The organism is Microbacterium sp. zg.B48 (assembly GCF_024623505.1).
Taxonomy (GTDB): Bacteria; Actinomycetota; Actinomycetes; order Actinomycetales; family Microbacteriaceae; genus Microbacterium.
Window position 1 is genome coordinate 111583 of the sequence record NZ_JANJFE010000010.1, and the last position, 57671, is coordinate 169253.

The following is a 57671-nucleotide window of genomic DNA, read 5'->3' on the forward strand; positions in this document are numbered from 1 at the left end:
GATGACGCCCCAGCTGCTGTCGGTGGAGGCGTGGGGCGGCGCGACGTACGACGTCGCGCTGCGCTTCCTCGCCGAGGACCCCTGGGAGCGCCTCGCCGCCGTGCGGGAGGCCATTCCGAACATCCCGATCCAGATGCTGCTGCGAGGGCGCAACACCGTCGGCTACACGCCCCGACCGGTCGAGGTCGCACAGGCGTTCGTGCGCGAAGCCGCCTCCACCGGTGTCGACGTGTTCCGGATCTTCGATGCGCTGAACGACGTGAGCCAGATGCGGCCCGCCATCGACGCCGTCCTGGAGACCGGCACCGCGCTGGCCGAGGTCGCCGTCTGCTACACCGCAGACCTGCTCGATCCCAGCGAGACGCTGTACACCCTCGACTACTACCTGCGTCTGGCCGACCAGATCGTCGAGTCCGGTGCGCACATCCTCGCGATCAAGGACATGGCAGGGCTGCTCCGACCGGCAGCAGCCGCGAAGCTCGTGACCGCGCTCCGTGAACGCTTCGATCTCCCGGTGCACCTGCACACTCATGACACCGCAGGCGGACAGCTCGCCACGCTCCTCGCCGCCAGTGCGGCGGGCGTGGACGCAGTGGATGCCGCGGCCGCGCCGCTGTCGGGCACCACCAGCCAGCCGTCGCTGTCCGCGCTCGTGGCCGCGCTCGCGCACACCGAGCGCGACACCGGCATCGACCTGTCTGCGGTCAGCGACCTCGAGCCGTACTGGGAGGGCGTGCGCCACCTCTACGCTCCGTTCGAATCGGGTCTCCCTGGACCCACCGGGCGCGTATACCACCACGAGATCCCAGGCGGACAGCTCTCCAACCTGCGCCAGCAGGCGATCGCGCTCGGAATGGCCGACGACTTCGAGCTGATCGAGGACATGTACGCCGCGGCCGACCGGATCCTGGGGCGCATCCCGAAGGTCACGCCATCCTCCAAAGTGGTGGGCGATCTGGCCCTGGCCCTTGTGGCGGCCAAGGCCGATCCCGCCGATTTCGCCGAGAACCCGCAGAACTACGACATCCCGGATTCGGTGGTCGGGTTCATGGCGGGCGAGCTGGGGGACCTGCCCGGAGGCTGGCCGGAGCCGTTCCGGACGAAAGTCCTTGCGGGCCGGCAGATCTCGATCGACGTCCCCCCGCTGACCGACGAAGAGCGGGACGGACTGTCCGGTGACGCGGCCACGCGACGCCGGACCCTGAACCGCCTGCTCTTCCCCGGACCCGCCAAGGATTTCGAGTCCAACCGCGAGACGTACGGCGACCTGTCATCGCTCGGAACGCCCGACTACCTCTACGGGCTGAAGCCGGGCGAGGAGCATGTGGCCGAGATCGACCCGGGCGTGCAGCTGTACGTCGGGCTCGAGGCGATCGGCGAAGCGGACGCCAAGGGCATGCGAACCGTCATGACGACGCTCAACGGACAGCTGCGGCCGGTCTACGTGCGCGACCGCAGCATCGTCGTCGACACCCGGCAGGCCGAGCGGGCCGACACCACCAAGCCGGGGCAGGTCGCGGCTCCGTTCTCGGGCGTGGTCACCCTCAAGACATCGGTCGGAGACACCGTCACGGCCGGTTCGCCGATCGCATCCATCGAGGCGATGAAGATGGAAGCGGCGATCACCGCGCCCGTCGACGGCGTCGTCGAGCGGCTCGCCATCGCGGAAACCCAGCAGGTGGACGCCGGTGACCTTTTGGTCGTGATCCGCCCCGCGCAGTAGCCTGGAGGGTGCGACATTTCGTGCGCACCACATTTGACCCTCTTGGAGTACCGCAGTGACGCCCGATCGCACCGACCAGACGCATTCCGACGACGCTGATCCGGAGCAGCACGGCGTGCTCTCCGACGCGGGGAATCTCGCGACGTCGGGCTTCGGCATGCTGGGCGGTCAGACCGAACAGATCAGCGTGCAGCTGCCGTCCGCGACCGACGACGACCTCGTGGACGACGGCGTCGTGGACGACGAGCTGGAGTACGAGACCACCCAGCAATCCCCCGGTTTCGACGAGGAGAACGTCGAGACCGGCGAGCTCGAGGGACTGAGCGACGGCGAGGGTGCCCGGGACGACGTCGGCAACATCGAGGATGCCGTCATCGAGGAGGCCGGCGACGACCATGCCGCCGCGCCGGCGGTCATCGCGGCGGAGGACCAGAGCACCGCATCGGTCGACGGTTCGCGGGACGGCGGGGCGATGTCGATCACCGGCCCGACACCCGCGACCCGCTCCAACCAGCCCAGTGACCCGAATCCGCAGTCGGCGGCGTCGACGTCCGGCACGGCAGGCACCGTGGGACAGACGGTCGGGGCTTCCTCGAGCCCGACGTCCACCGGTTCCATCCCAGCCACCCGCCGCGAGGCACAGCATCCCGAGGTCGAACCGCGGCCGCAGCGTGCACACGCCGTCGAGCGGGTCATTCCGCGCGCCGACGTGACGATGACCTCCAAGCGGCTGGGCGAGTTCGAGGCCGGACGCGAGACCGCCGACCTGCTGACCGCGGATCGTCTGCTCGACCCGCACCAGGTTGTCCGTCCCGAGCCCGAGGGCGCCTGGCAGCACTTCGTGTACTCGGTCACGCGGCACCGGATCAACCTCGGCGACGGAAAGCGCGCCCGCGCCCGCAAGGAGCTGGATCGCCGCATCGCGGCCCCGTTGACCGGCGGGGCCCGGTTCGTGCCGGTGCTCTCGCGCAAGGGCGGCGTGGGCAAGACCACGGTCACGACGCTCCTGGGGATGGCATTGGCCGATGCCCGCGACGACCGCGTCATCGCAGTGGACGCCAACCCCGATCGCGGGACGCTCGCCGAGCGCATCTCGCGCACGAGCGGCAAGACGGTGCGCGACCTGGTCAAGGTGCGGGCCGAAGTGACCGGCTACAACGACATCTCGAACGTCGTCGCGCGCGACGAGACGCGGCTTGACGTGCTGGCATCGGATGCCGACCCGCGCGTGTCCGAGGCGCTGAACGATCGCGATTACCACGATGTGGCCAGCATCGCAGCCCATTACTACTCGATCATCCTCACCGACACCGGCACCGGCATCGTGCACTCGGTGATGGGCGCCACGCTCGACCTCGCCGACCAGCTCGTCGTGGTCGCCGGGCTGAGCGTGGACGAGGCCCGTCTGGCCTCCGAGACCCTGACCTGGCTCGAGACGAACGGATACGCGGAGCAGGTGCGCAACACCATCGTCGTGCTGAACACCGCACGTCCCGGTGCGCCGCTCGTGCAGATCGATGAGCTGGAAGCGCACTTCCGGACCCGCGTGCGCTCGGTGGTGCGCATCCCTTACGACCCGCACATCGCCGCCGGCAGCGCGATCTCGTTCCGCGAGCTGCAGCCGGCGACCCGTCTCGCGGCGCGCGACCTGGCCGCCGCCGTCGTCGAGGGTCTGCGCGCCCTGACCCCGGCAGCGTAGGGCCATGGCCGTCCGACCCATCCGCGTCTTCGGCGACCCCGTCCTGCGGGCGCCCAGCGCCCCGATCGAAGAGATCGACGACGGTGTGCGCGCTCTGGTCAAGGATCTCGTCGACACGGTCGAACTTCCCGGCCGCGCCGGAGTCGCCGCGCCGCAGATCGGCGTGGGGCTGCGCGCATTCAGCTACAACATCGACGGCGATATCGGGTACGTCTTGAACCCGGTGCTGGTCGAGGTCTCCGGTGAGCCGGAACTGGTCGGCGAGGGCTGCCTGTCCGTCCCGGGTCTGTGGCACGACGCGCTGCGTCACCCGCGTGCGACCGTGACCGGTACCGATCTGGACGGGAACCAGATCAGGCTCGAGGGCGAGGGGCTCCTCGCGCAAGCGCTGCAGCACGAGACGGACCACCTCGACGGCAAGCTCTACCTGGATCGCCTGCCCTCGGAGACCCGACGCATCGCGATGCGCGAGATCCGCGAGAGCGACTGGTTTTGACACGAGCAGACTCAATGCTGCGCAGCAGCGTTGAGTCTGCTGCGTGTCAAGATCGAGTAGCGAGCGCAGGCACACACGCGAAAACGCCCCAGTCCCGAGAGACTGGGGCGTTTGTCGTGCTCTCAGCTGAGCGAGACGTTCGAGGTGTTCACCGGCACGACGTACAGCGCGGTGATCTCCTCGGCGAAGTCCTCCATGATGATGTTCCGCTTGATGCTCATCTTCGGGGTCAGGTGACCGCTGGCCTCGGTCCACTCCTCGGACAGGATCGTGAACTTGCGGATCGATTCCGCGCGCGAGACGTGGGTGTTCGCCCCGTCGATGGCACGCTGGATCTCGGCGCGGACAGCGCCGTTGTTCGCGGCATCCGCCAGTGACATGTCAGCCGGCAGGTTGTTGTTGCCCAGCCAGGTCGGCAGCATCTCGCTGTCCAGGGTGACCAGGGCCGAGATGAACGGCTTCTGGTCGCCGACCACCACGACCTGACCGACGATCGGGTTCGCCCGGATGGGGTCTTCGAGCGTCGCGGGGGCGACGTTCTTGCCCGCTGCGGTCACGATGATCTCCTTCTTGCGGCCCGTGATGGTCAGGAAGCCCTCGGAGTCGAACGCGCCGATGTCGCCGGTCTTGAACCAGTCCCCGTCGAACGATGCGGCGGTCGCCTCGGGATTGCGCCAGTACTCCTTGAACACGTTGATGCCGCGGACCTGGATCTCGCCGTCGTCGTCGAGGCGGACGCCCACGCCCGGCAATGCCGGACCCACCGTGCCGATCTTGGACTTGGTCGCCAGGTTCACCGTCGCCGGTGCGGTGGTCTCGGTGAGGCCGTAGCCCTCGAGGATGACGACGCCGAGGCTGTGGAAGAAGTGCCCCAGGCGCGGGCCGAGCGGCGCGGAGCCGGACACGGCGTAGACCACATTGCCGCCCATCGCCGCGCGCAGCTTGCTGTAGACGAGCCGGTCGAACAGCGCGAACTTGATCTTCATCCCGAACGGGATCTTCTTGCCCTCCTGCTGCAGCGTGGAGTGCTCCACCGCCGTGTGCGCCGCGGCGCGGAAGATCTTGCCCTTGCCGCCGGCTTCGGCCTTCTGCTCGGCGGAGTTGTAGACCTTCTCGAAGACACGGGGCACGGCCAGCAGGAACGTCGGCTTGAACGATCCCAGAGCGGGCAGCAGCTGCTTGGTGTCCGGCTGGTGTCCGGTCTTGACGCCGGCATGGATGTCGAGGATCGAGATGAACCGCGCGAAGATGTGCGCCGTCGTGATGAACAGCAGCGTCGAGGCGCCGGGGGTCTCCACGACCTCGCTCAGCGCCTTGGACGAGTTGCGGATCAGCTCCACGAAGTTGCTGTGCGTGAGCACGCACCCCTTGGGGCGGCCGGTGGAGCCGGAGGTGTAGATCAGCGTGGCGATGTCGGCGCCGTTGGCGATGTTCCGGCGGCGCTCGATCTCTTCGTCGGGCACCCCCGCGCCCCGCTCGACCAGCTTGTCCAGGTCGCCGCGATGCATCTCCCACACCGAGCGCACCAGCGGCACGTCGGCGCGGACCTCATCGAGTCGTGCGGAGTGGTCGGTGGATTCGACGATGCAGGCCACGGCGCCCGAGTCGGTGAGGTTCCAGGCGATCTGCGCAGGGGAGCTGGTCTCGTAGATCGGGACCATCACCGCGCCCGCGAAGAACAGCGCGAAATCGACCAGGGTCCAGTCATATGTCGTTCGGGCGATGAACCCGACCTTGTCGCCGGGCTCGATGCCCGACGCGGCCAGCCCCTTCGCCAAGGCGATGACCTGGCGGTGGAATTCCGCCGCGGTGATGTCGCGCCAGCCTGCGCCGTCCGGGACGGCGAACAGGGCCAGTTGCGGCGTCGCCTTCACTCGGTCGACCAGGAGGTCGGTGATGTTGGCCTGCGGGTCAGCTGGGACGATCGCAGGGACTTCGAATTCAACCACGGCAACTCCTTCGGTACCGGACACGTGCTCGGGTAGATCGCTCCCCGAGTCTATCGGAGGGGTGCGCCCCACACCCGCGACGTCCAGGGTGGCGCTTTGCGACGGGGCTCGGCCGAACTCCCGCCTCACGGACGAGCGCCAGTAGACTGCAAGGCGCCGCCGCCGCAGCGCCGGCCGGAGAGGAAGTGCCGTGCTCAAGGTCGGGATCGACATCGGCGGGACGAAGATCGCCGGGGGAGTCGTCGACGCGTCCGGCCGCATCCTCGAGCAGCTCCGTGTCGATACGCCGGTGGACACCCGCGCCCTGGCCGATGCCGTGATCGCCATGGTGCGCAGCCTCCGTGAGTCGCACGATGTCGAGGCCGTAGGTGTCGCGGCGGCCGGGTTCGTCGACCGTGACCGTGCGTCCGTGATCCACGCGCCGAACATCGCCTGGCGCAACGAGCCGCTCAAAGCCGTCCTCGAGGCCCGGATCGATCTTCCCGTCACGATCGAGAACGATGCGAACGCGGCAGGCTGGGCGGAGTTCAGGTTCGGCGCCGGCCGGAACGTGGACAACATGGTGATGCTCACCATGGGCACCGGCGTGGGTGGTGCGGTCGTCCTGGACGGGGCGCTCTTCCGCGGCGGCCACGGCATCGCCGCGGAGCTCGGACACACCCGCTTCAGCCGCGATGGGCTCCTCTGCGGCTGTGGACAGCAGGGATGCCTCGAGCAGTATGCGTCCGGCCGGGCACTCCAGCGCGAAGCGAACGCGATAGCGGATGCCGGGGGAATGGGCGCCGGCCTGGCCGCCGTCCGCGCCGGCCAGGGCACGCTGGAAGGAGCGGCGATCTCCCGACTGGTCATGGCCGGCGATCCCGGTGCCGTGGAGGCGCTGCGGCGGGTCGCGACCGCGCTGGGCGAGGCGTGCGGCGGCTTTCAGGCGGTGCTCGATCCCGAGCTGTTCGTCATCGGCGGTGGTGTCGCGCAGCTGGGGGATCAGCTGCTGGGCCCAGTGCGGATCGCGTACGAGACATCGCTCCCGGGCTACGGCGACCGCCCGGTGGCTGCGTTCGCGATCGCCCAGCTCGGCAACGATGCCGGACTGATCGGTGCGGCCGACCTGGCGATCGCCGATCCGATCGCGAGCGTGTAGGCGATGTTCTACTGGCTGATGAAGTACATCGTGATCGGGCCGCTGGTCAAGGCGATCTTCCGGCCCTGGATCGTCGGGCGCCGCAACGTGCCCGTCGAGGGCGCCGCGATCCTGGCGAGCAACCACCTGTCCGTGTCGGATTCGGTGTTCCTGCCGCTGATGATCGATCGCCCGATGTCCTTCCTCGCCAAGAGCGACTACTTCACCGGCAAAGGCCTCCGCGGCTGGGCGACCAGGATGTTCATGAAGGCCACCGGTCAGATTCCGATCGACCGCTCCGGCGGGAAGGCGTCCGAAGCATCCCTGAACACCGGGCTGGCCGTGCTGGGTCGTGGTGATCTGCTGGGGATCTATCCGGAGGGAACGCGCAGCCCGGACGGCCGTCTGTACCGCGGGCGCACCGGCATCGCGCGGATGGCGCTGGAGGCGCGCGTCCCCGTCATCCCCGTGGTCATGGTCGACACCGACGCGATCATGCCCATCGGCCGCAGCATCCCCCGAGTGGGCCGGGTGGGGGTGGTGATCGGCGAGCCGCTGGATTTCTCGCGCTTCATCGGCATGGAGGGTGACCGGTACATCCTCCGGTCGGTGACCGACGAGATCATGGTGGCGCTGCAGCGCCTCGGCGAGCAGGCCTACGACGACGTCTACGCCTCGACGGTGAAGGACCGCGCGCCGGCGTTGAGCGGCCGCTGACGGCGGGCGCGGGGCGGCGTCGGGCGGTCCGCGCGCGCGGATAGACTGGCCCGATGCTTCAACAGCTCGATGCACTCGATCACTGGCGGACTCTGCCGATCAAACAGCAACCCACGTGGTATGACGCGGATGCGGTCGCAGCGGTCTCCGCGGAGATCGCGACGCTGCCGCCGCTGGTCTTCGCGGGCGAGGTGGACAACCTCCGGGACCAGTTGGCGCGTGCGGCATCCGGTCGGGCATTCCTGCTGCAGGGCGGCGACTGCGCCGAGACGTTCGCCGGTGCCACCGCGGAGCAGATCCGCAACCGCATCAAGACGGTGCTGCAGATGGCGGTCGTCCTCACGTACGGCGCATCGATGCCGATCGTGAAGATGGGGCGCATGGCAGGGCAGTTCGCCAAGCCGCGCTCCAGCGACACCGAGACGCGCGGGGACGTCACGCTTCCGGCGTACCGCGGCGACATCGTCAACGGGTTCGACTTCACCGAAGGCTCCCGCCGCGCCGACCCCGCCCGGCTGCTGAAGGGGTACCACACGGCCGCGTCGACGCTGAACCTCATCCGGGCCTTCACCCAGGGGGGATTCGCGGACCTGCGCGAAGTGCACAGCTGGAACAAGGGGTTCGCCGAGAACCCCGCCAACCAGCGCTACGAGGGCCTCGCGCACGAGATCGATCGGGCCATCAAGTTCATGGAGGCCGCCGGCGCGAACTTCGACGAGCTGCGCCGTGTCGAGTTCTACACCGGGCATGAGGGCCTGCTGATGGACTACGAGCGCCCCATGACGCGGATCGACTCGCGCACCGGAACGCCCTACAACACGTCCGCGCACTTCCTGTGGATCGGCGAGCGCACGCGCGACCTCGACGGTGCGCACGTGGACTACTTCTCCAAGATCCGCAACCCGATCGGCGTGAAGCTCGGGCCGTCCACGACGCCGTCGACGGTGCTGGACCTCATCGACAAGCTCGACCCCGAGCGGGAGCCGGGTCGGCTCACGTTCATCACGCGCATGGGCTCGGGGAAGATCCGCGACGCGCTGCCGCCGCTGCTGGAGGCCGTCCGGGACTCGGGCGCGACTCCGCTGTGGGTCACCGACCCGATGCACGGCAACGGCATCACGACGCCGACCGGCTACAAGACCCGCCGGTTCGACGACGTCGTGGACGAGGTGCGCGGGTTCTTCGACGCGCATCGCGCGGTCGGCACGCATCCCGGCGGCATCCACGTCGAACTGACCGGCGACGATGTCACCGAGTGCCTCGGCGGATCCGAGATGATCGACGAGGCGACGCTGGCCACGCGGTACGAGAGCCTGTGCGATCCGCGCCTGAACCACATGCAGAGCCTGGAGCTCGCCTTCCTGGTGGCCGAGGAGCTCGACAAGCGTTGACGCGGATCGGATCAATGCGTGCGCAGCACGCGTTGATCCGATCCGCGTCAAGGTCGAGTTGCCGCCCCCGGCGGCGGATGGAGCCCTTTCCCCGAGCCCGAGCCCTCGAGCCCCGAGCCCCGAGCCCCGAGCCCCGAGCCCTCGGGGCGTTAGAACGCGCCCTGGATCCGGAACGAGACCACGGTCCCCTTGGGGTGCTGCGTTCCGGCGCCGGGCAGTTGCGACTCGACCTTGGTGATCTCGTCGAGGACGGCATTCCACAGCGTCGCGTACTCGTAGTCGAAGCCGGCGCCGGTGAGCGCGGCCTTGGCCTGGTCGCGGGTCATGCCGACGATGTTCGGCACCGGGAACAGCGGGGGACCGGCCGAGACCACGAGTGTGACGGACTCGCCGGGACGCCAGCTGCCGCCACCGTCGCGGTCGGCGATGTACATCACCTGACCGCGGTCGAACTCGTCGCTGGTCTCCTCGACCGTGCCTCCCACAGACAGGCCCCGCTCGCTGAGGGCGGCCGAGGCGGACTCCACGCTCTGGCCGGTGACGTCCGGTACCGGGCCGACCGACACCGAGAGGGTGACGGTGTCGCCCTCCAGCGCGGTGCAGCCCTGGGAGCAGTCCACGGCATCGCCGCCGGCGCGCGGCGTGACCGACACCCCGATGACCGTCCCCTCTGCCGCGTCGGTGAAGAACTCCTCGTCCGGCTCCGCAACCTGCAGATTCAGCCCGACCAGGATGCCGCGGGCATCGTTCGCGCTTGATCCGGCGAGCGACTGGATCTCACGAGGCTGTGGACCCTGCGAGACCAGCACCTCGACGGTCGAGTCCTTGTCCAGGCGGGAGCCGGCGGGCGGATCCGTGGCGACCACGATGCCGGGGGCGATCTCGAGGTCGAAGACGTCCTTCTGCACGGCCTGGAACGATTGTTCCGCCAAGATCTGCTGAGCCTCCGCGAAGGTGCGATCGGTCACATCGGGAACGGCGATCTGCGAGCCGGGACCGGACCCGAACCACCAGCCCACACCCCCCGCGACCGCGGCGAGGAGGATGACGAGGGCGAAGAGCCACCCGCCCCTGACCGCGCGCCGCTTCGTCGCGGCGCGCAGGCGCGTGGAGTTGTCGACGTCCTCCACTGCGGTGGTCGGTCCGGTCAGCGCGGCCGGCAGCACCTGGGTCAGTTCGCCGGTGCCGCTGCTCTCGTCGCGGATGATGCCCGCCGAGATCGTGCGGGCGACCTGCGGCGCGATGCCCAGCTCATGCTCGATCGCACGCAGTCGGTCCAGCATCTCTTTCGCGTCGTTGGGCCGGTCATCCGGCGACTTCTCGGTCGCCCACAGGACGAGCTCATCGAGCTGTTCCGGAACGCCGGGGTTCTTCACGCTGGGACGGGGCACCGAGTCGGTCGCGTGCTGGAAGGCGATCTGCATCGGCTGCTCGCCCTTGTAGGGCTGCTCGCCGACGAGCATCTCGTAGAGCATGATGCCGAGGGAGTAGATGTCGCTGCGCGCGTCCGCCATTCCGCGCGTGACCAGCTCGGGCGCGAGGTAGGCGATCGTGCCGAGCAGCTGAGCGCCGGTGGCGGTGTTCGCGGTGGTGGCGCGCGCGAGTCCGAAGTCGCCGATCTTGATGCGCCCGTCCTCGGCCAGCAGCACGTTCTCCGGCTTGACGTCCCGATGCACGATGCCGGCTCGGTGTGCCGCCGCGAGGCCGGACAGGATGGCATCCATGATGGTGACGGTCTGCGGCACGGTCAGCCGACGCTGCTCGCGCATCAGCTCGCGCAGCGTGATGCCCGGCAGATACTCCATGACCAGATACGCCATGTCGCCGTCCTGGCCCTGATCGAACACGTTGACCACGTGCGGGTCGGCAAGCCGTGCGGCCGCGCGGGCTTCCTGGATGAACCGGCTCTGGAACACCGTGTCATCGCTGAGGTGCCCGTGCATGACCTTGAGCGCTATGCGCCGCTCCAGGCGCAGGTCGGTCGCCACGTACACGGTCGCCATGCCGCCGCGCGCGATGCGCGCGCGCACCCGGTATCGGCCGTCGACCAGACGTCCGATCAGCGGGTCTGCCTGCTGACTCGTGCTCACGATCTGAGTCTACGGACGCGTGCCTGCCAGGCCGCGGAGCGCCTCACCCCGGGCTGCCGGCGCGAAGGCGCGCCGAGGCGCATGCGCGGAGCATCAGCCGTGGACGGCGAGCCACACCGACGCGGGCTGCTCCCACTGCGCGTAACGATCCGGGTACGCCGAGATCTGCACCGCCTGCGCGGCGTCCGCGAACGACAGGCTCTGCCAGCCGTCGATGTCCAGCAGGCCGCGGGTGACGAATCCGTTCGGGTCCGAAGGGCCGCCGTAGAACGCTCGCGCGGCACGGACCGGGTCGCGCACCTCGTCGGGCGTGCCCCATCCCGTGCTCGGACGCTGCTGGAACAGGCCGAGCGAGTCGCGGTCGCCCCAGTCCAGGTTGCGCAGCCACGACTCCTGCATCGCGGTGCCGAGGGCGATGGCGATGCCGCGGTCGGGAACACCCAGCTCCCGTCCGACGCTGATGATGATCTGCGCGTTGGCAGCCTGCTCGGCATCCAGTCCGCTCGCCGGGGATGCGATCGGCGTGACGTCCGCAACCAGCTCCGGGGAGATCGCGACCGGGATCGCGATCGTCTGACCCGGGTAGATGATCGATGCCGGAGTGAGGCCGTTGGCCGCCAACACCGACGCAACGCTCACGCCGTGACGCGCCGCGATCGCACTGACGGTGTCGCCGGCGACGACGACATGGGAGGCCGCGGAGGGTGCGACCGGCGTCGGTGCGGGCGCGACCGGTACGGCGACCTCGACCGGAGCGGCCGGCGCGGCGCCGGGGATGGCAAGCGTCTGGCCGGGGTAGATGATCGACGCCCAGCCGAGGCCGTTGGCGGCGAACACGTCTTGGACCGAGACGCCATGCCGGTCTGCGATGGAGCTGATCGTGTCGCCGCCGGCCACCACGTAGGACCCCGAAGACGGCGCCGGCCCGCCGGGGTCGGCCGGGTTCGGCGCCGCCGCGACCGGAGCCGCCCCCAGTGCGAGCACCTGTCCCGGGTGGATCACCGAGGACCAGTCCAAGCCGTTCAGAGCCAGGACGTCGACGGTGCGGAGTCCGTGACGGGTGGCGATCGCCGTCACGGTGTCGCCGGGCTGCACGATGCACGTCGCCGGCGCGGGCGCGGCTTGCACACGCGCCGAGGCGGGCGCGACCGCCGCCGAGCGGTCGAGTGCGCCGAGCATGCGATGTGACGGCGCCTCGCCGCGGACCGGCTCACCGGCGTGCGCCGGCGTCGCTCCGAGAAGAAGCGCGAGGGAGCCCGCGACAGCGGCCGGCACGCCGGTTGACGCCGTGCGTAGGGCATGGGCTCGGGCTGAGCGGTGGTCGGGTCGCAAGCGAACCCCCCTCTGTGGATTCCAAAAACCGTGTCACGGAAGTGAATTGGTGTCAACCGGAGTTATAGAAGGTGCACGCGTGACTGACGTGACTGAAGTGATTCGGACCTCGACTCGGGCAGGGCTTGCCGAGGACCGCGGGCGGGATGAGATAGTTGCTGAGTGACAGCAGACGCCACGCCCAAGATCGAAACCGACTGGCTGACCCTCGCCGACCTGACCGAGGTGCTCGGGGAACCCCTGGGCCGGGTGCGCAGGCTGCTGGATGAGCTGCACCTGGTCGGCTCCCGTCGCCACGGACCGCTTCAGGTGCCTGCCGTGTTCATTCAGGACGGCGAACCGATCGGCTCGCTCCGCGGCACGCTCTTCGTGCTGCACGACGCGGGCTTCACCGACGACGAGGCCATCGACTGGCTCCTCACCTCGGAGGAGTCGATCGGCATCCCCCCGATCGAAGCGCTGCGCGCAGGGCGCAAGAGCGAAGTACGTCGCGTCGCCCAGTCGCTCGGCTGAGCGAGGGCTGCGCCGTCACGTCGTGCGCACCGTCGCGGCGCGCGCCAGGTCCCTCAGCTCACCGACCGCGGCATTGCCGAGCCGCGCCCCGGACAGTGCCCGCTCCGCCTGCCGCGAATAGTCGGCGATGAGATCCTCGACCCGATCGAGCGCGCCGGTCTCCAGAATCGTGCGCTGCAGGGACGCGATCTGTGCGGCATCCAGGTCCGGATCCCCGATGAGCTCGTCCATGATGCGCCGCGCAGGGGGAGCGAGGCGCTCGCGGGCGAACGCGACCAGCACGGTCCGCTTGCCCTCTCGCAGGTCGTCGCCGGACGGCTTGCCCGTGGCCGCCTGATCGCCGAAGACACCCAGCACGTCATCGCGCAGCTGGAAGGCCATCCCCACCGGATGCCCGAACGCGGCGAGTGCCGCTTGCTGCGCTTCATCGGCACCCGCCAGCGCCGCACCGATCAGCAGCGGCTGCTGGATGCTGTAGCGGGCCGACTTGAGGGAGGCGACCCGCAGCGCCCGCTGCGCATGACGCTCATCCGGCTCGGTCGCGTACGCGGACTCCTCGGCGATGTCCAGGAACTGGCCGATGGTCACCTCTCGGCGCATCTTCGCGTACTCGCGTCGGGCGGCGTTCGCGCGATCGGGCGCTGCGTCGAGCAGCCCTTCCTCGAAGAGATCATCGCTCCAGGCGACCAGGAGGTCCCCGAGCAGGATGGCGCCGGAGCGACCGAAGGCGGCGGCATCCCCCACCCATCCCTGTGCGCGGTGCGAAGCCTCGAGCGCACGATGCGCGGCGGGGCGGCCTCGCCGCGTGTCGGAGTTGTCGATGACGTCGTCGTGCACCAGCGCGGCGGCATGGAACACCTCCAGCGCGGCGGCGGCCGCGACCACCTCAGAGGGCGGTGCGCAGGGGGCGTGAGAGGCTTCCTCCACTGCCCTCCACCCGGCGATGCAGAACCGTCCGCGCAGACGCTTGCCGCCGTCGACCGCGGTGGCTCCGGCGCGCACGACGAGCTCGGCTTCCGGGCCGAGTTCGACGGCACTTCTGGCCTGGGCCGAATGGAAGATGTTCAGACGCTGGGAAACCGCTTCAACGGCATCCGGGGAGGGTGACACGGGCCTAGCCTAGTGATCGAGGGGTCGCGTAGAATCGACGCGACCGAGCAACTAGAGGGGGATGCATGCCACTCTCCGAACAGGAGCAGCGTCTGCTCGACGAGATGGAACGCCATCTCATGCGTAATGACGCCGATGTGGTCAGCGCGCCTCGCGACGGCCGCACCTTGAGTTACCGCAACATCGTGTACGGGACGATTCTCGTTCTCGTCGGTCTTGGGGCACTCGTGGTGGGGGTCTCGACGCAGCTGATCGTCGTCGGTGTCATCGGTTTCGTGGTGATGCTGGCCGGCGTTGTCCTGGCCGTCACTCCGACTCGCGGTCTCGCGCGCGCTCCGATGGATGCGACGGCGCGGCCGACGTCCAAGCCGCGGGCCAACTCCTCGTTCATGGATCGCATGAACGATCGGTGGGATCGCCGCCAAGGGGGGCCCTGAGCCGTCACTCGATGACGAAACGCCAAGCACCGACCCGTGGGTCGGTGCTTTTGCTTTGTCCCTCAGACGAGCGCCGATCCCGCGCGGGGGAGGGGAAGGGCTGCCGGGCCGCCGATTGAGTGACAAAGTGGAGGGAAGTGGAGTAAAGTGGTGACCAACCTCGCGGGGGCCGGACGAAGGGGGTGGTGTACCGATGCTTTTGGGCACGCACACTCCCAAGCTCGACGACAAGGGCCGCGTCATCCTTCCGGCCAAATTCCGCGACGACCTGGGCGACGGCATCGTCATCACCCGTGGCCAGGAACGGTGCCTCTACGTCTTCAGCTCTGACGAATTCGAGCGGATCCACGAGCGCATCCGGGAGACCCCGCTGTCGAACAAGCAGGCCCGCGACTTCCTGCGCATGTTCCTCTCCGGTGCGAGCGCCGAGAAGCCCGACGGGCAGAACCGCATCACGATCCCCCCTTCGCTGCGCGCCTACGCCGGGCTCGAGAAGGACCTCGTCGTCACCGGCGTGGGCGCGCACGCGGAGATCTGGAACGCCGACTCCTGGAACGCGTACGCCGAAGGCAACGAATCCAGCTACGCCGAACTCGAGCAGGAGGTGATCCCGGGCCTGTTCTGAGCCCCCGACCCTGACTCCCAGCCGCTCACGCCCTGACACACTTCCCCGGTGTCAGGTCAGAGCGGATGGGGATCAGGATCTGGGGAACAGGGCCTCGAAGACCATGGACCTGCGCGATATCCACACCCCGGTGATGCTCGACCGATGCGTCGAGCTGCTCGCCCCCGCCCTGCAGCGGGACGGCGCGGTGTTCGTCGACGCCACACTCGGCATGGGCGGACACTCAGAGGCGTTCCTGGAGCGGTTCCCCGGCATCCATCTGATCGGGCTGGACCGCGACCAGGATGCCCTGCGCATCGCGGGGGAGCGTCTCGCGCGCTTCGCCGACCGGATCACCCTGGTGCACACCGTCTACGACGGCATCGCGGCGGCCGTCGAATCCGCCGGATTCGACGCGGCGGACGGCATCCTGTTCGACCTGGGCGTCTCGTCCCTGCAGTTGGACGAGGCCGATCGCGGCTTCGCATACTCGAAGGACGCACCCCTGGACATGCGGATGGATCAGACCACCGGTCCGATGGCGTCCTACGTCCTGGCCACCTACAGCGAAGGCGAGCTGCGCCGCATCTTCGAGAGATACGGCGAAGAGAAGCTCTCCGGCCGGTACGCCCGCGCCATCATCCGGGCGCGGGAGACCGCCCCGATCGAACGGTCCGGGCAGCTGGTGGAGATTCTGATCGCCGCCACCCCCTACGCGGCACAGCGCACCGGTCACCCGGCCAAGCGCGTGTTCCAGGCTCTGCGCATCGAGGTCAACGGCGAACTCGCCGTCCTGGAGCGCGCCATTCCCGCCGCCCTGGACACCCTGCCGGTCGGTGGCCGCATCGTCGTGCTGTCCTACCAGTCGCTCGAGGACCGTCTGGTCAAGCGCGCCCTCACGGCGGCGGCGGCCTCGACCTCGCCTGCCGGGCTGCCCGTCGAGCTGCCCGAGCACGCACCGCGCTTCCGGCTTCTGGTCAGAGGCGCTGAGCTCGCCTCCGAGGCGGAGCGCGAGCGCAACCCGCGGGCAACGCCCGTGCGGCTGCGTGCTGCCGAGCGAGTGAGGGATGCCGCGTGAACGCCCTCCAGCAGGCCGCGGTCGCCGCCCCCACACCGATCGAGGTCCCGAACCGCCGGTTGCGGGTCGTCGAAGAGCCCTCGCGCCGGCGCCGCCCGAAGCTGATCTACGGCGTCGTCGCGCTGGTCGGGGCGCTGACCATCGGCGCCGCCCAGATGGGCCTGTCGATCCTCACCATGCAGAGCTCCTACGAGCTGTCCGCTCTGACGCAGGAGTCCCGCGAGCTGACCTGGAAGAAGCAGATCCTCTACGACGAGGTCGCCGGGCTCGGCTCGCCGCAGTATCTCGCGGCCAACGCGTCCGCTCTCGGGATGGTCATCAACGAGTCGCCGAGCTATCTCCGGCTGAGCGATGGCGCACTTCTGGGTGCCGGGCAGGTTTCACTCGGCACCTCCTCGGTGGACGCCATCGGCCGCGCAGCGGTCCCCAACGCGCTCATCACGGACACGCCGCTCGTGACGGCCCCGGACGCCACCATCGAGGGTGCGCCCGTGGCGCCGGAGGTCGTGGTCACCGACGACGGAGTCTCGAACACTCCGCCGCCACTGACCGACGGACTGCCCACCCCGAGCACACACTGATCTCATGACCACGAGAAGCACCCGAAGCCCTCGGCGTCGCACGGTGATCGCGCTGGCGGTCGTGCTGGCAGTCCTCTCCGGCTTCATCGTCCGGCTGGTGGACATCCAGGTGGTCAACGCCGATTCGCACATCACCGACTCGATGAAAGTCGCGTTGGGTGCCTCCCGGACCCTGTACGGCACCAGGGGCGAGATCGTGGATGAGACCGGGCAGACCCTCGCCGGCAGCATCCTGCTGTACGACGGCGTGCTGGATCCGAAGAACGTCGGACCGCTCACCCGCCGCAACGACGATGGCGAGCGGGTCGAAGTGCCGTGGAGTCAGGTCGCCGGCGAGATCGCCGCGATCACCGGGCAGACGGCCGAGGAGGTGCAGAAGATCGTCGCCGATGCACGCGCCGACGATCCGAACTCTCAGTTCGCGTACCTTCGGCGCGGACTGACCACCGAGCAGTACCGCGCGCTGGTGGACATCGGCGCCCCCTTCCTCACCTTCGACGCGCACCCGGCGCGCACCTACCCGGACGGCGCGGTCGGGGGCAACCTCGTCGGATTCATGGGCATCGACGCCGCGCCGCTCGCCGGCATCGAGAAGAGTCAGAACGACTGCCTGCTGGCCACCAACGGCGCGCTGGCGTTCCAGAAGGGCAAGGACGGCGTCGTCATCCCCGGCACGGAACGACAGCAGCCGGCGATCAACGGCGGGACGCTGCAGCTGACCATCAACCGCGATCTGCAGTGGTATCTGCAGCAGCTGATCGCCGAACAGGTGCAGGACATGGTCGCCCAGAGTGGCTCGATCATGGTCGTCGAAGCCGAGACCGGCAAGATCCGGGCGGTCGCGGAGTACCCCACCGTCGACCCCAACAACGTCGATGCGTCCGGGGACGCCGACCGCGGAAGCCGTCTGTTCCGCAACTTCTTCGAGCCCGGATCGACGTTCAAGGCACTGACCGCCGCGACGGTCCTCGACGCGGGTGGCCAGACCCCGACCTCGACGGTCGTCGCCTCGAGCCGAGAGACCTTCGCCAACGGCGCGCGAGTCAGCGATGCGTTCAATCACGAGGCGTACGAGTACACCCTCGCGGGTGTGCTGATCGATTCCTCGAACGCCGGCATCTCGAAGTTCAGCGAGCGGGTCGACTCCGCCACGCGCTTCGACTACCTGAAGAGATTCGGCATCGGCGCAGGCAGCGCGGTGCGATTCGAGGGGGAGCAGAGCGGATGGCTGCGCCCCGCGAGCGAATGGGACAACCAGACGACGTACAACACCTCGTTCGGGCAGGGGCTGACCACGACCGTGCCCGAGCTGGTCGGCGCGTACGACGCGATCGCCAACGATGGGGTCCGGATGCCGCTCTCGCTCGTGGAGTCGTGCCTGAAGCCCGACGGCACGGTGGTGGAGCCGACCCTGCCCGAGCCGACGCGGGTGGTCAGCGAACAGGCCGCGGCGCAGACGCGCGAGATCCTCGAGAACGTCGCGATCCAGGCCAACTACGCGGAGCAGATCGAGGTGCCCGGCTACCGCCTGGCCGTCAAGACCGGCACGGGTGAGAAATCCGACGGCAACGGCGGCTACAAGGCGGGGGCGTACTTCACCACCATGATCGGGTTCGCGCCCGCGGAGGACCCCAAGTACATCGTCGTCGTCACCCTGGACGAGCCGACCAAGGTAACATCGTCTGCGGCCAATGCGCCCGCGTTCCAGAAGGCCATGACCCAGGTCCTGAAGACCTACCGGGTGATGCCCGCAACGACGGCGCCGATGCTGCTTCCGAAGTTCGGCTGACGTTGCCGGCGCACGAGCAGCATCCCTTCCGGCCGGAGAATCGATGATCGCGCTCACTCTTGCTCAGCTTGCCCACGTCCTGAACGGACGGCTCGAACTCGCCCCCGGCGTCGCACCGGAGGCGGTCGTGTCCGGGGACGTCGACACCGACTCGCGACTGATCCGACCGGGCGGCATCTTCGTCGCCAAGCCCGGTGAGGTCACCGACGGACACGTGTTCGTCGACGCCGCCGTCGAACGCGGCGCCGCCGTGGCGATCGTGGAGCGTGTGGTGGCGGCATCCGTCACCCAGGTGGTGGTCGCCGACGCCATCGCGGCCCTCGCCGACCTGGCCCGCCACGTCGTCGCAGAGGTCCGGAAGACCGGCGACCTGCGCATCGTGGGGATCACCGGCTCCAACGGCAAGACCACGACGAAGAACCTGCTCGCTCGCATCCTCGAGGACGAGGGCGAGACCGTCGCACCCCGGGCCTCTTTCAACAACGAGGTGGGCGCGCCGCTGACGATGCTCCGCGTCACCCCCTCCACCCGGTTCCTCGTCAGCGAGTTCGGCGCCAGTGGCCCGGGGGAGATCGCGCGGCTGGCCGGGCTCGTCGAGCCCGACGTCGCCGTCGTGCTCATGGTGGGGATGGCGCACGCCGGTGGATTCGGCGGCATGGAAGCGACGTTCGCGGCCAAGTCCGAGCTGGTTCGGGCGATTCGTCCCGGCGGTTTGACGGTGCTCAACGCCGATGACCCGCGGGTGGCCGCGATGGCGCCGATCGCCGCGGAGCAGTCCGCCGGCGTCCGCTGGTTCGGTCGGGGTCCCGGTGCGGACGTCCGGGCGGACGATGTCGTCGTCGGGGGCGACGGCACCCGCTGTGTCGTCACCGCGGACGGCGTGTCCGCCCCGCTGCACCTGCGTGTCCTCGGTGAGCACCACATCATGAACGCCCTCGCCGCCATCGCGACGGCCACCGCGCTGGGCGTGCCGCTCGCGGAGTGCATCACGCGTCTGGAGACGGTGCAGCTGGCCGAGCGATGGCGCATGCAGCCGCTCGGGTCCGAGCGTGTGCGCATCATCAACGACGCCTACAACGCCAGTCCCGATTCCATGTCTGCGGCGCTGCGCACCCTCGCGCAGATCACCGGTCCGGGCGAGCGCACCGTCGCGGTGCTGGGCGCGATGAGCGAGCTGGGCGAATACGCCGACGAGGAACACGATCGCGTCGGACTGCTGGCGGTGCGTCTCGGCATCCAGCGGATCGTCGTGGTCGGAACCGACGCGCGCCGGATGTACCTCGAGGCGATCGCGCAGGGCTCGTGGGACGCCGAGGCCGTCTTCTTCGCCACCGCGGACGAGGCGTACGAGTATCTCCTCGGGGAGTTGCGGGACGGGGACCGGGTGCTGGTGAAGTCGTCGAACGCGGCGGGCCTGCGGTTCCTCGGCGATCGTCTGGGAGAATCGTTCTCGTGAGATCACTTCTGACGGCGGCGGCGATCTCCCTGGCATTCAGTCTCTTCCTGACGCCGGTCTTCATCCGGCTGTTCCGCAAATGGGGCTGGGGTCAGGTGATCCGCACCCCCGAGAACATCCACAATCCCAGCCACGGTGAAAAGCGCGGCACGCCCACCATGGGCGGCACCATCTTCATCGTCGGCACCATCGTCGGCTATTTCGTGGGCACGTGGACGGGCAACAACCCCCCCACCGTGTCCGGGCTCCTGGTGCTGTGGCTCATGGTCGGACTCGGCGCGGTCGGCTTCATCGACGACTACATGAAGGTGCACCGCCAGCGCAGCCTCGGGCTGAGCGGCTGGCGCAAGATCGTCGGACAGGTGATCGTGCTCGTGCCGTTCGCGATCATCGCGCTGAACTTCCCCAACAAGGTCGGGCAGACGCCGGCCGCGGCCTACGTGTCGGTGTTCCGCGACGTGCAGGTGCTGTCCTTCATGGCACTCGGCCCGATCCTGGGATGGCTGCTCTACCTGGCGTGGATCTCCCTCATCGGCGTGGCGGCATCCAACAGCGCCAACGTGGCGGACGGGCTGGACGGACTCGCCGCCGGCGCCGGCATCTTCATGGTCGGCGCGTACAGCCTCATCGCCTTCTGGCAGTTCCAGCAGGTGTGCACCGGCGGCCCGGAATTCCTCAGCGCCTGCTATCCGACCCGAGATCCGCTGGACCTCGCGATCGTCTCGGCCGCCTTCGCCGGCTCGCTGATCGGGTTCCTCTGGTGGAACGCACCCAAGGCCAGCATCTTCATGGGAGACGTCGGGTCCATGGGTATCGGCGGAGTCATCGCGGCGATGGCCATCCTCACCCGCACCGAGATCCTGCTGGTCCTGGTCGCCGGGGCATACGCGCTGGCCTCGGGCTCGGTCATCGCCCAGCGGCTGTACTTCAAACTCACCCGCGGCAAACGCCTGTTCCTGATGAGTCCGTTCCACCACCACCTCGAGATGCGCGGGTGGCCCGAGATCACGATCGTGGTCCGCATGTGGATCATCTCCGGGATGCTGGCGATCTCAGCGGTCGGACTGTTCTACGTCGAATGGCTCTCACGCGCATGACCACGCCTCGACTTGATTCCCTGAACAGCTGGCGCGCCGACTGGGCAGGCCTGCGCGTCGCGGTGCTCGGCCTGTCGGTCACCGGGTTCTCGGCCGCGGACACCCTCGCCGAGCTCGGAGCCGACGTGCTCGTCGTCTCCGAGTCCGCCGACCCGGAGTACGAGCGGCTGCTGCCGGTCATCGGCGTCCGGTCCTGGTTCGGTCCGCTCGCGAGCGTCCCCGACCAGCTCGTCGCGTTCGCTCCCGAGGTGATCGTCGCCTCACCGGGGTTCGCGCCGCGTCACCCCGTCATCGAATGGGCGCGCGCGTCCGGCATCGCAGTGTGGGGCGACATCGAGCTGGCCTGGCGCGTGCGCGACAAGGTCCCGCGGCCGGACGGCAGCCCGGCCGAGTGGGTCCTGATCACCGGGACGAACGGGAAGACGACCACGACACGGCTGGCCGCGACCATGTTGCTCGAGGGCGGGTTGCGGGCGGCCCCGGTGGGCAACATCGGAACGCCCGTGCTCGACGCGGTGCGCGACCCGGCCGGCTTCGACGTGCTGGTCGTGGAGCTCTCCAGCCACCAGCTCTGGTACCTCGGGCTGCAGACCGGTCCCGCTCCCGTCTCGCCCTACGCCAGCGTCTGCCTGAACCTGGCCGACGACCACCTCGAATGGCACGGCTCCGCCCAGGCGTACCGCGACGCCAAGGCGCACGTCTACGACCACACGCGCGTGGCGTGCGTGTACAACAAGGCGGATGCCGAGACGCGCCGCATGGTCGAGGACGCCGAGGTGGTCGAGGGTGCGCGCGCCATCGGGTTCGATCTGGGCGTGCCCGGGCCGAGCGATCTCGGTGTGGTCGACGGGATCCTCGTGGACCGGGCGTTCCTGGAAGACCGGCGCACCAGCGCGCTGGAGCTGACCACTGTCGCCGAACTCGATGCGCACGGACTGGCCGCCCCGCACATCGTCGCCAACGTCCTGGCCGCCGGCGCGCTGGCCCGGTCGCTGGATGTCCCGCCCGCTGCGATCCGCGGCGCACTGCAGGAATTCCGCCTCGACCCGCACCGCATCCAGATCGTCGAGACGGCGGACGGGGTGACCTGGGTCGATGACTCCAAGGCGACGAATCCGCACGCTGCGGCATCCTCCCTGGCCGCCTACCCGGGGTCGGTCTGGGTCGTCGGGGGAATGCTCAAAGGCGTGGACATCTCCGAGCTCGTCGCCGGACGGGGCGCCGGCGCGAAGGCGGCGATCGTGATCGGTGCCGACCGGACGGCGGTGGTCGCGGCGTTCTCGCGACACGCGCCCGCGGTGCCGCTGTTCGAGGTGGACGCCGATGAGACTGAACAGATCATGGCGCGGGTTGTCGAACTGGCAGCCGGGATCGCACGTGCCGGGGACGTCGTACTGCTCGCCCCCGCCGCAGCATCCTTCGACCAGTTCACCTCCTACGCCGACCGCGGCCGGCGGTTCGCCGCTGCGGTCAGAGAGCTGATCGGAAGGGAGAACGGTGACCACCACGACTCCCAGACCGACCCCCCTTCCGCCGACCGAGCCTGATCCGCAGGCGCGCCGCGGCCTCGCCGCTCGGGTGTCCCTCGGTCGCGTGTTCGCACCGGTGCCGAGTGAGTTCCTGCTCCTGGCGTCCACCGCACTGCTGCTGACCGGATTCGGCCTGGTGATGGTGCTGTCGGCCACCTCGGCCACCGCGACGGCCGCCGGCGACCCGCCCTACGAGGAGGTCATCAAGCAGGTGGTCTTCGCGGTCATCGGCATCCCGCTGATGTTCGTCGCGAGCCGCCTGCCGATCGCCTTCTGGAAGCGCATCGCGTGGCCGGCGCTGATCGGCTCGGTGCTGTTCCAGCTGCTGGTCTTCGTTCCCGGTCTCGGCGTCGAGGCGAACGGAAACCGCAACTGGATCCTGATCGGCGGGTTCCAGTTCCAGCCTGCCGAGTTCCTCAAACTGGGCCTGGCGCTGTGGATGGGCTACGTGCTGTTCCGCAAACAGACCCTGCTCGGGCTGTGGCGGCACGTCTTCATCCCGGTCGTACCGGTCGGGGCGCTCGTGATCGCGACCGTCCTGGCCGGAAGCGACCTGGGCACGGCGATGATCCTCGTGCTCATCCTGCTCGGCGCCCTGTTCTTCTCCGGCGTCAAGCTGCGGATCTTCATCCTGCCGCTGATCGCCTCCGTCGCGGCCGTCGCCGCCCTCGCCGTCACCAGTCCCGACCGCATGCGACGGATCATGAGCTTCCTGGACACCAACTGCCTGGCGGACTACTTCAACAGCTGCTACCAGCCGCTGCACGGCATCTGGGGGCTCGCCGGTGGCGGGGTCTTCGGCCTGGGCCTGGGCAACTCCAAGGCGAAGTACTGGCTGCCCGCCGCGGCCAACGACTACGTCTTCGCGATCGTCGGCGAAGAGCTCGGACTCATCGGCTGCGCGGTCGTGCTGAGCCTGTTCGCGCTGTTCGCCGTCGGTGCCTTCCACGTCATCCGCAAGACGGACGACCCGTTCGTGCGGATCGTGTCCGGTGCGATCACGGTGTGGATCGTCGGCCAGGCCCTGATCAACATCGGCGTCGTGCTGCGCCTGTTCCCGGTGCTGGGCGTGCCGCTGCCGTTCATGTCGCAGGGTGGCACGTCACTCGTATCGGTGCTGCTGGCCGCGGGGGTGCTGCTGTCGTTCGCGCGCACGCTGCCGGCCGCGGAGGCGCGACGTCAGGCCGCCATTCAGCGCGCCGCCGCCCGACGCCGGCGCGCCGCAGGTTCCGCGCCCACGAGGTGACGGGGCTGCGGAGGCGTACCGGTCGGTAAACTTGCCCGGTGACGACGTACCTTCTTGCCGGTGGCGGCACCGCCGGGCACGTCAACCCGCTGCTGGCCGTGGCCGACACCCTGCGGGCACGCAACGCCGAGGACCGCATCCTCGTCCTGGGCACCCGTGAGGGGCTGGAGGCTCGCCTGGTTCCCGAGCGCGGCTACGAGCTGCTGCTGGTGGACAAGGTGCCCTTTCCGCGCCGCCCCGACCGAGCCGCAGCCACCTTCCCGCTGCGCTTCCGGCAGGCCATCGCGCAGGTGCGCTCGCACATCCGCGAACACGGCGTCGATGTGGTCGTGGGCTTCGGGGGCTACGCGTCCGCACCCGCATACGTGGCAGCGCGCAATGCGCGCGTGCCGGTCGTCGTCCACGAGGCGAACGCGAAGCCGGGCATGGCCAACCTCCTCGGCGCTCGGCGCGCCGCCGCGGTGGGAGTCGCCTTCGCCGGCACCCGGCTGAAAGGCGGCCGGGTGGTCGGGATGCCGCTGCGGCGCGAGATCGTGGAGCTTGACCGTGCCGCGCTGCGCCCGCAAGCGGCAGCGCACTTCGGTCTGGATCCTGCCCGACCGACCCTCCTCGCGTTCGGGGGGTCCCTCGGCGCCCAGCGCCTCAACGAGGCGTTCGCCGGCGCCTGGCGCGATGTGCTGGATGCCGGCTGGCAACTGCTCCACGTGACGGGGGAGCGTTCGGACCTGCCCGATCCCGGCGCCGCCGGCTACGCGGTCCGGCGGTATGTCGATCGGATGGACCTCGCGTTCGCCGTGTGCGATCTGATCGTCGCCCGCGCGGGCGCCGCGACCGTGAGCGAGATCAGTGCACTCGGAATCCCGGCCGCCTACGTGCCCTACGCGGTCGGCAACGGGGAGCAGGCGCTGAACGCCGCATCCGCGGTGCGCGCCGGAGCGGCTGTCCTGATCCCGGACGCAGACTTCACCGCGGACCGGATCCGGGCGCAGGTGATTCCCCTCCTGAACGATCCGGCGCGGCGGGCGGCGATGACGGATGCCGCGGCATCCGTCGGCAGCCGGACCGGCGCCGAGAACGTCGTGGCCCTGATCGACGAAGCGCTCGGACGGCGTCCGTAGTCCGCGATCCGGCCGGCGCGAGTGACTGCCGCGGCGGGGACCGGAGAGCCCAGCGCGCCGGAGGCAACCCCTCAGGCAGCCAACTTAGGATGAACGAGTCATGATCAGACCCGACCTCAGCCTTCCCCTTCCCGAGCGCATCGAAGCCGCTCATTTCATCGGCATCGGCGGGTCGGGCATGTCGGGGCTCGCCCGCATGTTCCTCGAGCGCGGCATCCGCGTGTCCGGCTCGGACCGCGCCGGCAGCCAGGCGCTGCGCGACCTCGCCGAGCTCGGCGCCACCGTGCACGTGGGGCACGATGCGGCCAATCTCGGCGACGCCGACACCGTCATCCACACCGGTGCCATCTGGCCGGAGAACCCGGAGTTCGTCACGGCGAAGGAGCGCGGGATGCCGGTCATCCACCGCTCGCAGGCGCTGCACTGGCTGATCGGCGGACGCCGGCTCGTCTCGGTCGCGGGCGCCCACGGCAAGACCACCTCCACCGGAATGCTCGTCACGGCCCTGCAGGCGCTGGGGGAGCAGCCGACGTTCGTCAACGGCGGCGTCATCGCCCAGCTCGGCGCTTCCAGCGCCACCGGATCGGATGACCTCTTCGTCATCGAGGCGGACGAATCCGACGGCACCTTCCTGCTCTACGACACCTCGATCGCGCTGATCACCAACGTGGACCCCGACCACCTCGACCACTACGGCTCGGATGATGCGTTCGTCGATGCGTTCGCGAACTTCGCGAACCGCGCGGGCGAAGCGGTGGTGATCTCCGCGGACGACCCCGGAGCACGTGACGTGACCGGGCGCCTCACCCACCCGAACCTCCTCACCTTCGGCACGTCGCGCACCGCCGACGTCCGCGTCACCGACCTGCGCACCGACGGGCCGGTGTCCTTCACGATCAGTCACGGTCCGGCATCCGCCCGGGCCCGTCTGGCGATCCCGGGCGCGCACAACGCCATCAACGCGGCAGGCGCGGTGGCCGTGCTGCTGACGCTCGGGCACGACCTCACGGCCGCCGTCCGTGCCGTCGAGGGATTCGAAGGAACAGTGCGCCGTTTCGAACTGCACGGCGTCGCCCGCGGCGTCAGCGTCTTCGACGACTACGCGCATCACCCGACCGAGGTGGCTGCGGCGCTCGTCGCCGCGCGATCGGTCGTCGGGGACGGGCGGCTCATCGCCATCCAGCAGCCGCACACGTACTCGCGCACGCAGCAGATGTACCGCGAGTTCGCCGAGGTGCTGGAGCAGTACGCCGACCACACCGTGATGCTGGACGTGTTCGGTGCACGGGAGGATCCGATCCCCGGAGTGACCGGCGAACTGGTGTCGGCGGCGTTCGCCGACCCCGACAACGTGCACTACGTCGCCGACTGGCAGCAGGCGGCCCAGTACACGGCCACCGTGGCGCGAGCCGGCGACTACGTCATCACGCTGGGCTGCGGAAACGTCTATCAGATCATCCCGCAGGTGCTGGACGCGCTCTCGCAGACTCCGGCCGTCGCAGCCGCCGGTCCGGCGGAGTAGCAGACGTGCGCCGGCCGACGCCGCTCCCGCCCCCGGCGGATGGATCGACCGAGATCGTCCGCCGCACGGCGGCGCGCCGGGACGCCGAGGAACCGTCGGCGCCGTCTGCGAGCCCCGCTGATGCGGCACCGCCGGAGGAGCCGTCCCACGCAGAGCCGGCCCACGCAGAGCCGGCCCACGCAGAGCCGGCCATCGCGCCGATCATCCCGTTGGCGGCGCCGCCATCGATGCAGCGCCCTGCTGCGATCCCGACCACCGTCATCGCGGACGCCGAACCGACGACCGGCGAAGACGGCGCACCGGTGCGGATCAGAGACGTCTGGTCGGCTGCTCGCGCGCGCAGGAAGGCGCTTCGCGCGGAGGTGCGCCGATTCACCGGTCGGCAGCGGCGCAAGCGAGCGCTGTGGCTCGGCGGCGCGGCAGCAGTGGTCCTGCTGGTCCTGGCGACTCTGGGTGCCGCGTACAGCCCGCTGTTCGCCGTCGAGCAGATCCGCGTCGTGGGAGCGCAGCAGCTGGACGCGCCGGCGGTCGAGGCCGCGCTGTCCGAGCAGATCGGCACGCCGCTGCCGCTGGTGGACGAGAGCGAGGTCAAGGCCGCCCTCGTCGGGTTCCCGCTCGTGGAGTCGTACACGCTGGAGGCCCGACCGCCGCACGAACTGATCGTGCGCATCGTCGAACGCACGCCGATCGGTCTCATTCAGACGCGAGCGGGCTACACGCTGGTCGATGCCGCCGGCGTGGCGCTGTCGACCTCGACCACCCCCGCCCCGGGACGACCACTGGTCACCGTGGAGGGCGGCACCGACTCCCCGGCGTTCGCCGCGCTCGGCAAGGTGATGCGGTCGCTGCCGGAGTCGATCCTGGTGCAGGTGACCGCCGTCTCGGCCACCACCCCGGACGATGTCACGCTCACTCTGGGCGCGTCCAACGCTCAGGTGGTCTGGGGCAGCGCCGAGGACTCCGCGCTGAAGGCGCTGGTCCTGGAGACGACGATGGCGGCCCGCCCGCCGGCCGACGTCAGTGTCTACGACATCTCTTCGCCCAGCGCGATCGTGGTGCGCTGAGCCCCTTTCTCACCGGCTTGGGCACGGGATAACGCGACACGCCCGCGACGCTCCCGGTCGTGTGGTGGCGGCCGCATACTTTCAGACCAAGGGAATTGCATACCGGGCAATTCTTTATACCTCTACTTGAGGTTGAGGGTTTTCCATTCAGGTGCAGGACAGACGGAGGCCGGCATGAGCCAGAACCAGAACTACCTCGCGGTGATCAAGGTCGTCGGCGTCGGCGGCGGCGGCGTGAACGCGGTCAACCGCATGATCGATCTCGGTCTGCGGGGCGTCGAGTTCATCGCGATAAACACGGACGCGCAGGCGCTGCTGATGAGCGATGCGGACGTCAAGCTCGACGTCGGACGCGAGCTGACCAGGGGACTCGGCGCCGGTGCCGACCCCGAGGTGGGCCGGCGTGCGGCCGAAGACCACGCGGAGGAGATCGAGGAGGCGCTGCGGGGCGCCGACATGGTCTTCGTCACCGCGGGCGAGGGCGGCGGCACGGGCACCGGTGGGGCTCCGGTCGTGGCCAAGATCGCCAAGTCCATCGGCGCGCTGACGATCGGTGTCGTCACCAAGCCCTTCTCGTTCGAAGGACGTCGGCGCCAGAGCCAGGCCGAGACCGGTGTCGCCAAGCTGAAAGAAGAGGTCGACACCCTCATCGTCGTGCCGAACGATCGGCTGCTGGAGATCAGCGACCGCGGCATCTCGATGATCGAGGCCTTCGCGACCGCCGACCAGGTGCTCCTGGCCGGTGTGCAGGGAATCACCGACTTGATCACCACACCCGGACTGATCAACCTCGACTTCGCCGACGTCAAGTCGGTCATGCAGGGCGCAGGCTCCGCGCTCATGGGAATCGGATCGGCGCGGGGCGCGGATCGGGCCATCAAGGCCGCCGAACTCGCCGTCGAATCCCCGCTGCTGGAGGCGAGCATCGAAGGCGCCCACGGGGTTTTGCTCTCCATCCAGGGCGGATCCAACCTCGGCATCTTCGAGATCAACGATGCCGCGCAGCTGGTCAAGGAAGCCGCGCACCCCGAGGCGAACATCATCTTCGGAACGGTCATCGACGACACGCTGGGCGACGAGGTCCGCGTCACCGTGATCGCCGCCGGCTTCGACAACGGCGAGCCCACCCTCCGGCTCGACCCGGTCACCTCCTCGCGCGTCCTGCCGGCAGCCCCGGTCATCCCGGCGACCCCCGCCGTGGATGCGGCCAAGGAGCCGGTGCGCGAGAGTGAGCCCGTTCCGGTCGGCGCCGCCGTCCCCGACACGAGCTACGACTCGGCCTTCGGCGACGACGACCTGGACATCCCCGATTTCCTGAAGTAGTCCTCCGGGACTCCATCAGATCCGCCGTCGACAGTCCGAGGACCCTTGACTCTTGCCGAACGGCTCGCGCGCGTCGATGCCGGGATCGCCGACGCCGCCCGCGCGGCTGGCCGCGATCCCGGCTCGATCACGCGCATCGTGGTGACGAAATTCCACCCCGTCTCAGTGGTCGAGGAGCTTTACGCGCTCGGCGTGCGTGACGTGGGCGAGAACCGCCAGCAGGAGCTCACCGAGAAGGTGCACAGCGCCGGCGATCTCGACGACCTGCGGTGGCATTTCATCGGGCAGGCGCAGACGAACAAGGCCAAGGCGATCCGCGCTGCCGCATCCGTGGTGCATTCGGTGGACCGTGCGAAGATCGCGAACGCCCTGGATTCCGCCGCCGACAGCGACGCCGCGGTGCTCGAGGTGCTGCTGCAGGTCAACCTCACGGACGACCCGGCGCGTGGGGGAGTCGCCCCAGCCGATCTGGAGCGCCTGGCCGAGCACGTGGGCGGATGCCGGAGCCTGCGCTTGCGCGGGGTGATGGCCGTGGCTCCGCTCGACGAGGAGCCGGCGCGCGCGTTCGCCCGCCTGTCCGGCTACGCGGATCGGGTGCGGGCGATCATGCCCGAAGCCACATGGATCTCGGCCGGAATGACGGCGGATTACGCCGATGCGATCGCCGCAGGCGCGACACACCTGCGGATCGGGTCGGCAATCACGGGCCCGAGGCCCGTGCACGGTTAACCTCGGAACAGACGAGCACACACGGAGGATGCGATGTCGAACCCCCTGAAGAAGACAATGGTGTACCTGGGCCTTGCTGACGAGGAAGAAGTCTATGACGAGCCCGATCCACAGCCGACGGGCCGCAAGTCCGTCACCGCAGTCGAGAAGACCGCGCCGGTGACGCCGCTGCATCGCCCGACGGTCGTGCGCCAGGTGGCTCCCGCGGCGATCAGCGAGATCCTCACGGTGCACCCGAAGCAGTACCGGGACGCGCAGGTCATCGCCGAGAATTTCCGCGAGGGCATTCCGGTCATCATCAACCTCTCGCAGATGAGCGACGCCGACGCCCGGCGTCTGATCGACTTCGCGAGCGGCCTGTCGCTGGGGCTCTACGGCCGCATCGAGCGGGTCACGAGCAAGGTCTTCCTGCTCTCCCCGGAGAACGTCGCCGTGTCCGGTGACGGCGCGGTCGCGCAGGCGGACCCGGAATCGGTCCCGTTCGCTCAGCAATAGGTCGCGGCGCTGATACAGTCGTCTTGTGAATATCGTTGGCGCGATCGCCACGATCCTCAACAGCGTCCTCCTGCTCTATGTGCTCGTGCTGCTGGTGCGGCTCGTGCTCGACTGGGTACCCTTCTTCAACCGTGAGTGGCGTCCCAAAGGCGCCGGCCTCGTGGCTGCGGAGCTGGTGTATACGGTGACGGACCCTCCGATCAAACTCTTCCGTCGTTTCATTCCGCCACTGCGCGTGGGCGGAATCGGCATCGACTTCGGTTTCACCCTGACGATGCTGCTGTGCTTCGTCCTGCTCGCGGTGACGCGGACGCTCGCGGGGTAATTCCCGCGCGGCTATGCTTGCCTGTACGAACGCCGGAAATCGGCGGAGCGGCCCCCGACATCGGCTCGCGACCAGACGCTCGAAAGAGGAATCACCATGGCATTGACCCCCGATGACGTCGTCACCAAGCAGTTTCAGCACGTCCGTTTCAAGGAGGGTTTCGACCCCGATGAGGTGGACGACTTCCTCGACGAGATCGTCGTGGAGTGGCGCAAGTCCATCGCAGAGGCCGACGAGCTGAGGGCCAAGCTCGCCGCCTACGAGTCCGGTGCCGAGGCACCCTCGACCCCCGCGGTCATCGAGCAGGCGCCTGCGCCCGCTCCGGCTGCCGAGGCGGCTCAGAGCGGCACCGCTCCCGCCGCTGCCAGCGCAGGCATCATCGAACTGGCACAGCGCCTGCACGACGAGCACGTCGCCGAGGGCATCGCGCAGCGCGACAAGCTGATCGCCGACGCTCAGGCGCAGGCGGCGACCATCGTCTCGGAGGCCGAGACCAAGGGTCGCGAAGAGATCGCGCGCCTCGACAAGGAGCGCTCGATCCTCGAGAACCGCATCACCGAACTGCGCAACTTCGAGCGGGATTACCGAGCTCAGCTGCGCGGCTACATCGAGGGCAAGCTGCGCGACCTCGAGACCACGGGCACGACGTCGGGTTCCACCCCGGTGTCTGCCATCGGCCTCTAAGCCGGCCTTTTGACAGGCCGAGCCCCCCTTCACAAGGCGGCGGCCGGCACCATCATCGCGGTTCTCGCGGTGCTGGTGCTGGCCGCTGACCAGTTCTCGAAGTACCTCGCAATCCAGAACCTCCCGCCTCAGCAGACGGTGCAGGTGCTCGGCGACTTCCTGAGCTTCTATCTGGTGCGCAATCCGGGCGCGGCATTCTCGCTCGGCGAGGGCGTCACCTGGATCTTCACCATCGCACTGGCCGTGGTGGCCGGGGTGATCGTGTGGCTCGCCGCCACCCGCGTGCGCTCCCGCCTGTGGGCCGTCGTGCTGGGACTGCTCCTGGGCGGCGTCCTGGGCAATCTCGCGGATCGCGCGTTCCGCGAACCGGGCTTCGCCGTCGGGCACGTGGTCGACTTCATCAACACGCCGTGGATGTGGTTCTGGACCAATCCGGCGATCTACAACGTCGCCGACATCTTCATCGTGACGATGATGATCAGCGTCGCTCTGCTGGTGCTGCTCGGCCTGCACCTGGACGGCACCCGTGATGCCCGCCGGCACGCCGCGGACAGCATCCCGCCACGCGATGGCGACGATGTCGTCGCCGGCGGCGGTGCGGTCGCCGTCGAAGGCGATCAGTTCCCGGCCGGGAACCCGGATGCCGGGATCCCCCGGAACCGCGAACCCCGGCGTGACGCGGACGGCTGAGATGGAATCCCGGAGTCTTCCCGTACCGGACGGCCTCGAGGGCACGCGGGTGGACGCGGCACTTGCGAAGATGCTCGGCTTCTCGCGCACCTTCGCTGCCGAGGTCGCCGACGCGGGCGGCGTCGCGATGGACGGTCGCGGACTGACGAAGTCCGACCGGCTGCGCGCGGGCTCGTGGCTGGAGGTGTCCTGGACGCCCAAGGAAGAGCCGCGCGTGATCCCACTGGCGGTGCCGGACCTGGGCATCGTGTACGACGACGACGACATCGTGGTGGTCGACAAACCCAGCGGAGTTGCCGCGCACCCCTCGCTCGGCTGGGACGGCCCGACCGTGCTCGGGGCCCTCGCAGCCGGCGGCATCCGCACCGCCACGACCGGAGCCGCGGAGCGGCAGGGCATCGTCCACCGGCTGGACGTGGGCACCAGCGGACTGATGGTCGTGGCGAAGACGGAGCACGCATACATCGCGCTGAAGCGCGCTTTCAAGGAGCGCGAGGTCGAGAAGATCTATCACGCCGTGGTCCAGGGGCATCCGGACCCACTCACCGGAACCATCGACGCGCCCATCGGGCGGCATCCCTCCCATTCGTGGAAGTTCGCCGTCACACCCGACGGCAAGGACTCGGTCACGCACTACGAGACGCTGGAGGCGTTTCCGCGAGCCGCGCTGCTGGAGATCCACCTGGAAACCGGCAGGACGCACCAGATCCGCGTGCACATGGCAGCGCACCGGCATCCGTGCGTCGGCGATCCGCTCTACGGGAGCGACCCGACGCTGGCAGGCCGGCTGGGTCTGACCCGCCAGTGGCTGCACGCGCGGGAACTGTCCTTCACGCACCCGGCGACGGGGGACTGGGCGACCTTCACCTCCGAGTACCCGGCCGACCTCGCGCACGCCCTCGAGGTGCTGCGCGGCGAGTGATCCCGGGCGCCGGGGACGTGCACGGTCCGCGTTCGGATCGGAGACGCGCCGTCGGCGGCTGGTGGAACGATGGCCGCATGGGAATCGAAGTCCGGCCGGCCGCGCGGTTCGCCGACCTGCAGACGATGCTCGGGCCGAAACGGTCCGACGCGGATGTCTGCTGGTGCTTGAGCTATCGCCTCGGTGCGAAGGAGAATCGGGAGCTGCGCGGACCCGCGCGGGCGGCGAAGACGGCGGCGCTGCTGGAGGCGGGACCCCCGGGCGTGCTCGCCTACCGGGACGACGAGGTCGTCGGGTGGGCGGCGATCCATCCGCGCGCAGACACGTCGTTCGCGACCAGCCGCAAGATCCCGCACGTCGACGACCTGGACGTGTGGTCACTGTGGTGCGTCCGCGTCCGCCCGGGGCATCGGGGAGAAGGCATCTCGCACGCGCTGGTCGCGGGAGCGGTCGTCTTCGCCCGCACGTCCGGTGCGCCGGCGGTCGAGGCGTATCCGGTCGACAACCGGGGTGCGAAAGTCGACCTGACGATGGCCTACGTCGGCACCCGCCGCCTGTTCGAGAAGGCAGGATTCACGGAGGCCGCCGATACCGACTCGGTGCTCAACGGGTTCCCGCGCGTGCTCATGCGCCTCGACCTGCGCTGAGGCGACAGCCCGGGCGCGGTGGGCCTCGGCGTCGGTGCCCGAAGGTAGTCTCGATCCGTGGCAGCCGACTCCTTCGTTCACCTTCACGTGCACAGTGAATACTCGATGCTCGACGGCGCAGCACGCGTCAAACCGCTGATCGATGAAGCCGCAAAACAGGGGATGCCGGCGATCGCCGTCACCGACCACGGCAACACCTTCGGCGCGTTCGAGTTCTACAAGACCGCCACCGAGGGCGGGATCAAGCCGATCATCGGCATGGAGGCGTACGTCACACCTGGGACGCATCGAGCCGACAAGGCCCGTGTGCGGTGGGGCAGCCCCGACCAGAACGACGATGATGTGTCGGGGTCCGGCGCCTACACGCACATGACGCTGCTCGCCGAGAGCAACGAGGGACTGCACAACCTCTTCCGGATGTCCTCCTACGCATCCCTCGAGGGCTACTACTTCAAACCGCGGCTGGACCGCGAACTGCTCCAGACCTACGCCAAGGGCGTCATCGCGACGACCGGCTGCGTCGGCGGCGAAGTGCAGACCCGGCTGCGGCTCGGCCAGTATGACGCGGCCAAGGCGGCCGCGGCGGAGTTCCGCGACATCTTCGGCAAGGACAACTTCTATGCCGAGGTGATGGACCACGGAATCGACATCGAGCGGCGCACGATGAACGACCTGATGCGTCTGGCCAAGGAACTGGACCTGCCCCTCGTGGCGACCAACGACCTCCACTACACGCATCAGCACGATGCCAAGAGCCACGCGGCGCTGCTGTGCGTGCAGTCCGGCTCGACCCTGGATGATCCCAAGCGGTTCAAGTTCGAGGGCGAGGAGTTCTACCTCAAGACACCGGCGCAGATGCGCCACATCTTCCGGGACAACCCCGAGGCGTGCGACAACACGCTGGCGATCGCGGAGCGCGTCGATGTCCGCTTCGACACCAGCGCGAACTACATGCCGCGCTACCCGGTCCCCGCGGGCGAGACCGAGCAGAGCTGGTTCGTGAAGGAGGTCGAACGAGGACTGCATGTCCGCTATCCCGCCGGCATCCCGGCCGAGGTGCGCGCGCGGGCCGACTTCGAGACCGACGTCATCGTCCAGATGGGCTTCCCCGGCTACTTCCTCGTCGTCGCGGACTTCATCAACTGGGCCAAAGAGAACCGCATCCGGGTGGGTCCCGGTCGTGGGTCCGGCGCCGGTTCGATGGCCGCCTACGCGATGCGCATCACCGACCTGGACCCGCTGCAGCACGGGCTGCTCTTCGAGCGCTTCCTGAACCCCGACCGCGTCTCGATGCCCGACTTCGACATCGACTTCGACGACCGCCGTCGTGGTGAGGTGATCCAGTACGTCACTCAGAAGTACGGCGACGAGCGCGTCGCGCAGATCGTCACGTACGGCACCATCAAGGCCAAGCAGGCGCTCAAGGACGCCGGACGCGTGCTCGGCTTCCCGTTCAGCATGGGGGAGCGACTCACCAAGGCCATGCCGCCCGCGGTGATGGGCAAGGACATGCCCCTCGAGGGGATGTTCGACACCAAACACCCCCGTTTCAAAGAGGCCTCCGAATTCCGCGCTCTGATCGAGACCGACAGCGAGGCGAAGACCGTCTTCGACGCCGCGGTGGGGCTGGAGAACCTGAAGCGGCAGTGGGGCGTGCACGCGGCCGGCGTCATCATGTCCAGCGAGCCGCTGATCGACATCATCCCGATCATGAAGCGGGAGCAGGACGGCCAGATCGTCACCCAGTTCGACTACCCCGCCTGCGAGGCCCTCGGGCTGATCAAGATGGACTTCCTCGGGCTGCGCAACCTCACGATCATCGACGATGCGCTGGACAACATCGCCGCCAACCGCGGCGAGACGCTGGTGCTCGAGGATCTCGCCCTGGATGACGCGGACTCGTACGAGCTGCTCTCACGTGGCGACACGCTCGGCGTGTTCCAGCTCGACGGCGGCCCGATGCGCAGCCTGCTGCGCCTGATGAAGCCGGACAACTTCGAAGACATCTCCGCAGTCATCGCCCTGTACCGGCCCGGGCCGATGGGTGCGAACTCGCACATCAACTACGCGCTGCGCAAGACCGGCCAGCAGCCGATCACGCCGATCCACCCCGAACTCGAAGAACCCCTCGGCAATATCCTCGACACCAGCTACGGCCTGATCATCTATCAAGAGCAGGTGATGGCCATCGCCCAGCGGGTCGCCGGGTTCAGCCTGGGGCAGGCAGACATCCTCCGCCGCGCCATGGGCAAGAAGAAGAAATCGGAGCTGGACAAGCAGTACGAGGGCTTCCACGCGGGCATGCGCGAGAACGGGTACTCGGATGCCGCCGTCAAGACGCTCTGGGACATCCTGCTGCCGTTCTCGGACTACGCGTTCAACAAGGCGCACTCGGCCGCGTACGGCCTGATCGCGTACTGGACGGCGTATCTGAAGGCGCACTATCCCGCCGAGTACATGGCGGCGCTGCTGACCAGCGTGGGCGACGCCAAGGACAAGCTCGCCGTGTATCTGAACGAGTGCCGCCGGATGGGCATCAAGGTGCTTCCGCCGGATGTCGGTCAGTCCATCCGGTACTTCGCCGCCGTGGGCGAGGACATCCGCTTCGGCCTCGGAGCGGTCCGTAACGTCGGCACCAACGTGGTGGATGCGATCGTGGCCTCCCGCCAGGCGGAGCCGTTCGCCTCGTTCCACGACTTCCTCGCCAAGGTGCCCATCCACGTGGCGAACAAGCGCACGGTGGAGTCGCTGATCAAGGCCGGCGCGTTCGACTCGCTCGGGGCGACGCGACGGGCCCTGATGGAGATCCACGAGGACGCCGCCGAAGCGGCCGTCGAAGTCAAGCGCAAGGCCGCGACCGGGGCGATCGGATTCGACTTCGACAGCCTCTACGACCAGACCGAGGAGCCGTTGCCGGCCAAGGTCCCCGATCGTCCGGAGTGGACGAAGAAGGACAAGCTCGCCTTCGAGCGCGAGATGCTGGGCCTGTACGTGTCCGACCACCCGCTGGCCGGGCTCGAGATCGCCCTCGCCAAACACGCCTCCATCAGCATCCACGATCTTCTCGCTTCGGAGGACCTCCCCGATGGCGAGCAGGTCACCGTGGCCGGTCTGGTGACCAGTGTTCAGCATCGCGTGGCGAAATCCAGCGGCAATCCGTACGGGCTGATCACAATCGAGGACTTCGACGGTGAGGTGACGGTCATGTTCATGGGCAAGACCTACACCGAGTTCCAGTCCATGCTGCAGGCCGATTCCATCCTCGTCGTCCGCGGCCGCATCTCCCGCCGTGACGACGGCCTCAACCTGCACGCAGTGTCGGCGGTATCGCCGGATCTCGGTGCGGTGGACGCGTCCGGTCCGCTGGTGCTGGCGATCCCGGAGCACCGAGCGACCGAAGGGCTGGTCATCGAACTGGCCCAGGTCCTGCACCGTCATCGCGGCTCCACCGAGGTGACGCTGCGCCTCCATCGGGGCAACGCGGCGAAGGTGTTCGACGTGCCGCACCCGGTGCGGGTGACCGCGGATCTGTACGGCGAGCTGAAGGGCCTGCTCGGTCCGCAGTGCCTGGGCTGAGTCGCCCGAACCGGCGATCCGCCGACGCGGGCCGATGCCTCGCCGAGCCGTCCGAGTCTCATTGCCATCTGAGGAGCCGCCGGTAGGATCGGCTCGACGCGCTCCGCGAAAGCGGCCGGAAAGGATTCATCGTGACTGACGACCAAGTGGGCGAGAGCACTGCACCCGAGAACGTCGACACGGCGCCCGGCGAGCAGCCGCAGTACGGCGTCGGGCCTTTTTCGGTGCGTGAGGTCGCGCTCGTCGGAGTCTGGCTCGTGGCATTCGTCGTGTCGTTCTTCTCCATCGCCAGTCAGCAGGCGATGGCGCAGCTCCTCTTCGGCGGTTCGGTGTGGACCAACGGTCTGGACTGGGTCCTCACGATCGCTCTGCCCACCGTCGCGGTGTTCCTGATCGTCCTGCGGCGGTTCTCACCCGACGGGATCCGACGGGTGGGCTCCCTTGGGATCGACCAGTTCGCGTCGGTGGCCTTCTCGGTGTCCGCGGTCGTCTGGCTGACCCTGCTGTGGCGCAACGTCGCCGTGGCGGTGGAGTCGAGCGTCTGGATCTACGGCTGGGTGGTCTGGGTCGAGTTCTTCCTGATGCTCGCTGGAGTCGTGCTCACCGTTTTCGCCCCGCTGATTCCGCCGCTGTCCGAAGACTTCGCGGGGCGCCGCGAGGTCGTGGCGCACCGGAATGCGCGGCCGATCCGTCCGGTGGTGGCCCGCCCGCCGCGCGAGCGCCAGGCGCCCGCCGAGGACTCCGCGGGTCTCGCCGGGGCAGCGGGAGCCGGTGCGCCGACCGAATACGGCGACACGCGCGTTCCCGGCTCGCCGTACACCGACTCGTCCTACCCCGATTCCTACACGGAGCCGTTGGACACCGAGGACGGCGACGGGTCCCAGAGCGCGGCCGAGCAGATCTTCGCCGACGCGGACGGGTGGGCGCCGGCTCAGGCCCGCGACACGTTCGAACCTGTCGAAGAGGTGTCCGAGATCACCGAGTACGAGCCGCACCCCAGTCATCAGGCGTTCTGGGCGTTGGCTCCTGAGGAGCGCGACGTGCTGGACGAGCGCGGCGTGCCGATCTTCCGGGTCGGGCCGACGGCGTGGGCGCTCGTGCTCGAAGACCGCGGCGAGGTCTTCGTCGTCCGGCACGAGGACGGGCGGGTCGGGTACCTGCACGACGTGTCCGGCGTGATGCGCGGCTGAGCAGCCACCGCCGATCGCGATACCGTAAAGGAATGCTCCGCACGATCGACCTCCGCGGTCGCGCCCTCTCGCCGGCCGAATTCCTCGCCGCCGTCCCGCGCGCCACCGCCGCCCGTGAGGAAGCCCTCGCCACCGCCACGACCCTCGTCGCCGACGTCGCCGCGCGCGGCGAAGCGGCGCTGCGCGAACAGGCCGACCGGTTCGACGCCGCCCGCGGCCACGACATCCGCGTTCCGGCCGCCCACCTCGAGGAGGCCCTGGCGGGACTGGATCCGTCCGTCCGTGCCGCACTGGAGGAGGCGATCGCGCGTGTGCGTCGCGCGTCCGCCGCGCAGGTCCCGCCCGCGACGGTCACCGAGCTGGGCCCGGGTGCGCGCGTGCTGCAGCGCTGGCAGCCGGTCCGCCGGGTCGGACTCTACGTGCCGGGTGGCAAGGCGGCGTACCCCTCCAGCGTCGTCATGAACGTGGTTCCCGCGCAGGTCGCCGGCGTCGCAGCGATCGCCCTCGCTTCGCCCCCGCAGCGGGCGCACGACGGGCGGGTGCATCCGGTGATCCTCGCCGCGGCCCGGCTCCTCGGAGTCGACGAGGTGTACGCAATGGGTGGCGCCGGCGCGATCGGCGCATTCGCGTATGGCGTGGCGAGCCTGGGACTGGATCCGGTCGACGTGGTCACCGGGCCGGGGAACAACTTCGTCGCGGCAGCGAAACGTGCCGTCGCCGGTGTGGTGGGCACGGATGCCGAGGCCGGTGCGACCGAGATTCTGATCGTCGCCGATGACTCTGCCGATCCTCGCCTGGTGGCCGCCGACCTGATCAGCCAGGCCGAGCACGACGAGCAGGCCTCGGCGGTGCTGGTGACGGCATCCGAGCCGCTCGCTGCGGCGGTCGCGCTCGAGATCACGCCCCGCGCCGCCCGGACCCGCCACGCTGAGCGCGTGCGGGCCGCGCTCTCGGGTCCGCAGTCGGCGATCGTGCTCGTGGACGACCTGTCCGCCGCGACCGCGTTCAGCAACGCCTACGCGCCGGAGCATCTGGAACTGCACCTGGCCGACCCCGACCCGGCCGCGTTCGTGCACGCCGGTGCGGTGTTCGTCGGGCCCGACTCCCCGGTGAGTCTCGGTGACTACCTGGCGGGAAGCAACCACGTGCTGCCCACCGGGGGACAGGCGCGCTACGCTGCCGGCCTGTCGGCGGCGACCTTCCTGCGCCCGCAGCAGGTCATCGAGTACGATCGCGCCGCCCTGGCGCAGGTTCGCGAGGGAGTGGTCACGCTCGCCGAGGCCGAAGACCTCCCCGCGCACGGCGAGGCCGTCCAGGCGCGGTTCGAGACGCCGCCCTCCGCGTAGCGGTTTGGCGTAGTCTGTCCAGGCCATGCATTGCCCGTTCTGCCGTCACCCCGACTCCCGGGTCATCGATTCGCGCACCAGCGACGATGGTCTCAGCATCCGCCGCCGCCGACAGTGCCCCGAGTGCGGCGGGCGATTCTCCACGATCGAGACGGCGAGCCTGAACGTCATCAAGAGGTCGGGCGTGATCGAGCCGTTCAGTCGCGAGAAGGTCATGTCCGGTGTCCGCAAGGCCTGCCAGGGGCGACCGGTCACCGAGGGAGACCTGGCCGTGCTGGCACAGAAGGTCGAAGAGGCCGTCCGCCAGACCGGGTCCTCCCAGGTCGACACGAACGAGATCGGTCTGGCGATCCTCGGGCCGCTGCGGGAGCTCGACGAGGTCGCCTACCTGCGTTTCGCCAGCGTGTACCAGGCCTTCGATTCGCTCGAGGACTTCGAGTCCGCGATCGGACAGCTCCGGGACGACCACGCCCGCGTCGAGACCGCCGCGCCCGCGGAATCCTGAACGACCGTCGCAAGCCGATAGCCTGGGGGGCGATGTATCCCCTCCTCTTCCGGTCCGTCCTCGCGCGCATGGATCCCGAATCGGCCCACCACGCCGCGGTGATCGTCATCCGGGTGCTCGGCATTCCGCCCTTCTCCTGGGTGGCGCGCGCTCTCACACGGCCCGCGCCTGCGCTGAGAACGACAGCGCTCGGCCTGAGCTTCGACTCCCCGTTCGGTGTGGCCGCCGGGTTCGACAAGGATGTGGCAGCGGCCCAGGGGCTACATGCCCTCGGCTTCGGGCATGTCGAGGTCGGCACCGTCACCGCGGTAGCGCAGGACGGGAACCCCCGGCCGCGGCTGTTCCGGCTGATCCCCGACCGGGCCGTGATCAACCGCATGGGGTTCAACAACCGGGGTGCCGAGGCTGCCGCCGTGCGCCTGGCGAAGCTGCGCCGCCGTTCCCGGCGCGCCGTGCTCGGCGTGAACATCGGCAAGAGCCGGGTCGTCGATGTCGCCGACGCCGCCGCGGACTATGTGCGAAGCGCGACGCTGCTGGCGCCGCTCGCGGACTACCTGGTCGTCAACGTGTCCTCGCCCAACACGCCAGGCCTTCGCGGCCTGCAATCGGTCCAAACGCTCCGTCCGCTCCTGCAGGCGGTGCGCGACGCGGCCGGTCAGACGCCCCTGCTCGTGAAGATCGCACCCGACCTGCCCGATGACGAGGTCGAGGCGATCGCGCGTCTTGCGGTGGACCTCGGCCTGTCCGGCCTGATCGCGACGAACACCACGATCTCACGCGACGGTCTGCGCACCGACCCGGCGATCGTCGCCGCCGCAGGGGAGGGCGGTCTGTCCGGCGCGCCGCTGAAGCGCCGCGCGGTCGAGGTGCTGCGTCTGGTCCGGGCGACCGTGCCGCCGGAGTTCGTCGTGATCTCCGCCGGCGGTGTCGAGACCGCCGCGGACGTGCGCGAACGCCTGGATGCCGGTGCCACTCTGGTACAGGGCTACACGGCTTTCCTTTACCGCGGTCCGCTCTGGGCGCGCCAGATCAACCGCGGGCTGGCCCGGCTCGGCCGCTAAGCCGGCTTCTGGCCGCGTTTGGCCTGCGGCTTGGGCAGACGCATGAACCGCATCTGGATGATGCGCATCGCCCCGTACCAGCCGAGGCCCTTCTCGATCCGGTCGGCGCCGAACTTCTGACGCGCCGCCTGCTTGACCCGGATGGACGTGATGATCATGTCGCCGATCACGAACAGGATGAAGATCCACAGCCCGATGAACGAGTAGTACTGGATCGCCGGGACCGGGATGAAGGTCGCGAGGATCACGAGCACCATCGCGGGCATGACGCCTTCGCCGATGTGCCAGCCGGAGTCGATGTAATCGCGGACGAACCTGCGCTGCGGACCCTTGTCCCGAACGGGCAGATACTTGTCATCGCCCGCGGCCATCCCCACGCGTGCCTTCTCGCGCTGCGCAGCCATCTCCGCCTTCGCGCGGGCTTTCGCCTCTTTGGTGTCGGCCACCAGCGGGCGCCTGCGGGCCGCCTCGCGCTCAGCGCGGGTGGGCGTCGGCCGTCCCTTGCCGGTGGTCATGTCGGCCGACGCGTCAGCGGGGACGGGGGCTGCGGGTGTCTTGGCCACGTGGAACCTCGGAGTCTCGATAGGGATGCGCCTTAAGATTACCCGCATGACCACTGAGCTGACCCGACAGGATGCTGTGCGCGATGCCGCGGCATCCGGCATCCCCGCCGCCCTCGCCGATCTCGGCGCCCTCGTGCGCATCCCGTCGATCGCGTTCCCCGGTTTCGACGGCGCTGAGGTGCAGCGCAGCGCGGAGGCCGTTGCCGCGCTGGTCCAGGATCTCGGTCTGTTCGAAAGCGTCGAGATCCAGCGCGCCGCCATCCCCGGGACGGATGAGATCGGCAACCCGGCGGTGCTGGCGACGCGGGCTGCGCGCAACGGGCGGCCGACGATCCTGCTCTACGCGCACCACGACGTCCAGCCGGTGGGGGAGGAGTCCCTGTGGGAGTCCGCCCCGTTCACCCCCACCGTCCGCGACGGTCGCCTGTACGGTCGTGGCGCGGCCGATGACAAAGCCGGCGTGATGGCCCACGTCGCATCGCTGCGCGCGCTCAAGGAAGCCCTCGGCGCGGATTTCGATCTGGGTGTGGCGCTGTTCATCGAAGGCGAAGAGGAGGCCGGGTCGCGTTCCTTCGCCCAGTTCCTCTCGGACAACGCCGCGGCGCTCCGCGCCGATGTGATCGTCGTGGCGGACTCGGGCAACTGGGATGCGCGCACGCCGGCATTGACGGTGTCGCTGCGCGGCAACACCCGCTTCACACTCACGGTGCGCACGCTCGATCACGCGTCCCACTCCGGCATGTTCGGGGGAGCGGTTCCGGACGCGATGATGGCCACCGTGAAGCTGCTCGCCACGCTGTGGGATGAGGACGGCGCCGTGGCAGTGCAGGGACTGACCGAACGGGATGCCGAGACGCCGGCGTACAGCGAGGAGACGCTGCGCGACGAGGCGGGTCTGCCGACCGGGGTCAGTCCGATCGGGCGTGGCCAGATCCTCAGCCGCATCTGGAACAAGCCGTCGATCACGGTCACCGGCATCGACGCGCCGAGCGTGGCGAACGCCTCGAACACGCTGAGCCCGGCGCTCTCGGTCGTCCTCAGCGCCCGCGTCGCTCCGGGTCAGCCGGCGCGCGAGGCCTATGCGGCCATCGAGGCGCACCTGCGTGCGCATGCGCCGTTCGGGGCGCAGCTGAGCTTCACCGACCAGGACTACGGTGACGCGTTCCTCGTCGACACGAGCGGGTGGGCGGTCGGGACCGCCCTGGAGGCGCTGCACGAGGCCTACGGGGTCGAGCCGGTGCAAATCGGCGTCGGCGGCTCGATTCCCTTCATCGCCGACCTGATCCGCGAATTCCCGGAAGCTCAGATCCTGGTCACGGGCGTCGAGGATCCGCACTCGCGCGCGCACAGCCCCAATGAGTCGCTGCACCTGGAGACCTTCCGCAACGCCGTCATTGCCGAGGCGCTCCTGCTCGAGAAGCTGGACGCGCGCACGACGTCGCCCTGAATGCGGACTGCTCACATGGGGTTCGAGACCCGCGGGAGTCGGCGGGCGTAGAATCGAAGAACACCCCGCCGCATCCGCGGCCTGTCCGGAGGAGTGCCATGACCGACACTGCACTGTCAACCGACCAGACCGTCCGCGCCCACGGCGTCGGGCTCACCGAGGCCGCCGCGCTCAAGGTGAAGAGTCTCCTCGCCCAGGAAGGGCGCGACGACCTGCGCCTGCGCGTGGCGGTGCAACCCGGCGGCTGCAGCGGGCTGATCTACCAGCTGTACTTCGACGAGCGCTACCTCGACGGCGACAAGACCGTCGACTTCGACGGCGTCGAGGTCATCATCGACGACATGAGCGTCCCCTACCTGGACGGCGCGAGCATCGATTTCAAGGACACGATCGCAGAGCAGGGGTTCACGATCGACAACCCCAATGCTGCGGGCAGCTGCGCCTGCGGTGACAGCTTCCACTGACCCCGAAACATCCGTCTCAGGCCCGGCCGCTCATCGAGCGCCGGGCCTGTTTCGCGCCCTGCGCAGCGGGGTCAAGCTGGGCGGTTGGCCGGAATCAGTTGTGAGGTTGCTCTAGACTGGCAACGTCACAATCGCGACCCGGAAAGGTGCACCGTGCCCTCCAAACGCCGCCTCCGCTGGGCAGGTCTTCCCATCGGAATCGCCTCGGCAGCAGTCCTCGCCGGGTGCACCCCGACCGAACTGCATGGCTACCTTCCCGGTTTCGTCGAAGACGGCACTCCGGCCACCAACCACACCGACATGGTGGCGGGCCTGTGGGTGAACTCCTGGATCGTGCTGCTGGTCGTCGGCCTCGTCACCTGGGGGCTGATGGGCTGGGCTGCGATCGCCTACCGGCGCCGCAAGGGGCAGGTCGGACTGCCGGTCCAGCTGCGCTACAACATGCCGATCGAGATCTTCTACACGGTCGTGCCGCTCATTCTGGTGATCGGGTTCTTCGCCTTCACTGCGCGTGATCAGACCATCTTGGAGACGCAGACCGAGGACCCGGACGTGTCCATCGTCGCGATCGGCAAGCAGTGGGCTTGGGACTTCCAGTACAACGGCGAGGACGATGACAGCGCAGACGCTGTCTGGACCATGGGCGTTCAGGCCCAGCCGGCCGCCAACGGCGACGTCGACCAGGCGAAGCTGCCCACGCTTTACCTGCCCGTCGACAAGTCGGTCAAGATCCTTCTGCAGTCGCGCGATGTCATCCACTCGTTCTGGGTGATCGACTTCCTGTACAAGAAGGACATGTACATCGGCCGGGACAACTACTGGTCCTTCACGCCGACGCGTGAGGGCACGTACGCCGGCAAGTGCGCCGAACTGTGTGGCGAGTACCACTCCGCCATGCTCTTCAACGTCAAGGTGGTGAGTGAGGGCGAGTACGAGGACTACCTCGACACCCTGCGCTCGGCCGGCCAGACCGGCGACATCAACGACGCGTACGACAGGCTTCAGAACGAGCCCGGGACGGGCGCAAGCCCCGAAGGAGACGAGTGATCATGGCGACGACACTTCCATTGCAGGAGAACACGCCGGGTCGCCCGACGACCCTTCCTCCCCGTCAGGCTGCCCTGATGAGTGCCACGCGCACGGAGCAGAAGGGCAACATCGTCGTCAAGTGGATCACTTCCACGGACCACAAGACGATCGGGTACATGTACCTGATCGCGTCGGTGCTGTTCTTCATGCTGGGCGGCGTGATGGCGCTGATCATCCGTGCTGAGCTGTTCGAGCCGGGCATGCAGATCGTGCCGACCAAGGAGCAGTACAACCAGCTGTTCACGATGCACGGCACGATCATGCTGCTGATGTTCGCGACCCCGCTCTTCGCCGGTTTTGCGAACGTGATCATGCCGCTGCAGATCGGCGCTCCGGATGTGGCGTTCCCGCGTCTGAACGCGTTCGCGTTCTGGCTGTTCCTGTTCGGCTCGATCATCGCCGTGTCCGGGTTCCTCACCCCGCAGGGCGCGGCATCCTTCGGCTGGTTCGCGTATCAACCGCTCGCGAATGCCACGTTCTCACCAGGGGTGGGCGGCAATCTCTGGATGCTGGGCCTGGGGATGAGCGGTTTCGGTACGATCCTGGGTGCGGTGAACTTCATCACCACGATCATCACGATGCGCGCGCCCGGGATGACGATGTGGCGGATGCCGATTTTCACCTGGAACACGCTGGTCACCAGCATCCTGATCCTGATGGCCTTCCCCGTCCTGGCGGCGGCGATCCTGGCGGCCGCGGCCGACCGGGTCCTGGGGGCGCACATCTACGACCCGGCGAACGGTGGTGTGCTGTTGTGGCAGCACCTGTTCTGGTTCTTCGGGCATCCCGAGGTGTACATCATCGCGCTGCCGTTCTTCGGCATCGTCTCGGAGATCTTCCCGGTGTTCAGTCGCAAGCCGATCTTCGGGTACAAGACCCTGGTGTACGCCACGATCGCGATCGCGGCGCTGTCCGTGGCGGTGTGGGCGCATCACATGTACGTCACCGGGGCGGTGCTGCTGCCGTTCTTCGCGCTGATGACGATGCTGATCGCGGTGCCCACCGGGGTGAAGATCTTCAACTGGATCGGCACGATGTGGCGCGGCTCGGTCACTTTCGAAACCCCGATGCTGTTCTCGCTGGGCTTTTTGGTCTCGTTCGTGTTCGGCGGTCTGACCGGTGTGATCCTGGCCTCCCCGCCGCTGGATTTCCACATCTCGGACACCTACTTCGTCGTCGCGCACTTCCACTACGTCGTGTTCGGCACCGTGGTGTTCGCGATGTTCGCCGGGTTCTACTTCTGGTGGCCGAAGTGGACCGGCAAGATGCTGAACGAGCGCATCGGCTACGTGCACTTCTGGATGCTGTTCATCGGCTTCCACATGACCTTCCTGATCCAACACTGGCTGGGTGTGGACGGCATGGCGCGTCGCTACGCGGACTACTCCGCGGCCGATGACTGGCTGTGGGAGAACCAGGTCTCCACCGTCGGGGCGATGATCCTCGGCGCGTCGATGATCCCGTTCCTGTTCAACGTCTGGATCACCGCCCGCAAGGCGCCCAGGGTGACCGTGAACGACCCGTGGGGGTATGGCGCATCGCTGGAGTGGGCGACATCCTGCCCGCCACCGCGGCACAACTTCACCTCCATCCCGCGGATCCGCAGCGAGCGCCCCGCGTTCGACCTCAACCACCCCGAGGCCGGAATACCCGTCGGCGTCGGCCCCGCGAAGGACGCCCCGTCCGCCCCGGTTGTCGACCTCGCCGAGGGAGAGGTCAAGTAGATGCGTACCAATACCGGACTGTGGTGGTTGCTCTCCGCGTTCTTCATGCTCGTAGCGGTGACGTACACGCTGTGGAGCATCCTGGTGAACCTCATCAACCCGTGGTACATCGCCGTCGAGTGGGTGGGCACGATCGCCCTCCTGTTCGGCAGCCTGATGGCCGCGCTGATCGCCTTCTACATCGGGCGCGTGCACAAGGCCCAGGGTGGCGAACTGCCCGAGGACATCCTCACCTCCGACATCGACGACGGTGACCCCGAAGTCGGCGAGTTCAGCCCGTGGTCGTGGTGGCCGATCGTGCTCGCCTTCTCGGCGGCGATCGGCATACTCGGGCTGGCCATCGGCAGCTGGCTGATGCCGATCGGTATCGGGGTGTTCCTGGTCGCCATCGTCGGTTGGGTCTACGAGTATTACCGCGGATACTTCGCGCACTGATCGTTCCGGCGTGTCGGCCGTACGGCTGACGGTTGGCGCCGTCTCGGACGTCGGCAAGCACCGGGCGGTCAATCAGGACGCAGCATTCACCGCGCCGTGGGGGGCGGCCGTTGCCGACGGTGTCGGCGGCGGGCCCTCCGGCGACCTGGCATCGGCGGCCCTGCTGCACCGACTCGTCGCCGGCACGTTCATTGTTCGGGATGCCGAGGACCTCGCCGTCCGGATCCGCGAGGCCAACTGGGACCTGCGCGCACACACCGAACGCGACGCCTCGTTGCGCGGCATGGCGACCACTCTTACCGGGGTCTTCGTCACGGACAGCGGGGGACTCCTGCTGGCGCACACGGGGGACTCGCGCGCCTACCTCCTGCGCAGGGGTGCACTCACGCGTGAGACGCGCGATGACTCCTACGTGCAGGCCCTGCTGGATCGGGGTCTGATCGCAGCGGAGGCCGCGGCATCCCACCCGCGACGGAACATCATCACGGCGTCTCTGGGTGGCGCTGAGGACGATACGATCGCCGTCCTGAGCCGGGAGCCGCTGATGGGCGATCGCTGGCTCCTGTGCAGCGACGGCGTGACGGACTACCTTCCCGACGCCGAGCTCACGCGAGTGCTGGAGACCACCCCATCTCCTCAAGCCGCCGCGGCAGGGGTCGTCTCTCTCGCCCTGGCGGCCGGTACGCGCGACAACGTCACCGCCGTCGTCTGCGACGTCACGACATCCGTCGGCTCGTCCGCGCGCGCCCGACCGACCTTCTACGGCGCCGCAGCGGACCGCTTCTGCGAAGAGCTCGCCTCGGCGTAGCGCTCAGCCCGGGACCGGCGCGCGAACGACCATCACGCGGTCATCGAACCGGCGGGGGAGCGCACCGCTGTCGTTCTCGGTCGGCTGACCCTCCCGCAGCCAGTACTCGTATCCGCCGATCATCTCCTTGACCGAGTAGCCGAGAGCCGCGAACTCGAGCGCTGCCTTGGTGCCCGCGTTGCAACCCGGGCTCCAGCAGTAGACGATGACGGGAAGAGCGGGGTCCAGCTCGGCCGGTGCGCGGTCGCGGATGTCTTGCCGGCGCATGTGCACAGCGCCGCTCACCCGACCCTGGGCCCACGCCTCGTCGCTGCGCACGTCCACGAGGATGAACCGCTCTCCGGCGCGCTGAGCGGCATACACATCGGATGCGTCCGTCTCGTGCGCGAGCTTGGCGGAGAAGTAGGACAGAGCGTCGGTCACGCTGCCCACGCTATGGCGCGCGCCCGCCCGCGGCATGCCGTCACTCGGCCGTCCTCCGCCGGATTCCTGCCGTGTCCGTGCGCGGCTCCCGGGCATGACGGAGCTCCCCTGTCGCAAGCTGCGGGGTCCGTCGGCGAGTTGTGACAGGGGAGCGGGGGACTGGCTGGAAAGCGGGGGACTGGCTGGAAGGCGGGGGACTGGCGGGGGAGCGGGGGACACTGGCGGGGGAACGCAGAAGGCCCCGGCGGACACCGTGGGTGTCGTGCCGGGGCCTTCTGCGGGTCGGGCCGGATTAGGAGCCGGACTCCTTCTCGCGCTTGCGCGGCTTCTTCGTGCCGTCGTCGGAGACGATCACGTTGGACGGGCGAACCGCGGTCTCCGAGCTGTGCCCGTCGTCGATGGGCACGTGCGGGGCGTCCGGAACTCCTGCGCGCTCGTGGGCGCCCTGCAGCTCCGCGTCCTCCTCGGTGGCGATGTGCTCCAGCTCGTGGTGCTGGTGAGCTGCCGCGGCGTCGAGCTCGGACTGCGTGAGCGGCGCTAGACGGTCCTCGAACAGTGTGCGCGACAGAACCGCACGCACATTCTCGTACCAGGGGATACGTCCCTTGGCGTTGGGCCGCACGACGAGGGGCTCGTAGTTGTCGTTGTCGACGAGCTTCCAGCGCTCGTATTCGTCGACGGGCTGGTGCACCTCGATGTACTCGCCACCGGGAAGGCGGACGATGCGACCGGACTCGTAGCCGTGCAGTGCGATCTCGCGGTCCTTCTTCTGCAACGCGATGCAGATCCGCTTCGTGACGAAGTAGGCGATCACCGGTCCGAGGAACAGGAGGACCTGCAGGCCGTGGATCACACCTTCCATCGTGAGGTAGAAGTGCGTGGCGATGATGTCCGAGGATGCCGCGGCCCACAGCACCGCGTAGAACGTGACTCCGGCAGCGCCGATGGCCGTGCGGGTTGCCGCGTTGCGGGGGCGCTGCGCGATGTGGTGCTCGCGCTTGTCACCCGTGATCCACGCCTCCAGGAAGGGGTAGAGCAGCACCGTGACGATGAACACCCCGAGGATGACCAGCGGCACGAGGATGTTGAACGACCACGTGCGGTCCAGGAAGACGAACTCCCACCCCGGCGGCACGAGTCGGAGCGCGCCGTCGGCGAAGCCGATGTACCAGTCAGGCTGGGTACCGGCCGAGACCGGCGACGGGTCGTAAGGGCCGTAGTTCCAGATCGGGTTGATCGTGAACATCGAGGCGATCAGGACGATCACGCCGAACGTGATGAAGAGGAACCCGCCCATCTTGGACATGTAGACCGGCATCATCGGGTAACCCACGACGTTGCTGTTCGTGCGCCCCGGGCCGGCGAACTGCGTGTGCTTGTTGATCACCATCAGCATGAGGTGCAGCACGAGCAGTCCGACGAGGATCGCGGGCAGCAGCAGGATGTGCAGCGTGTACAACCGACCGACGATCGCCACGCCGGGGAACTCGCCGCCGAACAGCAGGAACGATGTCCAGGTTCCGATCAGGGGGATCCCCTTGACCATGCCGTCGATGATGCGCAGGCCGTTTCCGGAGAGCAGGTCATCGGGAAGCGAGTATCCGGTGAATCCCTCGGCCAGCGCCAGGATGAACAGGATGAATCCGATCACCCAGTTCAGCTCGCGAGGCTTGCGGAAAGCACCCGTGAAGAAGATGCGCAGCATGTGCACGCCGATGCCGGCGACGAAGACGAGCGCGGCCCAGTGGTGGATCTGCCGGACCAGCAGACCACCGCGGACATCGAACGAGATGTTCAGCGACGACTGCAGCGCCGCGGACATCTCGACGCCGCGCATCGGCAGGTATGCGCCGGTGTAGTGCGTGGGCACCATCGATGCCTGGAAGAAGAAGGTCAGGAACGTCCCGGACAGCAGGATGACCACGAAGCTCCACAGCGCGATCTCACCGAGCATGAACGACCAGTGGTCGGGGAAGATCTTGCGGCCGAGTTCCTTCACGAAGCCGGACAGGCTGGTGCGCTCGTCGATGTAGTTCGCGGTTGCCCCGATGAAGCGACCGCCCAGGGGCTTGCCGTCCTTACCGGTGGGAACCGTGGTCAGGTTCTCCTTGACGGCCGGTTCCTGGGTGAGGTTCTCGGTGGGGTGAGTTGACGTACTCAATGGCGCTCCCAGAAGCTCGGCCCGACGGGTTCGGTGAAGTCGCTGCGGGCGACCAGATATCCCTCATCGTCGATGGTGATCGGCAGCTGCGGCAGGGGGCGCGCGGCGGGGCCGAAGATGACAGCGGCGCCGTTCGCCACGTCGAACTGCGACTGGTGGCAGGGGCACAGCAGGTGGTGGGTCTGCTGCTCGTACAGGGCGACGGGGCATCCGACGTGGGTGCACACCTTCGAGTACGCGACGATGCCGTCGTAGGACCAATCGGCGCGCTCGGGCGTCTCGACGAGGTCTTCAGGCAGCAGGCGCATGAGCAGCACGATGGCCTTGGCCTTCGCCTCGAGATAGCCGTCGTCGTGTCCCAGTTCGGCGAGGGCCTGGGGGATCACGTGCACCGCAGAGCCCAGGGTGACGTCGGCGGCACGGATGGGCGTTCCCTCGGGATCGTGGGCAAGGCGCATGCCTTCAGTCCACATGGTCTCTTCGAGGAGGGCAACGGGGTCTTCGCCCTCGGGAGCCAGTCCGCGGAAGAGCACGATGCCCGGGGCGACGGAGGCCACGACCGCGGCGATGAGCGAGTTGCGGATCAGGACGCGCCTGCCGAACCCGGACTCCTCGTTGGCGTCCGCGAAGACCTGGACTGCAGCGGCGCGGGTCGTGTCACGGCCGCGCGTGGCGTGACGAGGCTCGGTGAACTCCTTGTCCGACATGATCGCCTTGGACCAGTGGATCGCGCCGATGCCGAGCGCGAGCAGCGCAAGACCGATGCCCAGGCCGATGAAGAGGTTGTTGTTGCGGATGTCGACGATCCGCCCGCTCTCGATCGGGAAGAGCATGTAGGCAGCGATCGCCCAGATGCTCGCCGCGACCGACAGGTAGAACAGCGTGTAGACCGTGCGGACCGCACGCTTCATCGCCGCGGGGTCCTTGTCGGTCATCCTCTCGCGGTGAGGCGGGAGCACAGGGGGCTGCACCGGGTCGGAAACCGCGACGGCGAGCCCGGGCGAGGGCTTCCAGGAAGCCCTTTCATGCTCGAGCGGGTCGTCCTCGTGTGCCATGGTGATCCTCGTTCGTACGGTGTTCGTAGCTGTGGTCGAAATCGAAATCGATCAGTTGGACTTCGCCGTGATCCACACGGTGATGGCGATCAGACCGCCGATGCCGAAGATCCAGATGAACAGGCCTTCGGAGACGGGTCCGAGGGAGCCGAGCGAGAATCCGCCGGGCGACTCGTTCTCCTGCATGAACAGGAGCGAGGAGATGATGTCGCGCTTGTCTTCGGGCGTCAGGTTCAAGTCGTTGAAGACCGGCATGTTCTGCGGTCCGGTGACCATGGCGGCATACATGTGCAGCGGGCTGGTGCCGCTCAGCGCGGGGGCGTACTTGCCCTCGGTGAGCGCGCCGCCGGCGGCGGCCACGTTGTGGCACATCGCGCAGTTGATGCGGAACAGCTCCGCACCGCGTGCGACGTCGCCCTCGCCGTCGAGCACTTCCTCTGCCGGGTAGGTGGGGCCGGGCGCGGTGGTCTGCACGTAAGCGGCCATCGCGAGGATCTGCTCGTGCGTGAACTGCACAGGCTTCTGCGGCGCCTGGGGCGCCTGCGCCTGCAGCGGCATGCGCCCGGTGGCGACCTGGAATTCAACGGACAGTTCGCCCACCCCGTACAGGGAGGGGCCTGTGCTCGAGCCCTGCAGGTCAAGACCGTGGCAGGTTGCACAGTTCGCCTGGAAGAGCTTCTTCCCGTCTTCGACGGTCAGCGCCGACGAGACGGCGGTGTCGGTGTTCGCTGCCATCGCTGCGGATGCACCGGCGTACACGCCGCCTGTGATCAGGAGGCCGATGCCGATGAGTGCCGCCGCCGCCCAGGGACTGCGACGGCCGTTCGAGCGGCGCTTGGTCTCACGTGCCATTTCGGAAAAGCTCCGCTCTATTTCAGGAAGTAGATGACGAGGAAGAGGGCGATCCAGACGACGTCGACGAAGTGCCAGTAGTACGACACCACGATCGAGGTGGTCATCTCCTTGCGCCCGAAGTTCTTGACGGCGTACGCCCGGCCGATCACGAGGAGGAACGCGAGCAGACCGCCCGTCACGTGCAGGGCGTGGAAACCGGTCGTGATGTAGAACGCGGATGCGTACGAGTCGGACGAGATCGGCATGCCCTCAGCGACCAGCTGGGCGTACTCCCACACCTGACCGGAGACGAAGATCGCGCCGAGTGCGAAGGTCAACCAGAACCACTCCACCATGCCCCAGCCGAGCCATCCGCGCTTCTTGGTGGAGTACGGCTGGAAGCGCTCGGCGGCGAAGACGCCCATCTGGCAGGTGACCGAGGAGAGCACCAGGATGATGGTGTTCACGGTCGCGTAGGGGACGTTCAGCAGTGCGGTGCGATCGGCCCAGAGCTCAGGGGACGTGCTGCGCAGGGTGAAGTAGATCGCGAACAGACCCGCGAAGAACATCACCTCGCTGCCGAGCCACACGATGGTGCCAACAGCGACCGGGTCGGGACGCTTGACCGAGCGCATGGCCTGAGAGTAGGTCGCTGTCGTGGTTGTCACCCCTTCATTATGGCCGATTCCGGCGCGGTATTTTCCATCCGCGCGACCGAATCGGCCCTTCCTCACCTTGACGGCGCTCCGGAGAGGGCCGAGAGTCCGCCGGGAATGTCGCCAGAGGTCGCAGTGAATGTCGGGCGGCCGCAGAGGGACCGCGCGGCGATCGTCCGGCGTGTCGCGCGGCTAGGCTCTTGGCTCATGGCGGAGTTGTACACGTGGCCCGGAATCCTCACCACCCTCCTCGACGGGAGTGACCTCAGCGTGGCCGAATCGACGTGGGCGATGCGGCAGATAATGTCGGGCTCGGCCACCCCGTCGCAGCTGTCCGGGTTCCTGGTCGCCCTGCGCGTCAAGGGCGAAACAGTGGACGAGATCGTCGGGTTCCGGGACGCGATCTTGGAAGCGGCACTGCCACTGCCGGTGGACGCGAACGTGCTCGATATCGTCGGCACCGGCGGAGACCGCTTCGGCACGGTGAACATCTCGACGATGGCTGCAGTCGTGGCCGCGGCATCCGGGATACCCGTGGTCAAGCACGGCAACCGGGCGGCCAGCTCAGCGTCGGGCTCGTCCGACGTGCTCGCCGCGCTGGGCCTGGACCTGGCCATCACGCCTGAGCAGGTCGCGGAGACGCTCTCGCGCGCGGGGATCACATTCGCGTTCGCCTCCGCCTTCCACCCTGGGTTCCGCCACGCCGGTGCCACGCGCCTCGAACTGGGCGTGCCGACGGTGTTCAACTTCCTCGGGCCGTTGTGCAACCCGGCCCGCGCGGAGGCCAATGCGGTCGGCGTCGCCCAGCTGGACCGGGTGCCGCTGATCACCGGCGTGTTCCGCACGCGCGGCGCCACAGCGCTGGTCTTCCGCGGCGACGACGGGTTGGACGAGCTCACGACGACGGGCCACAGCAGAATGTGGGAGGTCAGCCGCGGCGATATCCATGAGCACGACCTGGACCCGCGGGACCTCGGCATTCCCCTCGCGGACATCAATGACCTGCTCGGCGGTGACCCGGCGCACAATGCGCAGGTCGTGCACCGGGTGTTCGATGGCGAGCGTGGGCCGGTGCGGGACATCGTGCTGCTCAACGCCGCGGCAGGCATCGTCGCCTTCGAGCTGTTCCAGGACGCGACGCAGGTGCAGCGGCCGATCCTGGAGCGTCTCGCCGCGGCCAAGGACGCCGCCGCCGAGGCCGTGGACAGCGGCGCGGCAGCGCGGAAGCTGCAGACCTGGGTCGATGCCACCCGCTCGTACGCGGGCTGACGCTCCGCCCGCCCGGCCGGACATGGCCTTACGGTGCTGCCGCGCACGCGGCTAGCGTGAGGACACACGCACCACCCAATCGCAGGAGGATGCCATGACCGATGCCCCGACCACCGCCCCCGCCGACACGGCCGCCGCGGTCGAACCGCCCGCGCGCAAACTCGGGCTCGTCAAGGCCGCCGGGATCCTCGGAATCCTGGGCGGGATCGTGCTGATCGTGGTCGGCATCGTGATCTGGATCGCCGTCTCCACGCAGCTGCGGGCCGAGAACATCACCATCCCCGACGACGCGATGGCGTTCCAGGGGCAGACCGTCGCAGGACCATTCACCGCCTACGTGCAGGCCGACATCATCCAGCACCATGCCCTGGATGCGTCCGGCGGCAAGACGTACGCCGAACTCGCGCAGGACGATCCGGTGCGCCAGACCATGATGACGGCGTCGTTCCTGCGCGCATCGCTGTTCACCTCTGTGGTCTCGTTCGGCGTGGCCGTCTTCGCGATCGGCGTCGGCATCCTGTCCATCCTGTTCGGGTGGGCCATCCACCGACTCGCCACGGCCCCGGTCGTGATCAAGCGGTCCCAGGGCATCGCGACCTGAACGCGCCCGCTTCCCGATGCATCCCTTCGACGCGCTGAACGAGATCGCCACCCTGCTGGAGCGGGAGCGGTCGTCGCGATACAAATCGAAGGCGTTCCGCGCGGCCGCAGACGCGATCGCCGGCCTCAGCGACGAAGAGCTGCGGGACACCGCTGCGCTGCGCCGCCGGAAGGGGATCGGCGATTCCACCTTCGCGGTCATCTCCGAGGCGCTCGAGGGCCGCGTTCCCGGCTACCTCATCGATCTGCGCGAACGAGCGGGCGTGCAGCGGGACTCGACCCTGCGCGCGATGCTGCGAGGCGACCTGCACAGCCACAGCGAATGGTCGGACGGACTGACCTCCATCGACCTGATGGTCCAGGCGGCTCGGAGTCTGGGGCACGAGTACCTTGCGCTGACCGACCACTCGCCGCGGCTGCGGGTGGCCAACGGCCTGTCTCCAGAGCGGCTTCGTGCTCAACTCGACATCGTCCGCGGGATGAGCGGCGACGGCTTCACGCTGCTGTCCGGGATCGAAGTCGACATTCTCGAAGCCGGCGGCCTGGACCAGGAACCGGAGCTGCTGGACGAACTGGACGTCGTGGTGGCCTCGGCGCACTCGAAGCTGCGCATGGAACGCGGCCCGATGACCCGCCGACTGGTCGCGGCGGTGTCCGATCCGCGTGTGGATGTGCTGGGGCACGTGACCGGACGCCTGGTCGAGGGCTCGCGGGGCACGCGCCCGCCGTCCACCCTCGATGCGCGCGCGGTGTTCGAGGCTTGCGCGGCCAACGGCGTCGCGGTCGAGATCAACTCGCGCCCCGAGCGGCAAGACCCCCCCGACGAGATGATCGCGATCGCCCTCGAGGTGGGATGCCTGTTCTCGATCGATTCGGACGCGCACGCACCCGGTCAGCTGTCGCTGCTGGACTACGGGGCCGAGCGCGCGGAGCGGGCCGGGGTGCCCGCCGAGCGCATCGTGACCACCTGGCCGCTGGAGCGACTGCGGGAGTGGACATCGCGCGGCCGCTGACGCCGCGCTCGAGGGGTAGCGTCAAGCGGTGACCTTCCTGCGGATCGGCCCCCTGGTGCCCGCGTGAGCTCGACGCCCGCGGCACGCGCGAGGCGCGGCATCCCCTGGTTCATCGTGGCGGGACTGCTCGTCGCGGCGCTCAGCCTGCGGGGGCCCATCGTCGCACCGACACCTGTGCTGCGCGACATCGAGGCGGACTTCGGCATCGGCTCGGCCACCGCGGGGCTGCTGACGACCGCGCCGGTGCTCATGTTCGCGCTGCTGACCCCGATCGCCGCGCTGGTGATCCGCAGGTCGGGCGCCGAGCCGGCGCTGATGCTCTCACTCGGCGGTGTGCTGCTGGGCACGGTGATCCGCGCCTTGCCCGGATACGGCTGGATGCTGGCCGGAATGTTCGTGATCGGGGCCGCGGTGACCATCGGCAACATCGTGATCCCCGTCATCATCCGCCGTGACGTGCCACCGGCGCACGTCGGCGTGATCACCGCCGCGTACGTGGCGATGCTCAACGCAGGCTCGCTCGTCACCTCGCTGCTGACGGCACCGCTGGCCGCGGTGATCGGCTGGCCGGCGGCGCTGCTGTCGTGGGTGCTGCTGACCATCGCGGGGGTCGCCCTGTGGGGCGCGCACCTCTCCCGCAGCCGGCGTTCCGGCGACGGGCACGAAGACCGGTACTCCGGGCGTGAGCTGCCTAGCGAGGGCGCAGCGCCCTCGGTCCGCGACATCGATTCGACCACGATCACCGGCCCGCTGCCGGTCGCGGCGCGGGGACGGCAGGAGCGCACCATCCTCCGGCGGCCGGTCACCTGGCTGCTGCTGGCGGCGTTCGCAGCGCAGACCACGATCTACTATTCCCTCTCCACGTGGCTGCCGACGCTGACTGCCGACGAACTGGGGCTGGATCAGACAGCCGCAGGCGCCTTGGCGTCTGTGTTCCAGGGCGCGGCCATCGCCGGCGCGTTCGTGGTGCCGCTGCTCGCCCGGTTCACCCCCGCGATCGTGCCGACGCTGACGATCTGCGCGTCGTGGCTGATCCTGACCGGGGGGATGCTGCTGGCACCACAGCTCACGTGGCTGTGGCTGATCGTCGGGGCGGTCGCCCACGCCGGCGGCTTCGTCGTCATCTTCACCGCGCTCGTGACGGTGGCGCGCAGCGACCGTGAAGCTGCGGGGATGTCTGCGCTCGTGCAGGGAGGCGGGTACGCGTTCGGGGCGGTGGGTGCACCCGTGATGGGTGCGCTGCACGAGTGGACCGGGGGCTGGACGCTCCCGCTGGCGGTTCTCCTCGTGCTGGCCGTGCTCTACTGCGTGGCGCTTCTCGCGGCCGGCCGTGCAGCACGCACCAGCCGGCGCTGAGGTCCCGCGACGCGCCGCCCGGGGCAGAACGGCGCGTCGTTCCTGCGGTGTACTCAGGATCTCGGTGCGGCGTTCGCGCGCAGCACCTCGAGCCGCGCGCGATACTCCACCTCGTCGATGTCGCCCTTGGCATAGCGCTCGGCGAGGGTGAGCTCCGCCTGCCGCAGCGGGCTCAGCCGGCCGTGCGGTCCGTAGCCGTTCTCGATCGCCGCGCGCCGCCAGCGCCGGCCGAACAGCGCGAACAGCAGGGCGAACAGCAGGATCCAGAACAGCGGAATCAGCAGGAACCACCACCCGAAGCCAGGCCCCCACCCGACGAAGTGCCGTTCGGCGGCGGAGGCGGCTGCGGTGACGTTCTGGACGGCGGCGAGTGCGGTGGACATGGGTTTCCTCTCGGTCGGGACCGCGGCATCCCCGCCAGAGGCAGGGCCGCGATCGCATGAGTCGAGCCAACCCGGGGTGCGGCATCCGCGAATCCGGCCGGGGAAGGCAGTGCGGATGCTTCCGCCGCAGTACGCGCAGGGCGCGGGCTACTGCCAGCCGGGCGCGACCAGACCGGACTCGTAGGCGGTGACGACCAGCTGCACGCGGTCCCGGGCGGACAGCTTCTGCATGATCCGCGA

General features: G+C 68.8%; 54 protein-coding genes (2 of these 54 only partly in view). 42 read left to right on the top strand and 12 right to left on the bottom strand.

What is annotated here, in order from left to right; genetic code table 11:
* The 3 genes from NQ152_RS07805 to def form a co-directional block, all read left to right on the top strand.
* A protein-coding gene (locus NQ152_RS07805; RefSeq protein ID WP_257501785.1) for a pyruvate carboxylase crosses the window boundary here: on the top strand, positions 1-1723 show its 3' portion. Its footprint begins 1685 nt before the window's first position; only the last 1723 of its 3408 coding nucleotides appear in the window; its start codon lies off the left edge, out of view; it ends in the stop codon at positions 1721-1723.
* Between the two features lie 157 nt (positions 1724-1880).
* The gene (locus tag NQ152_RS07810; protein WP_306815773.1) at positions 1881-3422 is read left to right on the top strand and encodes an AAA family ATPase; all 1542 of its coding nucleotides are present in this window, start codon (positions 1881-1883) and stop codon (positions 3420-3422) included.
* Positions 3423-3426: 4 nt separating this feature from the next.
* Positions 3427-3918: a peptide deformylase gene (gene def, locus NQ152_RS07815; protein WP_257523585.1), complete on the top strand. Its 492-nt coding sequence runs from the start codon at positions 3427-3429 to the stop codon at positions 3916-3918.
* Between the two features lie 122 nt (positions 3919-4040).
* Here def and NQ152_RS07820 read toward each other — a convergent pair whose 3' ends face one another.
* Positions 4041-5867: an AMP-dependent synthetase/ligase gene (locus NQ152_RS07820; RefSeq protein WP_257523586.1), complete on the bottom strand. Its 1827-nt coding sequence runs from the start codon at positions 5865-5867 to the stop codon at positions 4041-4043.
* 190 nt (positions 5868-6057) lie between these two features.
* On the opposite strand from NQ152_RS07820, the gene NQ152_RS07825 reads away from it, so the two are divergent.
* From NQ152_RS07825 to NQ152_RS07835, 3 genes are read left to right on the top strand one after another with little or no spacing between them, the layout of a single operon-like run.
* Positions 6058-7005 (top strand): ROK family glucokinase, encoded by a 948-nt coding sequence (locus NQ152_RS07825; RefSeq protein WP_257523587.1) that lies wholly within the window; start codon positions 6058-6060, stop codon positions 7003-7005.
* A 3-nt stretch (positions 7006-7008) separates the two neighbouring features.
* Positions 7009-7701: a 1-acyl-sn-glycerol-3-phosphate acyltransferase gene (locus NQ152_RS07830; RefSeq protein ID WP_257501790.1), complete on the top strand. Its 693-nt coding sequence runs from the start codon at positions 7009-7011 to the stop codon at positions 7699-7701.
* A 53-nt stretch (positions 7702-7754) separates the two neighbouring features.
* The gene (locus tag NQ152_RS07835) at positions 7755-9092 is read left to right on the top strand and encodes a class II 3-deoxy-7-phosphoheptulonate synthase (RefSeq protein WP_257501791.1); all 1338 of its coding nucleotides are present in this window, start codon (positions 7755-7757) and stop codon (positions 9090-9092) included.
* Between the two features lie 149 nt (positions 9093-9241).
* Here the strand turns inward: NQ152_RS07835 and pknB are convergent, their stop codons facing one another.
* Both pknB and NQ152_RS07845 read right to left on the bottom strand, forming a co-directional pair.
* On the bottom strand, positions 9242-11182 hold the full coding sequence (gene pknB / locus NQ152_RS07840) for a Stk1 family PASTA domain-containing Ser/Thr kinase (protein ID WP_257523588.1): 1941 nt from the start codon (positions 11180-11182) through the stop codon (positions 9242-9244).
* Positions 11183-11275: 93 nt separating this feature from the next.
* A complete protein-coding gene (locus NQ152_RS07845; RefSeq protein WP_257523589.1) occupies positions 11276-12457 on the bottom strand; it encodes a LysM peptidoglycan-binding domain-containing protein in 1182 nt (393 codons plus the stop codon).
* A gap of 219 nt (positions 12458-12676) precedes the next feature.
* Here NQ152_RS07845 and NQ152_RS07850 point away from each other — a divergent pair, with 219 nt between their 5' ends.
* Complete coding sequence (locus NQ152_RS07850; RefSeq protein WP_257501794.1) at positions 12677-13027, top strand: Rv2175c family DNA-binding protein; 351 nt, start codon at positions 12677-12679, stop codon at positions 13025-13027.
* A gap of 15 nt (positions 13028-13042) precedes the next feature.
* On the opposite strand, the gene NQ152_RS07855 is transcribed toward NQ152_RS07850, so the two are convergent.
* A complete protein-coding gene (locus NQ152_RS07855; RefSeq protein WP_257523590.1) occupies positions 13043-14137 on the bottom strand; it encodes a polyprenyl synthetase family protein in 1095 nt (364 codons plus the stop codon).
* A gap of 65 nt (positions 14138-14202) precedes the next feature.
* On the opposite strand from NQ152_RS07855, the gene NQ152_RS07860 reads away from it, so the two are divergent.
* The 25 genes from NQ152_RS07860 to NQ152_RS07980 all read left to right on the top strand — a co-directional run bounded on the left by NQ152_RS07860 (position 14203) and on the right by NQ152_RS07980 (position 41151).
* A complete protein-coding gene (locus NQ152_RS07860; RefSeq protein ID WP_257501796.1) occupies positions 14203-14574 on the top strand; it encodes a DUF3040 domain-containing protein in 372 nt (123 codons plus the stop codon).
* 193 nt (positions 14575-14767) lie between these two features.
* Complete coding sequence (gene mraZ, locus NQ152_RS07865; RefSeq protein WP_257501797.1) at positions 14768-15199, top strand: division/cell wall cluster transcriptional repressor MraZ; 432 nt, start codon at positions 14768-14770, stop codon at positions 15197-15199.
* Positions 15200-15302: 103 nt separating this feature from the next.
* Positions 15303-16256 carry a 16S rRNA (cytosine(1402)-N(4))-methyltransferase RsmH gene (gene rsmH / locus NQ152_RS07870; RefSeq protein ID WP_257501798.1) on the top strand — a complete coding sequence of 318 codons (954 nt, stop codon included), beginning with the start codon at positions 15303-15305 and terminating at the stop codon, positions 16254-16256.
* A complete protein-coding gene (locus NQ152_RS07875) occupies positions 16253-16837 on the top strand; it encodes a hypothetical protein (RefSeq protein ID WP_257523591.1) in 585 nt (194 codons plus the stop codon). The genes rsmH and NQ152_RS07875 overlap by 4 nt, the downstream gene beginning before the upstream one ends.
* Before the next feature lie 4 nt (positions 16838-16841).
* Positions 16842-18626, top strand: coding sequence for a penicillin-binding protein 2 (locus tag NQ152_RS07880; protein ID WP_257523592.1), 1785 nt, complete (start codon positions 16842-16844; stop codon positions 18624-18626).
* 43 nt (positions 18627-18669) lie between these two features.
* A complete protein-coding gene (gene murF, locus NQ152_RS07885; protein WP_257523593.1) occupies positions 18670-20082 on the top strand; it encodes a UDP-N-acetylmuramoyl-tripeptide--D-alanyl-D-alanine ligase in 1413 nt (470 codons plus the stop codon).
* Positions 20079-21179 carry a phospho-N-acetylmuramoyl-pentapeptide-transferase gene (gene mraY, locus NQ152_RS07890; RefSeq protein ID WP_257501802.1) on the top strand — a complete coding sequence of 367 codons (1101 nt, stop codon included), beginning with the start codon at positions 20079-20081 and terminating at the stop codon, positions 21177-21179. Before murF ends, mraY begins: the two co-directional genes overlap by 4 nt.
* A complete protein-coding gene (murD, locus tag NQ152_RS07895; protein ID WP_257523594.1) occupies positions 21176-22726 on the top strand; it encodes a UDP-N-acetylmuramoyl-L-alanine--D-glutamate ligase in 1551 nt (516 codons plus the stop codon). Before mraY ends, murD begins: the two co-directional genes overlap by 4 nt.
* Positions 22677-23954 carry a putative lipid II flippase FtsW gene (ftsW, locus tag NQ152_RS07900; RefSeq protein ID WP_257523595.1) on the top strand — a complete coding sequence of 426 codons (1278 nt, stop codon included), beginning with the start codon at positions 22677-22679 and terminating at the stop codon, positions 23952-23954. Before murD ends, ftsW begins: the two co-directional genes overlap by 50 nt.
* 38 nt (positions 23955-23992) lie before the next feature.
* Entirely contained in the window at positions 23993-25072 is a 1080-nt protein-coding gene (locus NQ152_RS07905) for a UDP-N-acetylglucosamine--N-acetylmuramyl-(pentapeptide) pyrophosphoryl-undecaprenol N-acetylglucosamine transferase (RefSeq protein ID WP_257523596.1), read from the top strand.
* A 100-nt stretch (positions 25073-25172) separates the two neighbouring features.
* The gene (murC, locus tag NQ152_RS07910; RefSeq protein ID WP_257523597.1) at positions 25173-26594 is read left to right on the top strand and encodes a UDP-N-acetylmuramate--L-alanine ligase; all 1422 of its coding nucleotides are present in this window, start codon (positions 25173-25175) and stop codon (positions 26592-26594) included.
* 227 nt (positions 26595-26821) lie between these two features.
* Positions 26822-27658: an FtsQ-type POTRA domain-containing protein gene (locus tag NQ152_RS07915; RefSeq protein ID WP_257523598.1), complete on the top strand. Its 837-nt coding sequence runs from the start codon at positions 26822-26824 to the stop codon at positions 27656-27658.
* Positions 27659-27832: 174 nt separating this feature from the next.
* Entirely contained in the window at positions 27833-28981 is a 1149-nt protein-coding gene (gene ftsZ / locus NQ152_RS07920) for a cell division protein FtsZ (protein WP_257501808.1), read from the top strand.
* Between the two features lie 45 nt (positions 28982-29026).
* Positions 29027-29710, top strand: a complete 684-nt coding sequence (locus tag NQ152_RS07925) for a YggS family pyridoxal phosphate-dependent enzyme (RefSeq protein WP_257523599.1) — start codon at positions 29027-29029, stop codon at positions 29708-29710.
* 33 nt (positions 29711-29743) lie between these two features.
* Positions 29744-30205 carry a cell division protein SepF gene (locus NQ152_RS07930; protein WP_257501810.1) on the top strand — a complete coding sequence of 154 codons (462 nt, stop codon included), beginning with the start codon at positions 29744-29746 and terminating at the stop codon, positions 30203-30205.
* A gap of 25 nt (positions 30206-30230) precedes the next feature.
* Complete coding sequence (locus NQ152_RS07935; RefSeq protein ID WP_257501811.1) at positions 30231-30530, top strand: YggT family protein; 300 nt, start codon at positions 30231-30233, stop codon at positions 30528-30530.
* 96 nt (positions 30531-30626) lie between these two features.
* Positions 30627-31214: a DivIVA domain-containing protein gene (locus tag NQ152_RS07940; RefSeq protein ID WP_257501812.1), complete on the top strand. Its 588-nt coding sequence runs from the start codon at positions 30627-30629 to the stop codon at positions 31212-31214.
* A gap of 9 nt (positions 31215-31223) precedes the next feature.
* Positions 31224-31904: a signal peptidase II gene (gene lspA / locus NQ152_RS07945; RefSeq protein WP_257501813.1), complete on the top strand. Its 681-nt coding sequence runs from the start codon at positions 31224-31226 to the stop codon at positions 31902-31904.
* A gap of 1 nt (position 31905) precedes the next feature.
* Positions 31906-32826 (top strand): RluA family pseudouridine synthase, encoded by a 921-nt coding sequence (locus NQ152_RS07950; protein ID WP_257523667.1) that lies wholly within the window; start codon positions 31906-31908, stop codon positions 32824-32826.
* Positions 32827-32903: 77 nt separating this feature from the next.
* Positions 32904-33473 carry a GNAT family N-acetyltransferase gene (locus tag NQ152_RS07955; RefSeq protein ID WP_257523600.1) on the top strand — a complete coding sequence of 190 codons (570 nt, stop codon included), beginning with the start codon at positions 32904-32906 and terminating at the stop codon, positions 33471-33473.
* A 105-nt stretch (positions 33474-33578) separates the two neighbouring features.
* Positions 33579-37049: a DNA polymerase III subunit alpha gene (gene dnaE, locus NQ152_RS07960; RefSeq protein ID WP_374113577.1), complete on the top strand. Its 3471-nt coding sequence runs from the start codon at positions 33579-33581 to the stop codon at positions 37047-37049.
* A gap of 128 nt (positions 37050-37177) precedes the next feature.
* On the top strand, positions 37178-38239 hold the full coding sequence (locus tag NQ152_RS07965; protein WP_374113578.1) for a hypothetical protein: 1062 nt from the start codon (positions 37178-37180) through the stop codon (positions 38237-38239).
* Positions 38240-38271: 32 nt separating this feature from the next.
* Entirely contained in the window at positions 38272-39585 is a 1314-nt protein-coding gene (gene hisD / locus NQ152_RS07970; protein ID WP_257523603.1) for a histidinol dehydrogenase, read from the top strand.
* A 25-nt stretch (positions 39586-39610) separates the two neighbouring features.
* Positions 39611-40090, top strand: a complete 480-nt coding sequence (gene nrdR / locus NQ152_RS07975; protein ID WP_257501818.1) for a transcriptional regulator NrdR — start codon at positions 39611-39613, stop codon at positions 40088-40090.
* 32 nt (positions 40091-40122) lie between these two features.
* Positions 40123-41151: a quinone-dependent dihydroorotate dehydrogenase gene (locus tag NQ152_RS07980; RefSeq protein ID WP_257523604.1), complete on the top strand. Its 1029-nt coding sequence runs from the start codon at positions 40123-40125 to the stop codon at positions 41149-41151.
* On the opposite strand, the gene NQ152_RS07985 is transcribed toward NQ152_RS07980, so the two are convergent.
* A complete protein-coding gene (locus tag NQ152_RS07985; protein ID WP_257501820.1) occupies positions 41148-41714 on the bottom strand; it encodes a DUF3043 domain-containing protein in 567 nt (188 codons plus the stop codon). The two genes, NQ152_RS07980 and NQ152_RS07985, sit on opposite strands and share 4 nt — an antisense overlap.
* Positions 41715-41760: 46 nt before the next feature.
* Between NQ152_RS07985 and NQ152_RS07990 the strand changes: the two genes are divergently transcribed.
* The 6 genes from NQ152_RS07990 to NQ152_RS08015 all read left to right on the top strand — a co-directional run bounded on the left by NQ152_RS07990 (position 41761) and on the right by NQ152_RS08015 (position 47681).
* Entirely contained in the window at positions 41761-43161 is a 1401-nt protein-coding gene (locus NQ152_RS07990) for a dipeptidase (protein WP_257523605.1), read from the top strand.
* Positions 43162-43259: 98 nt separating this feature from the next.
* Positions 43260-43625 (top strand): iron-sulfur cluster assembly accessory protein, encoded by a 366-nt coding sequence (locus NQ152_RS07995; protein WP_257501822.1) that lies wholly within the window; start codon positions 43260-43262, stop codon positions 43623-43625.
* 153 nt (positions 43626-43778) lie between these two features.
* On the top strand, positions 43779-44672 hold the full coding sequence (coxB, locus tag NQ152_RS08000; RefSeq protein WP_257501823.1) for a cytochrome c oxidase subunit II: 894 nt from the start codon (positions 43779-43781) through the stop codon (positions 44670-44672).
* A gap of 2 nt (positions 44673-44674) precedes the next feature.
* Positions 44675-46438, top strand: a complete 1764-nt coding sequence (gene ctaD / locus NQ152_RS08005; protein ID WP_257523606.1) for a cytochrome c oxidase subunit I — start codon at positions 44675-44677, stop codon at positions 46436-46438.
* Entirely contained in the window at positions 46439-46873 is a 435-nt protein-coding gene (locus tag NQ152_RS08010; RefSeq protein ID WP_257501825.1) for a cytochrome c oxidase subunit 4, read from the top strand.
* Positions 46874-46883: 10 nt separating this feature from the next.
* A complete protein-coding gene (locus NQ152_RS08015) occupies positions 46884-47681 on the top strand; it encodes a protein phosphatase 2C domain-containing protein (protein ID WP_257523607.1) in 798 nt (265 codons plus the stop codon).
* Between the two features lie 3 nt (positions 47682-47684).
* On the opposite strand, the gene NQ152_RS08020 is transcribed toward NQ152_RS08015, so the two are convergent.
* The 5 genes from NQ152_RS08020 to NQ152_RS08040 all read right to left on the bottom strand — a co-directional run bounded on the left by NQ152_RS08020 (position 47685) and on the right by NQ152_RS08040 (position 52789).
* The gene (locus tag NQ152_RS08020; protein ID WP_257523608.1) at positions 47685-48104 is read right to left on the bottom strand and encodes a rhodanese-like domain-containing protein; all 420 of its coding nucleotides are present in this window, start codon (positions 48102-48104) and stop codon (positions 47685-47687) included.
* A gap of 292 nt (positions 48105-48396) precedes the next feature.
* Positions 48397-50205: a cytochrome bc complex cytochrome b subunit gene (locus tag NQ152_RS08025; RefSeq protein WP_374113579.1), complete on the bottom strand. Its 1809-nt coding sequence runs from the start codon at positions 50203-50205 to the stop codon at positions 48397-48399.
* 56 nt (positions 50206-50261) lie between these two features.
* A complete protein-coding gene (locus tag NQ152_RS08030) occupies positions 50262-51320 on the bottom strand; it encodes a ubiquinol-cytochrome c reductase iron-sulfur subunit (RefSeq protein WP_257501828.1) in 1059 nt (352 codons plus the stop codon).
* A gap of 51 nt (positions 51321-51371) precedes the next feature.
* A complete protein-coding gene (locus tag NQ152_RS08035; protein WP_257501829.1) occupies positions 51372-52172 on the bottom strand; it encodes a c-type cytochrome in 801 nt (266 codons plus the stop codon).
* 17 nt (positions 52173-52189) lie between these two features.
* A complete protein-coding gene (locus NQ152_RS08040) occupies positions 52190-52789 on the bottom strand; it encodes a heme-copper oxidase subunit III (RefSeq protein WP_257501937.1) in 600 nt (199 codons plus the stop codon).
* A 228-nt stretch (positions 52790-53017) separates the two neighbouring features.
* Here NQ152_RS08040 and trpD point away from each other — a divergent pair, with 228 nt between their 5' ends.
* The 4 genes from trpD (at position 53018) to NQ152_RS08060 (ending at position 57048) form a co-directional block, all read left to right on the top strand.
* The gene (trpD, locus tag NQ152_RS08045; protein WP_257523609.1) at positions 53018-54079 is read left to right on the top strand and encodes an anthranilate phosphoribosyltransferase; all 1062 of its coding nucleotides are present in this window, start codon (positions 53018-53020) and stop codon (positions 54077-54079) included.
* Positions 54080-54173: 94 nt separating this feature from the next.
* Positions 54174-54680, top strand: a complete 507-nt coding sequence (locus tag NQ152_RS08050; RefSeq protein WP_257523610.1) for an aromatic ring-opening dioxygenase LigA — start codon at positions 54174-54176, stop codon at positions 54678-54680.
* Between the two features lie 16 nt (positions 54681-54696).
* Positions 54697-55692: a PHP domain-containing protein gene (locus NQ152_RS08055; protein ID WP_257523611.1), complete on the top strand. Its 996-nt coding sequence runs from the start codon at positions 54697-54699 to the stop codon at positions 55690-55692.
* A 63-nt stretch (positions 55693-55755) separates the two neighbouring features.
* Entirely contained in the window at positions 55756-57048 is a 1293-nt protein-coding gene (locus tag NQ152_RS08060) for a CynX/NimT family MFS transporter (RefSeq protein ID WP_257523612.1), read from the top strand.
* A 53-nt stretch (positions 57049-57101) separates the two neighbouring features.
* Here the strand turns inward: NQ152_RS08060 and NQ152_RS08065 are convergent, their stop codons facing one another.
* A complete protein-coding gene (locus tag NQ152_RS08065) occupies positions 57102-57431 on the bottom strand; it encodes an SHOCT domain-containing protein (RefSeq protein ID WP_257501834.1) in 330 nt (109 codons plus the stop codon).
* A gap of 147 nt (positions 57432-57578) precedes the next feature.
* On the bottom strand, positions 57579-57671 hold the final stretch of the coding sequence (locus NQ152_RS08070; protein WP_257501835.1) for a response regulator transcription factor. The gene runs 570 nt beyond the window's last position; the window shows 93 of its 663 coding nt (coding positions 571-663); the start codon falls outside the window, past its right edge — the gene reads right to left on this strand; the stop codon is at positions 57579-57581.

Bases quoted from the DNA above. Each gene is read 5' to 3' on its own strand.
- NQ152_RS07940 (WP_257501812.1), top strand. From the start codon at position 30,627: ATGGCATTGACCCCCGATGACGTCGTCACCAAGCAGTTTCAGCACGTC.
- murC (WP_257523597.1), top strand. From the start codon at position 25,173: ATGATCAGACCCGACCTCAGCCTTCCCCTTCCCGAGCGCATCGAAGCC.
- trpD (WP_257523609.1), top strand. From the start codon at position 53,018: ATGGCGGAGTTGTACACGTGGCCCGGAATCCTCACCACCCTCCTCGAC.
- NQ152_RS07950 (WP_257523667.1), top strand. From the start codon at position 31,906: ATGGAATCCCGGAGTCTTCCCGTACCGGACGGCCTCGAGGGCACGCGG.
- NQ152_RS08065 (WP_257501834.1), bottom strand. From the start codon at position 57,431: ATGTCCACCGCACTCGCCGCCGTCCAGAACGTCACCGCAGCCGCCTCC.
- NQ152_RS07995 (WP_257501822.1), top strand. From the start codon at position 43,260: ATGACCGACACTGCACTGTCAACCGACCAGACCGTCCGCGCCCACGGC.
- NQ152_RS07835 (WP_257501791.1), top strand. From the start codon at position 7,755: ATGCTTCAACAGCTCGATGCACTCGATCACTGGCGGACTCTGCCGATC.
- def (WP_257523585.1), top strand. From the start codon at position 3,427: ATGGCCGTCCGACCCATCCGCGTCTTCGGCGACCCCGTCCTGCGGGCG.
- NQ152_RS08035 (WP_257501829.1), bottom strand. From the start codon at position 52,172: ATGGCACGTGAGACCAAGCGCCGCTCGAACGGCCGTCGCAGTCCCTGG.
- NQ152_RS07880 (WP_257523592.1), top strand. From the start codon at position 16,842: ATGACCACGAGAAGCACCCGAAGCCCTCGGCGTCGCACGGTGATCGCG.
- NQ152_RS08055 (WP_257523611.1), top strand. From the start codon at position 54,697: ATGCATCCCTTCGACGCGCTGAACGAGATCGCCACCCTGCTGGAGCGG.
- NQ152_RS07980 (WP_257523604.1), top strand. From the start codon at position 40,123: ATGTATCCCCTCCTCTTCCGGTCCGTCCTCGCGCGCATGGATCCCGAA.
- mraZ (WP_257501797.1), top strand. From the start codon at position 14,768: ATGCTTTTGGGCACGCACACTCCCAAGCTCGACGACAAGGGCCGCGTC.
- murF (WP_257523593.1), top strand. From the start codon at position 18,670: ATGATCGCGCTCACTCTTGCTCAGCTTGCCCACGTCCTGAACGGACGG.
- ftsZ (WP_257501808.1), top strand. From the start codon at position 27,833: ATGAGCCAGAACCAGAACTACCTCGCGGTGATCAAGGTCGTCGGCGTC.
- NQ152_RS07915 (WP_257523598.1), top strand. From the start codon at position 26,822: ATGCAGCGCCCTGCTGCGATCCCGACCACCGTCATCGCGGACGCCGAA.
- hisD (WP_257523603.1), top strand. From the start codon at position 38,272: ATGCTCCGCACGATCGACCTCCGCGGTCGCGCCCTCTCGCCGGCCGAA.
- dnaE (WP_374113577.1), top strand. From the start codon at position 33,579: ATGCTCGACGGCGCAGCACGCGTCAAACCGCTGATCGATGAAGCCGCA.
- NQ152_RS07955 (WP_257523600.1), top strand. From the start codon at position 32,904: ATGGGAATCGAAGTCCGGCCGGCCGCGCGGTTCGCCGACCTGCAGACG.
- NQ152_RS07990 (WP_257523605.1), top strand. From the start codon at position 41,761: ATGACCACTGAGCTGACCCGACAGGATGCTGTGCGCGATGCCGCGGCA.
- NQ152_RS08050 (WP_257523610.1), top strand. From the start codon at position 54,174: ATGACCGATGCCCCGACCACCGCCCCCGCCGACACGGCCGCCGCGGTC.
- NQ152_RS08040 (WP_257501937.1), bottom strand. From the start codon at position 52,789: ATGCGCTCGGTCAAGCGTCCCGACCCGGTCGCTGTTGGCACCATCGTG.
- NQ152_RS07830 (WP_257501790.1), top strand. From the start codon at position 7,009: ATGTTCTACTGGCTGATGAAGTACATCGTGATCGGGCCGCTGGTCAAG.
- NQ152_RS07930 (WP_257501810.1), top strand. From the start codon at position 29,744: ATGTCGAACCCCCTGAAGAAGACAATGGTGTACCTGGGCCTTGCTGAC.
- murD (WP_257523594.1), top strand. From the start codon at position 21,176: ATGACCACGCCTCGACTTGATTCCCTGAACAGCTGGCGCGCCGACTGG.
- NQ152_RS08010 (WP_257501825.1), top strand. From the start codon at position 46,439: ATGCGTACCAATACCGGACTGTGGTGGTTGCTCTCCGCGTTCTTCATG.
- rsmH (WP_257501798.1), top strand. From the start codon at position 15,303: ATGGACCTGCGCGATATCCACACCCCGGTGATGCTCGACCGATGCGTC.
- nrdR (WP_257501818.1), top strand. From the start codon at position 39,611: ATGCATTGCCCGTTCTGCCGTCACCCCGACTCCCGGGTCATCGATTCG.
- ctaD (WP_257523606.1), top strand. From the start codon at position 44,675: ATGGCGACGACACTTCCATTGCAGGAGAACACGCCGGGTCGCCCGACG.
- NQ152_RS07860 (WP_257501796.1), top strand. From the start codon at position 14,203: ATGCCACTCTCCGAACAGGAGCAGCGTCTGCTCGACGAGATGGAACGC.
- NQ152_RS08030 (WP_257501828.1), bottom strand. From the start codon at position 51,320: ATGGCACACGAGGACGACCCGCTCGAGCATGAAAGGGCTTCCTGGAAG.
- NQ152_RS07810 (WP_306815773.1), top strand. From the start codon at position 1,881: ATGCTGGGCGGTCAGACCGAACAGATCAGCGTGCAGCTGCCGTCCGCG.